This window comes from Amycolatopsis sp. CA-161197 (genome assembly GCF_050942255.1).
Classification (GTDB): Bacteria; Actinomycetota; Actinomycetes; order Mycobacteriales; family Pseudonocardiaceae; genus Amycolatopsis.
The window spans coordinates 2,852,956-2,909,733 of record NZ_CP192059.1 but is presented as its reverse complement, the minus strand read 5'-3'; the positions used below and the strand labels follow the sequence as shown (position 1 = coordinate 2,909,733).

Here is a 56,778-nt window from a genome sequence, read left to right as displayed (position 1 = left end):
TCGATTCCGAAGAGCAGGCCGTGGAGCCGGCCAACGGCGTGCCGTACGGGCTCGCGTCCTCGGTGTGGACGCGCGACGTCGCCCGGGCGGCTTGGGTTTCGCGCGACCGGGAGGCGAACCGTTGGTCATGACGACAACAAAACGGCGGGCCTCCTCACGAAGAGACCCGCCGTGGTGAAAACGAGAAACTCAGCCCCGCGGATTCTCCGCCGGTACATCCTGCGCCACGCCCAACCGGCCCGACGCCCACTCCGTGATCCGGCGCGCCACGTCCTGCGCGGTGAGTCCGACGCGGTCCAGGACCTCGTCGCGCGAGCCGTGTTCGTGGAAGGTCTGCGGGACGGCCAGGTCGCGCAGCGGGACGTCGCAGTCGGCGTCGCGGAGGACTGCGGCCAGGGCGGAGCCGAAGCCGCCGTGGCGGCCGCTGTCTTCGACGGTCACCACGAGCTTGTGCTGGTCCGCGAGGGCAACCAGTTCGGCCGGGACGGGGACGACCCAGCGCGGGTCGACGACCGTGACGCCGATGCCCTGGTCGGCCAGGCGGTCGGCGGCCGCGAGGCCCAGCTTGCCGAACGAGCCGACGGCGACCAGCAGCACGTCCAGGGTGCAGGACTCGCGCGGGCGGCGCAGCACGTCGACCGTGCCGAGGCGTTCGACGGCGGGCAGGTCGGCGCCGACGGTGCCCTTCGAGAAGCGCAGGGCGGTGGGACCGTCGGAGATGGCCACGGCCTCGCGCAGCTCCTCGCGCAGCGTGCCCGGGTCGCGGGGCGCGGCCACGCGCATGCCGGGCACCATGCCGAGCAGCGACAGGTCCCACATGCCGTGGTGGCTGGGGCCGTCGGGGCCGGTGATGCCGGCGCGGTCGAGCACGAACGTCACCGGCTGGCGGTGCAGGGCGACGTCCATCAGGACCTGGTCGAACGCGCGGTTGAGGAACGTGGAGTAGACCGCCACCACCGGGTGGAAGCCGCCCATCGCCAGGCCCGCCGCCGACGTCACGGCGTGCTGCTCGGCGATGCCGACGTCGAACCAGCGGTCCGGGAACTTCTCGGAGAACTTCTCCAGGCCGGTGGACCGCAGCATCGCCGCGGTGATCGCCACCACGTCCTCGCGCTCGGCGCCGATCTTCGCCAGCTCGTCGCCGAACACGCCGGTCCAGCTGGGGCCCTTCACCGGCGGCAGGCCGGTCTCCGGGTCGATCGGGTCGGTCTGGTGCATCTGGTCGGCCTGGTGGTTCACCGCGGGCGCGTAGCCGTGGCCCTTCTCGGTGACGACGTGCACGATCACGGCGCCGCCGAACGCGCGGGCGCTCTGCAACGCCTTCTCCAGCGCCACCAGGTCGTGGCCGTCGACCGGGCCGAGGTACTTCAGGCCCAGGTCGGAGAACATCACCTGCGGGCTCAGCGCGTCCTTGATGCCGGCCTTCGCTGCGTGCAACGCGGCGTAGATCGGCTTGCCCACCACGGGGGTGTTGCGCAGGATCTCGCGCCCGCCGTCGAGCAGGCGCTCGTAGCCGGGCTGCAGCCGCAGCGCCGCGAGGTGGTCGGCGAGCCCGCCGATGGTCGGCGAGTAGGAACGGCCGTTGTCGTTGATCACGATCACGACCGGGCGGTCCCGGTTCGCCGCGATGTTGTTGAGCGCCTCCCAGCACATGCCGCCGGTCAGCGCGCCGTCGCCGACCACCGCCACGGCGTGGCGCGGGGCGCCGCCGGACAGCTCGAACGCCTTCGCCAGGCCGTCCACATAGGACAGCGCGGTGGACGCGTGGCTGTTCTCCACCAGGTCGTGCTCGCTCTCGGCGCGCGACGGGTACCCGGTCGGCCCGCCGAGCTGGCGCAGCTTGTCGAACTCGGTGTGCCGGCCCGTCACGATCTTGTGCACGTACGCCTGGTGACCGACGTCCCACACGATCGCGTCGCGTGGCGAGTCGAACACCCGGTGCAGCGCGAGCGTGAGCTCCACGACACCCAGGTTCGGACCGAGGTGACCCCCGGACCTCCGCACCTTCTCGACGAGGAAATCCCTGATCTCGGCGGCCAGCTCGTCGAGGTCCTCGACGCTCATGCGCTTCAGGTCCGCCGGTCCGTGCACGGAGTCCAGCATCGTCACAGCTCCACCTCGCCTGGTTCCCTTCGCTCCCGCCAGTTCGGGCCAGTCTACGGATCCGCGCCACCACCGCCGCGCCGCCCGCGTCCCGGATCACACGCCGGGGCCCCGCGCAACTCCACGGTCGGGTGTGAACATGGAGTCTTCGGCCAAGTCGCGGCTACCGCGAGTGGCCCCGATAATCCGAACCGGACCAAGATCGAGAGGACCTCATGGCGGACTTGTACATCGGCGGCGAATGGGTGGACGCGAAGGCGGGTGGCCGGCGCGAAATCCGGTGCCCCGCCGACGGCTCGCTCGTCGCCGAGGTGGCCGAGGCCACGCGCGAGGACACCGAGGCCGCCATCGCCGCCGCCCGGCGCGCGTTCGACACCGGCCCGTGGCCCTCGACACCTGCCGCCCAACGCGGTGACCTGCTGCTGCGCACGGCCGACCTGCTCGACCGCGACGCCGAGACCTTCGCCCGCGCCGAGTCGCTCGACACCGGCAAACGCCTGGTCGAGAGCCGCTACGACATGGCCGACATCGCCGCCTGCCTGCGCTACTTCGGCAAGCTCGCGGCCAACGACGCGGGCCGCGTGGTCGACACCGGCAGCGCCGACGCGTTCAGCCGGATCGTGCACGAACCGGTGGGCGTGTGCGGGCTCATCACGCCGTGGAACTACCCGCTGCTCCAGACCATCTGGAAGGTCGCGCCCGCGCTGGCCGCGGGCAACACGTTCGTGCTCAAGCCCAGCGAGCTGACGCCGCACACGTCGATCCTGCTCATGAAGCTGCTCACCGAGGCCGGCCTGCCCGGCGGCGTCGCCAACCTGGTGCTCGGCGCGGGCCCGGAAGCCGGCGCGCCGCTTTCGGAGCACCCGGACGTGGACCTGGTCTCGTTCACCGGTGGTCTGGCCACCGGCCGCGTGATCGCCGCCAACGCCGCCGCGACGGTGAAAAAGGTGGCCCTGGAGCTCGGCGGCAAGAACCCCAACGTGGTGTTCTCCGACGCCGACTTCGAGACCGCCGTGGACTACGCGCTCACGGCCGTCTTCCTGCACTCCGGCCAGGTCTGCTCCGCGGGCGCGCGGCTCATCGTGCAGCGCGAGTGGCACGACGAGTTCGTCGACGAGCTGGTGCGCCGCGCCGAGCGGATCCGCCTCGGCGGGCCGTTCGACGAGCACGCCGAGACCGGCCCGCTGATCTCGGCCGCCCACCGTGAAAAGATCGAGCGCTACGTCGCCACGGCCCTGGCCGAGGGCGCCGTGCTGCGCACCGGCGGCAAGCGGCCCGACGACCCCGAGCTGCGGAACGGTTTCTACTACCTGCCGACGATCCTCGACAACGTCGCACAAGGCAGCCACGCCGTGGTCGAGGAGTCGTTCGGACCGGTGCTCACGGTCGAGACCTTCACCGACGAGGACGACGCCGTGCGCATCGCGAACGACACCCACTACGGGCTGGCCGGCGGCGTGTTCACCAACGACGCCGCGAAGGCGCAGCGCGTGGCCAACCGCCTGCGCCACGGCACGGTCTGGATCAACGACTACCACCCGTACCTGCCGCAGGCCGAGTGGGGCGGCTACAAGCAGTCCGGCTTCGGCCGCGAGCTGGGCCCGACGGGCCTGGCCGAGTACACGGAGGCCAAGCACATCTACCAGAACCTGCGTCCCGGCCCGCAGAAGTGGTTCGCCGGCTGACAGTCGTGCGCTGAAAAAGCGCCTTCAAGCCCTAGTCCGATCGAGAACCACCGAAAGGACCAGCGCCCGTGAGCACCGACACCGGCGGCCGTGGCAACACGGACACCAGCGATCAGGAACTCGGCGAGTTCGGCTACACCAACCAGCTCAAGAGAACGCTGGGCAGCTTCCACACCTTCGCCGCCGGCATCAGCTACATCTCGGTGCTCACGGGCGTGTTCCAGCTCTCCTACCTGGGGATTTCCCAGGGCGGCCCGGCGTACTGGTGGTCGTGGCCGATGGTGTTCGCCGGGCAGCTCATGGTGGCGCTGAGCTTCGCGGAGCTGGCCGCGCAGTACCCGGTGGCCGGGTCGGTCTACAACTGGGCGAAAAAGCTCGGCAACGGGCACGTGGCGTGGCTGGCGGGCTGGATGATGCTGCTGGCCTCGATCGTGTCCATCTCGGCGACGGCGCTGGCCTACCAGCGGACGCTGCCGCAGATCACGTCGTTCTTCCAGTTCATCGGCGACGGCTCGGGCTCCAGCGACGCGGCCAACGGCGTGCTGCTGGCCACCTGCCTGATCGTGTTCACCACGCTGGTCAACGCGTTCGGCGTGAAGCTGATGGCCCGCATCAACAGCGCCGGCGTGTTCATCGAGCTGCTGTTCGCGGTGCTGCTGGTGGTGTTCCTGGCGTTCCACTTCGTGCGCGGCCCCGGCGTGGTCACGGAGACGAACGGCACGGGCGCCGGACACGCGGGCGGCTACCTCGGCGCGTTCCTCATCGCGGCCATCGCGTCGTCCTACGTGATGTACGGGTTCGACACGGCGGCCTCGCTCGGCGAGGAGTCGGTGGACCCGCACCGCAACGCCCCGAAGGCCATCATGCGGGCGCTGGTGGCGTCGTTCCTGCTCGGCGGGCTGATCATCCTGTTCGCGCTCATGGCGGTCGGCGACATCCACGCGCCCGAGCTCGGCACGGTCGGCCTGCAGTTCGTGCTCACCGACGCGCTCGGCCCGGCGATCGGGCGGATCTTCCTGTTCGTGGTGTTCATCGCGATCACGGTGTGTGTACTCGCCGTGCACACGGCGGCGATCCGCATCGCGTTCGCCATGGCGCGCGACAACGCGCTGCCCGGTGGCTCTCGCCTGGCGCGCGTGAGCAAGAAGACCGGCACGCCGGTGCTGCCCGCGATCGTGATCGGCGTGATCGCGATCGCGCTGCTGCTGGTGAACATCAACTCGGCGCAGATCTTCTCGGCGGTCACGAGCCTGGCGATCATCCTGATCTACCTGGCCTACCTGCTCGTGACGGTCCCGATGCTGATCAAGCGCCTGCGCGGCGGCTGGCCGCGCAAGGACTGCCCGCCGGGCCGGTTCTCGCTCGGGCGCTGGGGCCTGCCGGTGAACGTGCTCGCGGTGCTGTGGGGTATCGGGATGACGGTGAACCTCGCCTGGCCGCGCACGGAGATCTACAACGCGTCCCCGCCGTTCCACTGGTACCTGCGCTGGAGCTCGGTGCTCTTCGTCGGCGTCTTCGCGGCCGGCGGGTTCGCCTACTACTGGTTCGTGCAACGCCACCGCATCGGGGTGCTCGCCGGCCACGCTTCCGTGCCGTCGTCTCAGAAGGAGGAGTCCAGGTGAACGAGTTCGACTACGTGGTGGTCGGCGGCGGCACGGCGGGTTCGGTGGTGGCGGCGAGACTTTCGGAGGACCCGGACGTCACCGTCTGCCTGCTGGAGGCCGGACCGTCCGATGTGGACGACGCCGCCGTGCTCGAGCTGACGAACTGGATGGCACTGCTGGAATCCGGCTACGACTGGGACTACCCGGTGGAGCCGCAGGAAGCCGGCAACTCGTTCCTTCGTCAGGCCCGCGCGCGAGTGCTCGGCGGGTGTTCTTCGCACAACTCGTGCATCGCGTTCTGGGCACCGGCCGAAGACCTCGACGAGTGGGCGTCGCTCGGCCTGCCGGGCTGGTCGGCCGCGGACATCTTCCCGCTGTACCAACGGCTCGAGACCAACGACGGCCCCGGCGAGCACCACGGCCGCTCCGGGCCCGTCACGATCCGGTCCGTGCCGCCGCGCGACCCCGCGGGTGTCGCGATGCTGGCCGCGTGCGCGCAGGCGGGCATCCCGACCACGGAGTTCAACTCCGGCAAGACGGTGACCCACGGCGCGAACTGGTTCCAGATCAACGCGCGCGAGGACGGCGTGCGGTCCTCGGCCTCGGTGTCGTACCTGCACCCGATCCTGGACAAGCGCGAGAACCTGGAGGTGCGCACCGGCGCGCGGGCCAAGCGGCTGCTGTTCGACGGCCGCCGCTGCACCGGCGTCGAGCTGCAGCACCCCGACCTGATCCACCACACGACCGTGACCGCGCGGCGCGAGGTGATCGTGAGCTCCGGCGCGATCGACACGCCGAAGCTGCTGATGCTCTCGGGCATCGGGCCCGCCGGGCACCTGCGCGAGGTGGGCGTGGACGTGCTCGTGGACTCCCCCGGCGTCGGCTCGAACCTGGAGGACCACCCCGAGGGCCTGGTGCAGTGGGACGCGCTGCAGCCGATGGTCACCGAGTCCACGCAGTGGTGGGAGATCGGCATCTTCACGACCACCGAGGAAGGTCTGGACCGGCCGGACCTGATGTTCCACTACGGCTCGGTGCCCTTCGACATGAACACGCTGCGCCACGGCTACCCGACCACGGAGAACGGCTTCTGCCTCACGCCGAACGTCACGCGCAGCCGTTCACGCGGCACCGTCCGCCTGCGCACGCGCGACTTCCGCGACAAGCCCCGCGTGGACCCGCGTTACTTCACCGACGAGCACGACCTGCGCGTGATGACCCACGGCGTGAAGCTGGCCCGCGAGATCGCCGCGCAGCCGGCGCTGGACGAGTGGGCCGGCGTCGAGCTCTCACCGGGCCGCGACTGCGTGAGCGACGACGAGATCGCCGACTACCTGCGCAAGACCCACAACACCGTCTACCACCCCGCGTGCACCGCCCGGATGGGCCCGGACGGCGACCCGGACGCCGTGCTCGACGCCCGCCTGCGCGTGCGCGGCGTCGAGGGCCTGCGGGTGGCGGACGCGTCGGTGATGCCGTTCCTGGTGACGGTGAACCCGTGCATCACCACGATGGCCATCGGCGAGAAGTGCGCGGACCTGATCAAGCAAGACCGCGGCTGAGCGGCGAGGATCACCACGCCGGCCGGGTTTCCGGTGAGCGGGCACCGTCCACAAGCGTCCGTCCGGACGCAGTGGAACCGGTCACGGCGCCCGTACACTCGGGTTCCCGGGCCTGGTGGAGGTGTCGTGAGCGGTCGGTCGCTGCGCGGGACGCGGGCGGTGCTGGTGGCCGCCGGGGCGGTGGCGGGCGGCGTGGCCCTCGTGCTGCCGACGGCGCACTTCCTGTCCGACCGGGTGCCCGGCGACGTGCCCAGCCCCGAACTGAGCGTGGCGCTGCGGCTCGTCTGCGCGGTCGCTTTGGCGGCGGCGTTCGCGCTCGCCTGGATCACGCTGCGGCGGCACAGCGACGAGCCGTTGGCGTTCGCGACGCTGCCGGGGCTCGTCATCGTCGGTATCGCCGTGCGCTACCTCGTGCGGACGCTGCCGGCCTACGTCGATCAGCTCCCGGCCGCGCGCATCGGTCCGGCGCTGGGCGCGTGGCTGATCCTGGGCGTCGGCGTGCTGCTGACCGTGACGGGGCTCGTAGCGGGTTTCGCCACGAAGAGACGCTGACGCCGTCGCCAAAGTAGGTAATGCTTACCTAATATCGCCCGCATGACTTCTGGCCTTGTGGGACGGCGTGGTGCGCTCAAAGCCGCGGTGGGGGTGTCCGCGGGGCTGGCCCTGGCGGCTTGTTCGAGCTCCGGGGAGACGCCCGCCGCGAGCGGTCCGGCCGCGCCCGGCTTCCCGGTCGACGTGAAGGGTGTCGAGGGCACCACGACGATCCCCCGGCCGCCGCAGCGCGTGGTGTCGGTGGGCCAGTACCGCGACTCCGACGCGGCCGTCGCGCTCGGTGTCGTCCCGCTCATCACGCCGGATCTGGGCAAGTTCCTGCCCGGCGGGATGTCGCCGTGGCTCAAGGCGAAGGCGGGCACCCACTCGCCGGAGCTGTTCGCCGACACGCAGCTGCCGTTCGAGCGCATCGCCGCACTCAAGCCCGACCTGATCCTCGGCACCGACCGGTCCACGTTGGCCCAGGACTACAAGACGCTCAGCGCGATCGCCCCGACGCTGTCGTCCGCGTCCGGCTACAACAAGGACACCTGGCAGGTCACCACCCGTCGCGTCGCCACGGCACTGGGCCGCTCGCCCGAAGCCGAGAAGCTCGTGACCGACGTCGAGGCCCAGATCAAGGCCGCGAAGGACGCCAACCCGAGCTTCGCGGGCCGCACGTTCACCATCGGCCCGGTCACCGGCGACGGCACGATCACCACGATCAGCAGCGCGCAGGACGCGTCCGCCCTGTTCTTCGCGCAGCTGGGGCTCGTGCTGTCGCCGAAGGTGACGTCGCTGCCCCAGACCTCCATCCCGGCCGCTCGCAGATCAGTCCGGAACGCCTGGACCTCATCGACGCCGACGTCCTCGTGCTCACCTACACGACACCCGGCAGCCGCGCGCAAACCGAGGCGCTGCCACTGTTCCAGCAACTCCCCGCCGTGCGCCGCGGCTCGTACGTCGCCCTCGACATCACGACGGCGATCGCCCTGGCGTTCCCCTCGGCACTCAGCGTGCCCTACGGCCTGCAACAGGTCGTGCCCAAGATCTCCGGCGCGATCAAAGCCTGAGCCCGCCAACTCCACCACAGCGCGAGATCGCGCCGGCTTCTGGATTGGGCGGTGCGATCGGCCGCCAGGCCGATCCGACCGCTCAATCCAGAAGCCGGCTCAAAGGCGATCTCGCACGCCCCGGCGGAGCCGGGGCCAAAATCACTGCAGGAGAGCGACGCACTCCACGTGGTGGGTCATCGGGAAAGCGTCGAACGCCCGCAGGTCCGTGAGGGAGTACCCGTGGTCGGCGAAGGTCGCGAGGTCGCGGGCGAGGGCGGCGGGGTCGCAGGCGACGTACACGATGCGGTCGGGCGAGCCCGCCGCGATGGCGTCCACCACGGCGCGGCCGGCGCCCTTGCGCGGGGGGTCGAGGACGACCACGTCGACGGGCTTCGGGGCGTCTTCGAGGGCGTGTTCGACGCGGCCGGCGCGCCACGAGACTTGGGGCAGGTCGGCGAGGTTGCGCTGGCCGTCGGTCACCGCCTGGCGGCCGGACTCCACGGCGAGCACGTGCCCGTCCGGGCCGACCTGGTCGGCCAGCACCGACGCGAACAGGCCGACGCCGGCGTAGAGGTCCCACGCCACGCCGCCGCGCGGGGCCTCGGCCCACTCGCGTACGAGCTGGGCGAACGTGTCGGCCGCGAAGGGGTGCACCTGCCAGAAGCCGTGGGCGTCGAGGCGCCAGTCGCGGCCGGCCGCGTGTTGCACGGCGAGGCCGCCGGACAGCTGGCGGGACTTGGTGCGGCCGTGGACGGTGGAGAGCTCGCGCAGGTGCGTGTGCCCGTCGCCGTCGGTGGTGGTCTCCAGTTCGGTGCCCGGGCGCCAGCGCTTGGCCAGCGCGACGTCGAGCGTGCCCGGCACCGCGATCGGGCAGTCGTCGAGCGCGACGACGCGGTGGCTGTGGTGCGCGCGCAGCCCGGCGCGGCCGTCGCGGCCGGCCACGAGCCGCACGCGGCTGCGCCAGCCGAGCGGGCCGCCGTCGAGCGGCTCGACCACGACGTCACGCGTGATGCCCGCGAGGCGCTCCAGCTGTTCGGCGACCACGGCCGCCTTCAGCGAACGCTGGTACGCGGGGTCGGCGTGCTGCCAGTCGCAGCCCCCGCAGCCGCCCGGGGCGGCCAGCGGGCACGGCGGCGTGACGCGATGCTCCGACGCCTCGAGCACCTCCACCGCGTCCGCCCGGCAGAACGAACCGCCCTTGTCCTCGGTCACCTCGGCGCGCACGCGCTCGCCCGGCAACCCGTGGCGCACGAACACCACCCGTCCGTCCACACGCGACACGCAGTGGCCGCCGTGGGCGACCGGGCCGATCTCGAGCTCGAGCACACGGCCGAGCCAATTCTCCGTCATTCAGCAGTTTCCTTGGCCGGTTTGGGGGTTTCCACGGGCTTCGCGACACCACCGGCGCTCGCCGCGAACCCACGTCGCACGTCGCCGGCCGCGGGTCGGGCCCGGCGTTCGCGATCGGCCGCTTTCGCCGAAGACTCCAGCTGCCACGGCACACTCGCGACGATGACACCCGGCTGGAACAGCAGCCTTCCCTTGAGCCGCAACGCACTCTGGTTGTGCAGCACCTGCTCCCACCAGTGGCCCACCACGTACTCCGGGATGAACACGGTGACCACGTTGCGCGGGTTGTCGCCGCGCACGCGCTTCACGTAGTCCAGCACCGGTTTCGTGATTTCCCGGTAGGGCGACTCGACGACCTTCAGCGGCACCTTGAACTTGTGCGCCTCCCACTCGGCGGTGAGCCGGCGGGTGTCGGCGTCGTCGACGTTCACGGTCACGGCCTCGAGCACGTCGGGCCGCATTGCCTTGGCGTAGGCCAGGGCGCGCAGCGTCGGCCGGTGCAGTTTGGACACCAGCACGATCGCGTGGTTGCGCGAGGGCAGCACCGTCGGGGTGTCGCCGAGTTCCTTCAGCTCTTCGGCCACGCGGTCGTAGTGCTTCCGGATCGCCGTCATCAACGCGAAAATCGCCACCATGGCGGCGATCGCGATCCACGCACCGAGGAGGAACTTGGTGATCAGCACGATGATCAGCACGGTGCCGGTCATCGTGAGGCCGATCGCGTTCACCGTCTGCGAGCGCCGCATCCGCCGCCGCACCGCGCCGTCGGTTTCCTTGGCCAGCAGGCGGTTCCAGTGCCGGACCATGCCGGTCTGGCTGATCGTGAACGACACGAACACACCGACGATGTAGAGCTGGATGAGCCGCGTGACTTCCGCGTCGAACGCGATGATCAGCACCAGCGCGAAGATCGCGAGGAACAGGATGCCGTTGGAGAACGCCAGCCGGTCGCCGCGCGTGTGCAGCTGCCGCGGCAGGTACCGGTCCTGCGCGAGGATCGAGCCGAGCACCGGGAAACCGTTGAAGGCCGTGTTGGCCGCCAGCAGCAGGATGATGCCGGTGGCGAAGGAAATGTAGTAGAACGCCGGCGGGAAGCTGGCGAACACGGCCTGGGCGATCTGCGTCACGATCGTCTTCTGCTGGTACCCCGCCGGAGCGCCCTGCAACTGCTCGGCCGGGTTGTCGGCGAAGTTCACCTTGGTGATCACGGCGAGCGTGATGATGCCGATGAGCATGACCACCGCGAGCACGCCCATCAGCAGCAGCGTGGTGGCCGCGTTCTTCGACTTCGGCTTCCGGAACGCCGGCACGCCGTTGCTGATCGCCTCGACCCCGGTCAGCGCCGCGGCACCGGAGGAGAACGACCGCAGGATCAGGAAGACGAACGCGAAGCCCGTCCACGTGCCTTCGGAGTGCAGTGTGAAGCCCGCGCTCTCGGCCCGCATCGTCGTGCCGGTCGCGGCTTCGATCAGCCCCCACCCGACCATGACCAGGATGCCGATGATGAAGCCGTAGACGGGGATTGCGAAGGCTTTGCCCGATTCGCGCACTCCGCGCAGGTTCAGCGCGGTCAGCACCGCGACGATCACCACGGCGGTGATCACCTTGTGCTCGGCGACCCACGGGATGGCCGAGCCGATGTTGGCCACACCGGACGAAGTGGACACTGCGACGGTCATCACGTAGTCCACGAGCAGCGCGCTGGCCACGGTGAGCCCGAACTTGCTGCCCAGGTTGGTGCCGGCGACCTCGTAGTCACCGCCACCGCTCGGGTAGGCGTGCACGTTCTGCCGGTACGACGCCACGACCGTCAGCATGACCAGCGCCACGGCCACCCCGATCCACGGCGCGAACGCGTACGCCGACAGCCCGGCGAAGCTCAGGGTCAGGAAGATCTCCTCCGGCGCGTACGCGACGCTGGAGAGCGCGTCCGACGCGAAGATCGGCAGCGCGATGCGCTTGGGCAGGAGCGTGTGGCCGAGGCTGTCGCTACGGAACGGACGTCCGAGCACCAGGCGCTTCAGCACGGTCGGGAACTTCGACACCTTGGAAGACTAACTGCCACCCCGCACGGTAGGTTCGGCGCTGGTGCGCGAGGGTACCTACGGACGGGTTTACCCCCACCTACGAGGAGGCAGGGCGTGCACGTGGTGATCATGGGGTGCGGCCGGGTCGGCGCATCCCTGGCCGCGGCGCTGGAGCGTCTCGGCCACGAGGTGGCCGTCATCGACAAGAACCCCCAGGCGTTCCGCCGGCTGGGCAGCGACTTCCACGGCCAGCAGATCGTCGGCGTCGGGTTCGACCGGCAGGTGCTGATCGAGGCGGGCATCGAACAGGCCGGCGCGTTCGCGGCCGTGTCGAGCGGTGACAACTCCAACATCATCTCCGCGCGGGTCGCGCGCGAGAACTTCGGCATCGAGCACGTGGTCGCGCGGATCTACGACCACAAGCGCGCCGCCGTGTACGAGCGGCTCGGCATCCCCACCGTCGCGACGGTGCCGTGGACCACCGACCGCTTCCTGCGCACGCTCCTGCCGGACGGCGTCGCCTCGGTGTGGCGTGATCCCTCGGGCAACGTCGCGCTGCTGCAGCTGCCGCTGAACGAGGGCTGGATCGGGCGCAGCGTGCGCGAGCTCCAGGACGCCACCGGCGCACGCGTCGCGTTCATCATGCGGTTCGGCAACGGCGTGCTGCCGGACAACAAGACCATGGTGCAGGCCGACGACGTCGTGTACGTCGCGGCCCGCTCCGGCACCGTCAGCGACGTGACGAGCGTGGCCGCTCGCGCTCCGGAGGAGGAGAACTGATGCGGGTCGCGATCGCGGGTGCCGGCGCCGTCGGGCGCTCCATCGCCGTCGAGCTGATCGACGGACGGCACCAGGTGATGCTGATCGAGCGCGAGGCCGACCAGTTCGAACCCGACACCGTGCCGCAGGCCGACTGGGTCCTCGGCGACGCGTGCGAGGTCTCGATCCTCGAGGAGTCGGGGATCGAGCGCTGCGACGTGGTGATCGCCGCCACCGGCGACGACAAGTCCAACCTCGTGGTGTCACTGCTCGCGAAGACGGAGTTCGCCGTGCGCCGCGTGGTGGCCCGGGTGAACAACCCCGCCAACGAATGGCTCTTCACCGACGCCTGGGGCGTCGACGTCGCCGTGTCGACCCCGCGCATGCTCGCCGCGATGGTCGAGGAGGCCGTGAGCGTCGGCGACCTCGTGCGGCTGATGACCTTCCGCCAGAGCCAGGCGAACCTCGTGGAGCTCACGCTGCCCGAGGAGACCCCGTTGGCCGGCAAGCCCGTGAGCGAGATCGCGCTGCCCCGCGACGCGGCGCTCGTGACGATCCTGCGCGGCGACCGCGTGATCGTGCCGCAGCCGGAGGACCCGCTGGAGGCCGGTGACGAGCTGCTGTTCGTGGCGACGTCGGACGTCGAGCCGGAGATCCGCACGGCCCTGGGATACTGACGCAGACGGGAAAGGCCCCTCACGAGCACGTGAGGGGCCTTTCCGGCGTCTTGGGGAAGTCGGTCAAACCTCCGGAGTCGGCGTCTGCGCGTACTTCTCGCGCAGCCGGGCCTCGACCTCCGCGTCGGTCTCCGGCTTCGGTTCCGTCTCGGCCAGTGCCTTGAGCCGCTTGTCCGAGCGGCGGACCGCCCAGACGACCACGAGCAGGCCGAGCGCGTAGAGCGGGTAACCCATGGCGATCTTCGCGAACGCCAGCCAGCCGGTGTAGTCGCTGTTGTAGAGCCAGCGCTGCACCACGAACCGGGCGGCGAAGATCACGGCCAGCGCGAGCGTGGCGACGTCGTAGCCGTAGCGCGAGGGCTTGTCCTTGCGCCAGGCCTGGCCGGTGCCGTTGAGCGCGCTCCACACCACGCCGGCGATCGGCCAGCGCACCAGGATCGACAGCACGAACACACCGCAGTAGGCGAGGCTCGCCCAGATGCCGAAGAGGAAGAAGCCCTTGGCCGAACCCGTGCGGAACGCGATGAACGCCGCGATCGCGACCCCGAAGAACCCCGAGATCGCCGGCTGCAGCGGCTCCTTGCGCACGACCCGCAGCACCGTGATCGCCACGGCGCTGCCGACCGAGCCCCAGATCGCCGCGGTGAGCCCGAAGAAGGCGTTCACCAGCACGAACACGATCACCGGCACCGACGAGTAGAACAGACCGGACACGCCGCCCATCTGCTCCAGCAACGTGGGTTCGGGCTTCTCGGCGTCGGTGTCGGTTCCGTCGTCGGCGCGGTGCTGGTCGCTGTCCTGCTTTTCGTCCCCGCCTTCGGGCACGTGCTTCTCGTCGCGGGGAGCGGGTTCAGTCACGGGAGTCGATCAACCTACCGGGCTCTGGAGTTCGTAGTACGGGTTGTACAGCACCTTCTGGCCGTCACGCTCTGCCATCCGGCCGCGGACCTTGATGGTCCGACCCGGCTCGATACCGGGGATCCGGCGTCGGCCCAGCCAGATTAGCGTCACGCCCTGTGTGCCGTCGAACAGCTCGGCCTGGAGCGTCGGAGTTCCCTCGCTCGGGCACAGCTCGACGCTGCGCAGCCTGCCGAGCACTGTCGCCTCTTCGCCGGACCGGCAGTCACAGGCGCGGCGCGCCCCTTCGGCCCCGGACCTCTCGGACATCTCGTCGGCGTCGAGGTCCTCGACGTCGCTGGTCAGCTTGCGAACCAACCGGCTGAAGTAGCCGCCGTCCTTGGCGGACATGGTGTGCTCCTGTGCTCCGGGGCCCCCGACTTCGCGGCCCGTGCGTAAACCAGCGTAGCTGTGGTTCACATCAGCGAAACGGGTTTGCGCCAAGATCGCAACGTGACGTCCGCAATCCGGAACTTGCCCGTGGTCCTGCTGCCCGGAACAGGGTCCGATGAAACGTTCGTTCAGTCGGTGTTCACCGGCCCGTTGGCTTTGGTGGGCGCCCGGCTGATCGCGCCTCCCCCGCCGCCCGGTGCCGCGCTCGCCGAGGGGTACCTCGAAGAGCTGGACCGGCTCGCGCGGGTGCACGGGTCGCTGGTCGTCGGCGGCGTCTCGTTCGGCGCGCACCTGGCCGCGGAGTGGGCGGTGGCGAACCCGGGCCGTTGCGAGGGGCTGGTGTGCGCGCTCCCGGCCTGGAACGGCGAGCCCGGCTCAGCGCCCGCGGCCGTCGCGGCGCGCGCCTCAGCCGATCTGGTGGCCGCTCAGGGGGTCGACGGCGCGCTGGCCGCGGTGGCGGCCGGGAGCCCGGCGTGGCTCGTCGCCGAGCTGTCTCGGGCCTGGCGGCGCCACGGCGACGACCTGGTGGCGGGGCTGCGGGTCGCGGCGGGCCGGCGCGCGCCGTCGTTGACCGAATTGGCGACGGTCGCGGTGCCGGCCGGGGTTGCCGGGTGCGCCGGTGACCTGGTGCACCCCGTGGCGGCGGCGCGCGAGTGGGCCTTGGTGCTGCCGAGAGGGGAGCTGGGCGTGGTCGAGCTGGCCGATTTCGGGCGGGACCGCGAAGTGCTGGGACGCGCGAGCCTGGTCGGGTTCCTCAAGGGCTGGTTCGAGTCCGCCGCCGGAACTGTGTAGTGAAAAGAAATGAACGAAGGCCCCGGCACGGGTGAGTGCCGGGGCCTTCCTCGTACGACGGTCAGCCTTCTTGCTGCTCGGCGATGTGCTGCGCGACGGCTTCCGGCAGCGTGATGGGGAGCGGGGTGCGCACCGGCATCGGGGAGTCGCCGCGGTCGACGATCGTGTGGCGCACGATCATGCGGAGCACGTCGGGCGCCTGCGCGGACTGCGACTGCGGACCGGCGATCACGCCGCGCAGCATCCAGCGCGGGCCGTCGACACCGACGAAGCGCAGCGCGACGTCGCCGACGATGGCCGAGAGCTCCAGGCCCCACTCGCCGCGGCCGACCGTCACCTTCGCGCCGTCGGCCCGCAGCTGGTCGGCCAGCTCGGTGCCGACCTCGCGCCACAGGCCGCCGGAGCGCGGCGCCGCGTAGGCGCTGACCGTGATCTGGCCCTGCTCGGTCACCACGTGGACCGCGCGGACACCACCGGCCTCTGGGTCCATCTCGACCTGCACCTGCGAGCCGTCCGGGACCGGGACCCGCACCGAACCGAGGTCGATGCGCGGGATGCCGTCCTCTTCGGCGTCGGCGACGTCGAAGGGCCCCTGCTCGGTCTCCGACAACTGGTTCTCGGGTTCGATCGCGTCGTCGGCGTCCGCCCCGGTGTCGCCCGCGGCGCCGTCGGCGGGCTCGGTCGGCCCGCCGTCGGACTTGCGCTTGCGTCCGAAGATCCCCACTACTTCTCCGTTCCTTCCCCAGTGCCCGCATCCGCGCCGGGCACGTCCGGGACCAGTGTGGCGTGCCCGCCCGTCGAGCCGTAACCACCGGCGCCACGTTCGGTGTCGCCGAGCTCGGCGACCTCCACGAACACGGCGTGCTCGACCCGCTGGATCACCAGCTGCGCGATCCGGTCGCCGCGCGCGAGCACCACCGGGTCGTGGAGATCATGGTTGATGAGGCAGATCCGGATCTCACCGCGGTACCCCGCGTCGATCGTGCCGGGGGTGTTCACCACCGAAAGGCCCACGCGGGCCGCCAGCCCCGAGCGCGGGTGGACGAACCCCGCGAACCCCGGCGGCAGCGCGATCGCGACGCCGGTTCCCACCACCCCGCGTTCGCCGGGCCCGAGCACGATATCCGAGGTGGTGACGAGGTCGGCGCCCGCGTCGCCGGGCCGCGCGTACGCGGGCAACGGGACGCCGGGGTCGAGCCGGGAGAGGAGTACCTGAACGCTGGACACGGGCGGCGAGACTACCCTTGTCGCGTGGCTGACACCGTGAACACCGCCGTGAAGCGCGGACTGGCGCACTCCGAACGGCTGTACGTGCCGTGGTGGGGCTGGCCGCTGCCGATGCTCGGCGCGATCCTGCTCGGCGTGGAGATCCACCTCGGGTACCCCTCGATCCCGGTGTGGATCCCGCTGCCCATCGCCATCGTCGTGATGGGCGCGCTGCTGCTGTCGCTCGGCCGCTCGCGCGTGCGGGTGACGGGCGGTGACGAGCCGGAGCTGTGGGTCGGCGACGCGCACTTGCCGCTGCGCTTCGCCGGCGTGGTCGAGATCCTCGAGAAGGACGACAAGCGCCGCGCCCTCGGACGTGACGGCGACCCGGCCGCGTTCGTGATGCACCGCGGCTGGGTGGGCCCGGCGGTCCGCGTGCAGCTCACGGACCCGGCCGACCCCACGCCGTACTGGCTGTTCAGCACGCGCAAGCCGAAGCGCGTCGCCGAACTCCTGCGCGCCCGTTCCTGAACGGGCGCGCCTGAAGTTTTCCGCGGAACCGGTCCCGCGGACGCGGAAGGGGGCCGGCCTGGTGGGCCGACCCCCTTTACCCAGCTCGCGAGCGAGCTTCCCCGGACCGCCGCGACTGTGTTTCCCCTGAAAACCTGTGTTCCCCTGAAGCCCTGTACGAGATCCCCGTACGCCGTCAGGCGCAGGCTGTGCTCAGGCGCAGTCGCGGCAGATCAGCCGGCCGCCGTTGTCTTCGGCGAGCCTGCTGCGGTGGTGCACTAGGAAGCAGACCGAGCAGGTGAACTCGTCAGCCTGCTTCGGCACGACCTTCACGGTCATGTCCTCGCCGGAAAGCCCGGAAAGGTCGGCACCAGGAAGCTCGAAGTTCTCGGCGTTCGCGTCCTCGTCGACGTCGACGACGCCGGACTGGTTCTCGTTCCGCCGGGCCTTCAGCTCCTCCAACGAGTCTTCGGCCAGCTCGTCGGCTTCGCTGCGGCGCGGAGCGTCGTAGTCGGTAGCCATGTGTCCCTCACCCCTGCGAATCAGCTTGTCTTGTTCTTCCGGTCCCGCGGGCGTGCCCGTGAGCCGGTCGTGCCGCTGGTCAACGTTCCAGCGCCCCTGTTTGTGCCCGGCGCCCGCAGTGACCGAGGTCTCAGCCAGGTGCCCCTCTTCCTGCGGCCGGAGCCCGGGAAGGGTAGCTCACCGTTCGCCGAGCTCCGCACCGAGTCGCACATTGCTTGAATTTCGTCACCCGACAGGGGGAACCCGCAGGTGAGACGGGTGCGGTCCGGTCAGGTTGCCCGCGCGTCGCGAAGATCACCCGGCAGCGGTGTCCGCTTGCTCCCGCGGAGGTCTCCGTGGTGCGATCGGCGGACCGGGGATTCGCGGCCCGGCCTCGGCGGGGACGGGGCGGGCACACGGTGACCCGCGCCACCGGGTGCGGCGCCGAACGCCTAGGCTGGGCGGCTACGGCGGCCCGCACGGTGTCGCCTGGTGAAACCGGGGACGAAACCGGGGGACGAAACCGACCGGGGCGCGCGGCGCCACGCGGTCGTGGGGGTCTCGCGGCGAGGGGTCCGCGGACGGGGTTTCCGCGTTCGGGAAGGGACGGGGCAGGTGGCGTCGGGGAACGGCTCGGGGGACCGTGGTGCGCGGCCCTATCGCAAGCACCGGCCGCTGCCCGCGCTCATCGTGATCGGGGTGCTCGCCCTCGGCGCGGTGTTCGTGTGGGTGAACGCCGTGGTCGGCCGAGGGGACGTCGACGAGGCCGTGCTCTGCACGCCCGCCCCCACTCCGCCACCGGGCACCACTTACACGACCGTGGCCCACAACGGCCTCGACGACCGCTCCCCCGTGCCGCCCGACAAGGTGGCGCTGAAGGTCCTCAACGCGAGCACCACGCGCGGCCAGGGCGGCATCACGACCACGGCCCTGCGCGAGCTGGGCTTCACCGCCACCGGCGACCCGGCCAACGACCCGGCGTACCCCAAGGGCGACGCCAAGTGCCGCGGCCAGATCCGCTACGGCGAGAACGGCGCCGCGGCCGCCCGCACGGTGAGTCTCGTGGTGCCGTGCGCCGAGCTCGTGCGCGACAACCGCAAGGACGCCAGCGTCGACCTCGTCACCGGCACGCTCTTCGACGACATCCACCCGCGCCCGGAGGCGCGCCAGATCCTCCAGAAGCTCGCCGACTGGTCCAAGTCCCACCAGGGCGGGGGCGGCAACGAGCAGTCCTCGGGCCCCGGCGCGCCGGTGATCGACCAGACGCTGCTCGCCGCGGCCCGCGACGTCGCCTGCTGACCCTGGACCCCCGCGCGGGGGTCCAGGGCACGCGTCAGACGCTCTTGGCGTCCAGCGAAGCCAGCACCTGCCGCAGCGGCTCCGCGATGCCGGGCGCCGCCGCGAAGGTCACGTCCTCGCCCAGGTCGGGTGCCGAGCCCGGCAGGAGGATCGTCGCGCCGGCCTCGGCCGCGACGAGCGCCCCGGCGGCCCAGTCCCAGCGGTGCAGGCCGTGCTCGAAGTACGCGTCGAGCCAGCCCGCGCCGACCGCGCACAGCTCCAGCGACGCCGCCCCGCCGCGGCGGAGGTCCCGCACGTGCCCGAGCAGCTCGCCCGCGAGCGCGCCCTGGCGCACGCGACGGTCGCGCGCGTAGGCGAACCCCGTGCCGACCAGCGACAGGTCCAGGCGCGTCGGCGAGGACGCCGAGAGGCGCCTGCCGTCGAGCCAGGCACCCTGGCCCCGCGCGGCCGTCCAGCGGCGGCCGCTGACGGGTTCCACGACCGCGCCGGCCACCGACACCCCGTCGACCTGAGCGGCCAGCGACACCGCGAACGCCGGTAGCCCGTAGAGGAAGTTGACGGTCCCGTCGATCGGGTCCACCACCCAGGTCACGCCGGACCCGGCCGCGGCGCCGCCGCCCTCCTCCCCGAGCACGGGCTCGCCCGGGCGCAGCTCGGCCAGCCGCGCGCGCACCAGCTCCTCGGACTCCTTGTCGATCGCGGTGACCACGTCGGTGTCCGCCGACTTGGTGTCGACGCGGACCTCACCGCCCGCCTGCATGGCGGTCCAAGCCGCCCGCACCAGCCCGGCCGCCTCGACCGCCACCTGCTCCGCAACGCTTTTCAGCAACGACTCGTCAGCTCCCACGTCCGACATGTCACCACATCCGGTTAAAGTCTCCGCAGCAGACTTCTGAATCGTGCGAGAAGGGACCACGTCAGTGACGGCGACCCGAGGTTTCGGAATCGACATCGGCGGCAGCGGGATCAAGGGCGCGCTGGTCGATTTGGAAACGGGACAGCTCATCGGCGAGCGACACCGGATCGAGACGCCGCAGCCGTCAACACCCGACGCCGTCGCGGACGTGGTGGCCGAGATCGTGCGCGCCGCGGAGTGGGACGGACCGGTCGGCGTGACGCTGCCGGCGGTCGTCAAGAAGGGCGTCGCGCACACCGCGGCCAACATCGACCACGCCTGGATCGGCACGGACGCCGACGCGCTGTTCGCCAAGCGGCTCGGCAAGAGCGTCGCGGACGTGGCGATGCTCAACGACGCCGACGCGGCCGGCATGGCCGAGATCCGCTTCGGCGACAAGGCCGCGCGCACCGGCGTCACCGCCCTGCTGACCTTCGGCACCGGCATCGGCAGCGCCGTCTTCCACGACGGCAAGCTCGTGCCGAACACCGAGTTCGGCCACCTCGAGGTCGACGGCCACGACGCGGAGAAGCGCGCCGCGGCGTCGGTGAAGGACAATGAGGGCCTGTCCTACCACCAGTGGGCCAAGCGGGTACACCGTTACCTGACCGTGCTGGAGAACCTGATCTGGCCGGATCTGTTCATCGTCGGCGGCGGCGTGAGCAAGAAGGCGGAGAAGTGGGTGCCGCTGCTGGAGGTCCGGACTCCGGTGATCGTGGCTTCGCTGCAGAACAACGCGGGCATCGTCGGCGCCGCCGCGGCCGCGGTCGAGGGCATCGAGCACTGATCGAGCACGGACCCGCAGACGCCCGGGAACGGCCGCGAAACCAACGCGCGGGTCACGGGAAGGTCACGTGCGGGTACCGTGCGGCAGGCCGGAGGGTGATCGCTTCGCGACGCACTGCCCGGCCGTCGTTACAATGGAACGCGGCCCACGGCTGCGGGAGTGAAAACCGCAGGCCGAGGCGTGTTCCCCGAATGTGAGGCAGCCGAGGTGGCGATACCTCGGCTCGTCATGATCGACCGCTGCGAAAGGGCGTAAGTGGCAGCCGCAAGAACCGCAACCCGAAGCGGGACGAAGACAGCGACCGCAGCCGGCGAGCCGGCCGACGAGGCAGCCACCGGCGCGGCGAAACCCAAGACCGCCACCAGGTCTGCCGGCGCGAAGAAGGCTCCGGCCAAGAAAGCGCCGGCCAAGAAGGCCACCACCAAGGCGCCCAAGACCGAAGACGGCGACCCGGACGGCCCGGTCGACCTCGACGAGGCCGAACTCGACACCCCGGACCTGTCCGACCTGGAAGAGGTCGAGGTCGACGTCGTCGACGAGACGGTCAACGACGAGGTCGCCGACGACGACTCCGACGACTCGGAAGACGAAGCCGAGGAGACGGAGACGCCCGCCGCGCGCCGCCGGAGCAACGCAGCCGCCGAGAAGGGGCCGAAGTCCGCCTCGGACAACCCGGACTTCGTCTGGGACGAGGAGGAGTCCGAGGCGCTGCGCCAGGCGCGCAAGGACGCCGAGCTCACCGCGTCGGCGGACTCGGTGCGTGCCTACCTCAAGCAGATCGGCAAGGTCGCGCTGCTCAACGCCGAGGAGGAGGTGGAGCTCGCCAAGCGCATCGAGGCGGGTCTCTACGCCGCCGAGCGCGTGCGCACCGCCGAGGAGGAGGGCGAGAAGCTCGTCACCCAGATGCGCCGCGATCTCAAGTGGATCGTGCGCGACGGCGAGCGCGCCAAGAACCACCTGCTGGAGGCGAACCTCCGGCTCGTGGTCTCGCTGGCCAAGCGCTACACCGGCCGCGGCATGGCGTTCCTGGACCTCATCCAGGAAGGCAACCTCGGCCTGATCCGCGCGGTGGAGAAGTTCGACTACACCAAGGGCTACAAGTTCTCGACGTACGCCACGTGGTGGATCCGCCAGGCGATCACCCGCGCGATGGCCGACCAGGCCCGCACCATCCGCATCCCGGTGCACATGGTCGAGGTCATCAACAAGCTCGGCCGTATACAGCGCGAACTCCTTCAGGACCTCGGCCGCGAGCCGACGCCCGAGGAGCTCGCCAAGGAGATGGACATCTCGCCGGAGAAGGTCCTGGAGATCCAGCAGTACGCGCGTGAGCCGATCTCGCTGGACCAGACCATCGGCGACGAGGGCGACTCGCAGCTCGGTGACTTCATCGAAGACTCCGAAGCGGTCGTCGCGGTCGACGCGGTGTCGTTCACGCTGCTGCAGGACCAGCTCCAGTCGGTGCTGCAGACGCTGTCCGAGCGCGAGGCGGGCGTGGTCCGGCTGCGCTTCGGTCTCACCGACGGCCAGCCGCGCACGCTCGACGAGATCGGCCAGGTCTACGGCGTCACGCGTGAGCGCATCCGCCAGATCGAGTCGAAGACGATGTCGAAGCTGCGGCACCCGTCGCGGTCCCAGGTCCTCCGGGACTACCTGGACTGATCACTCAGTCTCGACGAAGAACCCCGTCACCGGAATCCGGTGGCGGGGTTCTTTGCTGTGCGCGAAGATCCACTGGGCTTTGATCAACGGGGCAGGCTTCTCGACCGTGCACTGATCGGTGGGGTACGGACCGACCGGCCACTGTGGACGAAGAGGGCTCCCGCTCACAGGACTGGACCTCCGCCGCCCGGACAGGTCCATACCATGACCGGTATGTCCGTTTCCAGTGTTCCGCGGGCGTTCGCAACATTTCCCTCCACTCCCGGAAACATTTCCGGAACGTGATCCGCGGTATTCGCCCACACACCCACGGCGACGATCCGCACGAAGTGAATACCTCGCGGGCCCCGTCCACCGCAACATCCGAAAGTCGGTCCTTCACGTGCCCGCGGCGGAAATCGTGATTATTTGGTTGCCTGGGAACGAAGATCGAAGGGCCTTCTCCGGATTATGCTGCGCCGACAACGAGCGTCAGCAGCATTCGGAAGGCAGCACCGGCTAGTGTTTTCGACGAAAACTCAATCGGGCGAGAGTCAGGCGTGGCCGTCGGTACGGAGTGGAACCTCCGTTCCCGGTGAATCGAGGAAACCGTGATCGGCTTCCTCCTCCGCCGCCTCGTCAACTACGTGGCATTGTGCCTGGTCGCCACCTTCGCGGCCTTTTCCTTGGCGTCGCTGGCTTTCAGCCCGCTCGACGCGCTGAAGCTGCGGAACCCACCGGCTCCGCAGTCCACAATCGACGCCAAGGCGGCCGAGCTCTACCTGAACCAGCCCATCCCCGAGCGCTTCTTCACCTGGCTCGGCGGAGTGCTGCACGGGAACTTCGGCCGCACGGTCGCCGACCAGCCGATCACCGACGAGCTCTTCCGCCGCGCAGGCGTGAGCCTTCGGCTGTTCCTGCTGGGCATCACGATCGGCATCATCATCGGCGTGCTCGTCGGGGTGGTGAGCGCGATCCGGCAGTACAAGGTCAGCGACTACGTGGCCACCACGTTCTCGTTCGTCGTGCTGTCCACTCCGGTCTTCGTGATCGCCACGATCCTCAAAGCGGGCGCCCAGTCGGTGAACGACAACCTGCTCGGCGGGTACCAGTTCTTCATCGTGCAGGGCGAGACGAGCGGCCTCGACGGCAGTTTCGGCGACGTGCTGCTCGACCGGTTGCAGCACATCATCGTGCCGACCCTGGCGATCGTGCTGACGCAGGTGGCGTACTACAGCCGCTACCAGCGTTCGGCGATGCTCGACGTCCTCGGCTCCGACTTCCTGCGCACCGCACAGGCGAAGGGCCTCACCCGCCGGCGCGCGCTGTTCAAGCACGGCCTGCGCACGGCGCTGATCCCGATGGCGACGCTGTTCGCGTTCGGCTTCGGCCTGCTCATCACGGGCGGCATCTTCACCGAGCGGATCTTCGGCTGGTACGGCATGGGCGACTGGCTGGTGACCGGGATCCAGAAGCAGGACACCAACATCGTCGCGACCGTGACGCTGTTCATCGCGATCTGCGTGCTGCTGGCCGGGTGGCTGGCCGACGTGCTCTACGCCGCGCTCGACCCGAGGGTGAGGATCTGATGGCCGCTCCCGTGAACGAGGCCGACATCGCCGACTCCGCCGTGCTGGCGGTCGACCCGGGCAACGAGGCCGAGAGCAAGTCCTCCAGCCGCGGCAAGCTCGTGTTCCGCCGGTTCCTGCGTAACAAGCTCGCGGTCGTCTCGCTGGCCGTGATCGTGCTGTTCTACGTGCTGGCCTTCACCTACACGTGGTACTCGCCGTGGTCGTACGACGAGCTCGACCCGCTGTCGAACCTGTTGCCGCCGGACGGGAACCACTGGTTCGGCACGAACCAGATCGGCGGCGACATGTTCGCGCAGACCATGCGCGGGCTGCAGAAGTCGCTCACGATCGGCCTGCTGGCCGCGCTGTTCTCCACGGGCGTCGCCTCGATCGTCGGCGCGGCCGCCGGGTACTTCGGCGGCTGGACCGACCGCATCGCCATGTGGTTCGTGGACCTGCTGCTGATCCTGCCGCCGTTCCTGATCATCTCGATCCTCTCGCCGGCCTTCCGCGGCAAGACGTGGCTGATCCTGGTCGGCCTGATCGCGTTGTTCCAGTGGATGATCACCGCCCGCATCGTGCGCGGCATGACGCTGACCCTGCGCGAGCGCGAGTTCGTGAAGGCCGCGCGGTTCATGGGCCAGCCGTCGTGGCGGATCATCGCCAAGCACATCGTGCCGAACATGGCCTCACTGCTGATCATCGACGCGACGATCAACGTCGGCGTCGCGATCATCACCGAAACCTCGTTGTCGTTCTTCGGGTTCGGCGTGCAGTCGCCCGACGTCTCGCTCGGCACGCTCATCGCCGACGGCACCGACGCCGTGCGCACCTTCCCCTGGCTGTTCTACATCCCGGCGGGCTTCCTCGTGGTCACCGTGCTCGCGGTGAACTACGCGGGTGACGGCCTGCGCGACGCGCTCGACCCGTCGTCAAGCCGGTCGCGGCGCAAGGAACGCAAGCGCATCGCCGAGAAGACGAAGTCCCCCAGCACCACAGGAGCCACAGCATGACCGCCTCACTCGCACTGGGCGCGGAGACCGAGAAGCCCACCGGCACGGTGCTGGAGGTCGCCGACCTCGACGTGTCCTTCCCGTCGGAGTCCGGCCGCGTGCACGCGGTGCGCGGCCTGAACTACCAGGTCGCGGCCGGCGAGGTGCTGGGCATCGTCGGCGAGTCCGGGTCCGGCAAGTCGGTGTCGTCGCTGGCGGTCATGGGCCTGCTCCCGCCGCAGGCGCGCATCTCCGGCTCCATCCGGTTCCAGGGCAGCGAGCTCATCGGCAAGTCTGACGTCGAACTGTCCAAGCTGCGCGGCAAGAAGATCTCCATGGTCTTCCAGGACCCGCTCTCGGCGCTGACGCCCGTGTACACCGTGGGCGCGCAGATCGCCGAGGCGCTGCTGGTGCACGCCAAGGGCTCGATGACCAAGCAGCAGGCCAACAACCGGGCCGTGGAGCTGCTCGACCTCGTCGGCATCCCGAACGCCGCGGCGCGCGCCAAGGCGTTCCCGCACGAGTTCTCCGGTGGTATGCGCCAGCGCGCGGTGATCGCCATCGCGATCGCCAACGACCCGGACCTGATCATCGCCGACGAGCCGACCACCGCGCTCGACGTGACCGTGCAGGCCCAGGTGCTGGAGGTCCTCAAGACCGCGCAGGAGGTGACCGGCGCCGGCATCGTGATCATCACCCACGACCTCGGTGTGGTCGCCGGGTTCGCCGACCGCCTGATGGTCATGTACGCCGGGCGCGCCGTGGAGCAGGGCCCGGTCGAGACCATCTACGCCCAGCCGCGGATGCCGTACACGCTGGGTCTGCTGGGCTCGATCCCCCGCGTCGACGCACACGAGAAGCAGCCGCTGGTGCCGATCGAGGGCCAGCCGCCCTCGCTGGTGAACCTGCCCTCGGGCTGTCCGTTCGCGCCGCGCTGCCCGCTGGCGATCGACGCGTGCCACCAGGCCGAGCCCGAGCTGCTCACGATCACGCCGGGCAACCCGAACGCGCCGGTCGACACCACGCACCGCGCCGCGTGCATCCGCACCGAGGAGCTGGCCGGTCCCAAGGCCGACGCGGCGGAGGTCTACGGCGCCGAGGTGATCGAGGAGGCGGCGGTCGCGAAGCTGCCGCGCACCCAGCGCACCACCGTGCTCGACGTGCAGGACCTGCAGAAGCACTACCAGATCACCAAGGGCGCGGTGCTCAAGCGCAAGGCCGGGGTGGTCAAGGCGGTCGACGGCATCAGCTTCGACATCGTCGAGGGCGAGACGCTGGGCCTGGTCGGCGAGTCCGGCTGCGGCAAGTCGACCACGCTGATGGAGATCCTCGAGCTGGCCGCCCCGCAGAACGGGTCGGTGGCGGTGCTCGGCCGGGACGTCGCGAAGCTGACCGGCAAGGGGCGCAAGGAGATCCGGCGCGACCTGCAGGTCGTGTTCCAGGACCCGATGGCCGCGCTCGACCCGCGGCTGCCGATCGGCGACATCATCGCCGAGCCGATGGTGACCCACGGCTACGACAAAGCGCGCATGGCCAAGCGCGTGCCCGAGCTGCTCGGGCTCGTGGGGCTGCGCGCGGAGCACGCCGACCGGTACCCGGCGGAGTTCTCCGGCGGGCAGCGCCAGCGCATCGGCATCGCCCGGGCGCTCGCGCTCGAGCCGAAGCTGATCGTGCTCGACGAGCCGGTGTCCGCGCTGGACGTGTCGATCCAGGCGGGCGTGATCAACCTGCTCGACGAGCTGAAGGCCAAGCTCGGGCTGTCGTACCTGTTCGTGGCCCACGACCTTTCGGTGATCCGGCACATCGCCGACCGCGTGGCCGTGATGTACCTCGGCAAGATCGTCGAGATCGGCGACGTGGAGACGGTCTTCGACGCGCCGCAGCACCCGTACACGCAGGCGCTGCTGTCCGCGATCCCGATCCCCGACCCGATCAAGGAACGCGAGCGCACGCGGATCATCCTCACCGGTGACCTGCCCAGCCCGGCCAACCCGCCGTCGGGCTGCCGGTTCCGCACGCGCTGTTTCGTGTTCTCGCAGTTGTCCGAACAGGACAAGCAGAAGTGCATCGACGTCGAGCCGCCGCGCGAGTCCCGCGCCGACGACCACGACGTCGCCTGCCACTACGCCAAGACCCGCGAAGTCGTGTAGCCACGCATCCGTTGGCACACAGGGAAAGAAAGGCAAATATGATGCGACGGAGAATGGCCGCACTCGTGGCTCCCGTTGCCGCTCTGGGGCTCCTGCTCGCCGCTTGCGGCGGCGGCTCCTCCAGCAGTGGTAACAGCGGACTGCAGGACGCCGGCACCCAGCAGGTCAAGTCCGCGGACATCAACGCGATGCCGCTCGACCAGCTCAAGGACGGCGGCGACTTCAAGTGGCCGGTCGACCAGCTGCCCGACAACTGGAACTACAACGAGGTCGACGGCACGGTCGCCGACGGCGCCTGGATGTTCGGCGCCATCATCCCTTACCCGTTCCCGCAGAACGCGGACGCGACGGTGGGCGTGGACCCGAGCTACCTCACCTCGGCCGAGGTCATCAGCACCGACCCGCAGGTGGTCGAGCTGAAGATCAACCCGAAGGCCAAGTGGAGCAACGGCCGGCAGTTCTCGTGGGAGGACTACGCCGCGCAGGCCAACGTGCTCAACGGCAAGAACCCCGCCTACCAGGTGTCGGGCACGACCGGGTACGAGGACATCGCCAAGGTCGAGAAGGGCACCGACGACCAGGACGTGAAGATCACCTTCGCGAAGAAGTTCGCGGAGTGGAAGTCGCTGTTCAGCCCGCTGTACCCGAAGGAGCTGAACGCCGACCCGGACACGTTCAACAAGTCCTGGGCGCAGAAGCCGGCGATCACCGCGGGCCCGTTCAAGGTCAAGAGCATCGACCAGACCGGCAAGACCGCGGTCTTCGAGAAGGACCCGAACTGGTGGGGCCCGAAGCCGAAGCTGGACACCGTGACCTACAAGGTCGTGGAGCGCGCCGCGCTGCCGGACGCCTTCGCCAACGGCCAGATCGACTTCTACAACCTGAACAACGACATCAACCTGTTCAAGCGGGCTCAGGCCGACCCGAACGCGGTCGTCCGCCAGTCCAACAACCCGGACTACACGCACGTCACGTTCAATGGCGCGCCGAGTTCGGTCCTGGCCGACAAGGATCTGCGCCTCGCGATCATGAAGGGCGTGGACACGGTCGGGATCAGCAAGGCGATCCTCGGCCAGATGCAGAAGGACACCACCCCGATCGGCAACCACCTGTACCTCAAGGGTGCCAAGACCTACGAGGACAACTCGGGGCCGTACAAGTACAACTTGGACGCCGCGAAGGCCGAGCTCGACAAGCTCGGCTGGAAGCTCTCCGGTGACACCCGCGCCAAGGACGGCAAGCAGCTCAAGCTGCGCCTGGTGATCCCGTCGGGCACTCCGATCAGCCAGCAGATCGCCCAGATCCTGCAGTCGGAGCTGAAGGCGATCGGCGTCGGGCTGGACATCCAGGCCGTGCCGAGCACCGAGTTCTTCAAGAACTACGTCAACGTCGGCAACTTCGACCTGACGATCTTCCGCTGGCTGTCGAACTCGTTCCCCATCGGCGGCAGCAAGGGCATCTACTACCTCGACCCGAAGAACATCAACCAGAACTACGGCCGCATCGGTGACGACCAGCTGAACCAGCTGCTCGACACCGCCGCGCAGGAACTGGACGACACGAAGCGGGCCGCGGACGTCAACGCCGCCGACAAGGAGATCTGGGCCGTCGGTGCGCAGCTCCCGATCTTCCAGTCGCCGGGTGCCTTCGCCGTGCGCAAGACCCTGGGCAACTTCGGTTCGCCCGGCTTCGCGAACAACCCGTACGACTACACCAAGATCGGCTTCGTGAAGTAACGCTGTACCCCCGGGAGAGCGGCGCGGGCCCCGGCCCGCGCCGCTCTTTCCTTTGTAGACACCTAAGGTGGAGCGCATGCGGAGTTTCCTGCGGCTGCGGCCGGTGCGCCACGTCCTCGTGACGAGCGCCGTCGTGCTGCTCGCGTGCGCGGTGGTGTTCGTGGTGCAGCTGCTGGAGTTCTCCCACGCGCAGGCCGGCGTCCGGGGCATCACGGCGCAGGCCACGGGCACGGTGGTGCGCGGCGGCGAAGGCTCGGCGACCGTGCGCTTCCCGGTGGCCGGCGGGTCGCTCGCGACGGCGGACGTCGCGCTGGACAGCTCGGCCCCGAAGACCGGCACGAGCGTGCCCGTGCTGTACGACCCCGCGCAGCCCTCGCGCGCGCTGATCCGCGACGCCACCCCGATCGTGACCGCCGACCGCGCGACGACCTACGCCACGGTGACCGTGGTCGCGGCCGCGGCGGTGCTGGCCGTGGACCTCTCCCTGTTCTTCACGCGCTTCGTCCGGCCCGCGCGGGCCGCGGCGTCGACGTCCCCGATCCCGGTGCGGCGAGTGAAGGTGCAACGCGGGCTGCTCACGCGGTCCTGGCTCGAAACCGAGACGGCGTCGCCGCGCTGGATCCCGGTGTACTTCTCCCCCACGCTGATCGGCCTGCCCGCGCCGACGAAGGTCGTGGTCCGCGGCGACGTGCGCCGCGACCGGCTCGTCTCCGTCGAGGTGGGCGACGAGCTGCTGTACCCGGCGGGCTCCGTGCGGGCCACCGAACCGCGCGGCCGCCGCATCGACAACCCGGCCGAGCCGGACGAGGAACGCGCGCTCGCCGCGGCGCGCCCCGTGCCGCTCGCCCGCCAGTTCCGCGCCGACCTGCCGGTGCTGGCCGCCGCGCCCGTCGTCGGGGCGTTCTGGGCCTTCGTCGACGGCAGCGGCTTCAGCGGCTGGCTCGTGGTCACCGTGCTCGTCGCCGCGTTCGGCTTCTGGTGGGCCGCGCTGCGCGGCTCCGACCCGTCGGTCTGAACCACCCCAATGTGGCGTTGGGTGCGCTCAACGCACCCAACGCGGCGTTCGGTGCGTTCCAGCGCACCGAACGCCGCATTGGGGCGCTCAGGGGAGCAGCAGGGCCGTGAGGACGGCGGCGAGCTCGTCGTAGGATTCGGCGAGCTTCTCGGCCTGGTCGAGGCGGTGTCGTTCCAGCCGTAGCGCGCCCAGGTGGCGGGCGCGGTAGTAGAGCATGCGCCGCCGGGCCTCGGGCGAGGTGCCGAGCGGGCCGTAGGCGTCCCAGAACGCGTCCCGCTCCGCGCCGGGCTTGGCCAGCGCCATGCGGATCGGCCAGTCGGCCTCCGGGTCGCCCCACCAGCTGCGGTCGTGGTCGTAGACGCCGGTGACGCGGAGATCGTCGGTGAGCATCACGTTGATCGTCCAGAGATCACCGTGGAGCAGGCGCGGTTCGGTGACCTCGTCGAGCAGCGCCGAGTCGCGGGCGGCGAGCTTGCCGACCTCGCGCACGTCGCCGGCGTCGAGGCCGCGGTCCTCCAGGTCGAGCGCGTTGTCGGCGAAGAAGGCGACCAGCGCTTCGCTCCACGAGGCGAAGTGCGGTCCCGCGACCGGGCCGAAGCCGGGCCCGCGCACGTCGTGCACCAGGCGCGTCAGGCGGCCCAGCTCGCGGTAGAACGGCGCGCGCTCGGCCGGCGGATACGTCGGCAGCACGTCGGGCCCGGCGCGGCCGGTGAGCACGGCCTGCACCACGTAGTCGCGCGGAAGCACCTCGTGGGTGAAGTCGGCGGCGATCGTGCGCGGCAGCAGGTGCGCGATGGGCGCGAAGTACGGCGCCGCGACGTACTCGTTGCGCATGAACTGCCACTCGGTCCGCGTCTGGCGCGCGGGCTCGGGGGCCACGCGCAGGATCACCGGCCCGTCGGCGAGCTCCACGCGGTAGGTCGTGTTGTAGCCGCCCCAGCCCAGCTCGGTCGCGGCGCGCACCACGGTGGCGGGCCCGAACACGCGCTCGCACACGGCTTCGATCTGCTCGGGGCCGAGCTGCTGCTGGAACGCCCCGATCGGGCGGTCGAGGGGGCGGAAGTCCATGGGCTCATCCTGGCAGCCCCGTGAATACTCAGGGCACCGCCAGGCCCTCGCGCCTCAACGACTCCTCGATGCGCAGCCGTTCGAGGTCGCGGTCGATGCCCTCGGGCAGGGACTCGAGCCGGTGCTCGACGCCGACCGCGCGGCAGGCCGTCTGGAGCAGCTCGTCGTAGGCCTGGCGGGTGCCGATGCGGCGGGCCGCCGGAGTGCCGGGCGGGTAGGACGCGAGCACGCGGTGCACCCGGCGCAGGTCCGCGGAGAGGCGTTCGACGGGCGGGCCCGCCGGCTGTGGCTGCTCGCGGCGGCGGTCCCGCAGCCAGCGGTAGACGGCGGGCACGCGCAGCGCGCACCAGAAGAGCGCCGAGGGGGCGATGCTGACCACGGCGAAGAGGACGAGAGGCCCGGCCACGCTGCCGGTCGCGTCGGCCACGCGTCCAGTGTAAGCCGCGTCACAGGTGATCGCGCCGGCGTTTGCGGGCCTGTCCCGCGAACAGCACGGCCGCGCCCACCGCGAGCAGCACGGCGCTGGCCGCGATGTGCAGCTGCGGGGGCAGCAGGTGCAGCTGCACGAACCAGCTGGGGTTCGTGGAGCCGGCGAGCCGGTTGATGAGCCCGCCGGCCCCCTGGATCACGAGCAGGAGACCGAGCAGCTCGATCACGAGGTCACCTTTTCCTTGCTCGGCTCGTCCTTCTTGCCGAACAGCTCGGTCCACAGCGGGCCGGCGAACAGCCAGATGCCCACGAGACCGCCGAGGCGCGGCAGCCAATCCCACAGCGGTCCGACCTGACCCGGGCGGCCGATGAGGAAGATCGCGGCGAGCAGCAGCACGGCGGCGATCACGCAGGCCAGCACGCACTTGTACCACTCCCGCCACTCGTGGCGGACCTTTGCCTTGCCCCGCAGTTTCGGTGCGGGCGGCGGGCCGCCGGCGAAGCGGTGGGCGAAGCGCACGTCGGCCCAGCGGACCATGCTCGGGCCGAACACGACGCTGAAGCCCAGGTACACGGCGGCGAGGCCGTGCGACAGGTTCGGGGTCGTGCCGCTCGCGAGGTCGATGACGGTGGCGACCAGCACCACCAGGTCGATCGCGGGTACGGCGGCCAGCAGCACGGTGCTGAACTTCTTCAGCTTCAGCGGGTAGCGCGCCACCAGGCCGCCCACGAGCACGACCCAGAAGGCCACTTCACCCCCGACGATGAACAGGGTCGCCGGGTTGTCGACGAGGTAGTTCCCGATAGCGTTCATGATCCCCACTGTCCCGCGAAGAACACTGGGGCGAATCGGTGAAGGGCACGATCGGGGGGTCATCACTTAGTAGGACGACCACCAGTGGCCCCTGTGCTTCCATGGGGTCGTGCCGCTGCGAGGAACCCGCGCGCCGGCCCTGTTCAAGCCCCGGGAACTGCCCCCGTGGCAGCAGGACGGCCTCATCGCCCTGTTCGTCTTGGTCGTGGGTCTCGCGCTGTACCTCACCGACGTCTACCGCCTGATCCCCGGCCCCGACCACTTCGGGCTGTGGGTGCGGCTCGTGGAGCTCGCGGTGCTGTGCGGCCTGTCGTTCCTGCGCCGCTGGGTACCGGGCGGGCTGCTGCTGGCCACGGGCGTGCTCGCGGCCGACCTGGTGCTGAGCCCGTCGCTGCCGGTCGTGGCCGTGTACACCGACTTCCTCTACGCGGCGACGCTCTACGGGTCGCGCCGCATGAGCCGCGTGATGATCGGCGTGGCGGCCACGGCCGCGCTGGGCGTGCTGGTCGCCGCGCTGGCCGTGTCCGCGCAGTGGCGCGTGGCGGTGATCGGCGCGCTCGGGATCCTGCCGTTCCTGCTGGTGCCGGTGTGGTGGGCGGCGAACGTGCGCCAGCAGCGCGACATCGCCACCACCGAACGCGCCAACGCCGACCAGCTGGCGAAGATCGCCGAGCTCGACCGGCGCGCCGCCGTGGCCGCCGAGCGGGCACGGATGGCGCGCGACCTGCACGACGTGATCGCGGGCCACCTCTCGGCGATCGCGATCCAGTCGGAGGCGGCGCTGTCGATGGCCGAGGATCCGAAGATGTCGCGCGCGGTGCTCGAAGCCGTGCGGGAGAACAGCGTGAGCGCGCTCGACGAGATGCGCACGATGATCGGCCTGCTGCGCGCCGCGTCGGAGACCGGTGACGACGAGTACGAGACCACCGCGCCCGCGCGGCTCGCCGAGCTGTCGCGGCTCGTGGAATCCGCACGGGCCACGGGGATGGAGGTCGTCGTCGAATCCACAGTGGACTCCTTGGCCGGCCTGCCCGCCGCCGTCGACCTCACCGCGTACCGGATCGCGCAGGAAGCGCTCACCAACGCGGTGAAGCACGCGCCGGGCGGGCGGGTCGTGGTGGACCTGCGCCGCGACGGCGGCATACTCACCGTCGAGATCGGCAACGAGCTGCGTTCGGCGGCTGCGCGCACCGGTGGCACGGGCCACGGGCTGCTGAGCATGCGCGAACGCGCGAGCGCCGTGGGCGGGACGCTGAGCGCGGGCCCGTCGGGCTCGGACTGGGTGGTCCGCGCCGAGCTGCCACTGGTGGAGGGAAACGCGTGACGGTCAAGGTGCTGGTGGCCGACGACCACGGGGCGATCCGGGCGGGCCTCGTGCTGATCCTGGGCAACGCCGAGGGCATCGAGGTGGTCGGCGAGGCCGCCGACGGCGCCGCCGCGGTCCGGCAGGCGCGGGCGCTGCGGCCCGACGTCGTGCTGATGGACGTGCGCATGCCCGGCACCGACGGCATCACCGCCACGCGCGAGCTCGTCGCCGAGGGACTGGCGCAGGTCCTCGTGCTCACCACGTTCGACCTCGACGAGTACGTGCACGCCGCCCTGCGCGCGGGTGCCGCGGGTTTCCTGCTCAAGTCCGTCGAGGCGCCGCGGCTGATCGAGGCCGTGAAGCTCGTCGCCGCGGGCGAGGGCGTGCTGGCGCCGCAGGTGACGCGCAAGCTCATCACGGCGTTCGCGCAGGCGGCCGGGAAACCCGTCACCGCGCCGTCGGGCCTCGACGACCTGACCGACCGCGAACGCGAGGTGCTGGGCTGCCTCGGCGCCGGCCTGTCCAACGCGGAGATCGGCACCCGCCTGCACATCGGCGAGACGACGGTGAAGACGCACGTGTCGCGCGTGCTCACGAAACTCGACCTGCGCTCGCGCGTTCAGGCCGCGATCCTCGCGCAGGAAGCCGGGCTGGCGCTCGACTGAAGGCGGCGCCGAGCAACCGATCTGCAGGCGGGCCCGTGAGCTTCTAACGTTCTTCCATGGGTGTGCGGAGAACGTTGGACGTGGACGAGGTCCTGAAGCGCCAGGACTCGGGCGAGCTGAAGCGGCGGCTCAGGGGACGCGACCTGGTGGGGTTCGGCGTCGGGATCATCATCGGAACCGGGATCTTCACGCTCGCCGGCGTCGAGGCCAAGACCCACGCCGGCCCCGCGGTCACGCTGTCGTTCGTGATCGGCGCGATCGTGGCCGGGCTCGCGGCGCTCTGCTACGCCGAGCTGGCCTCCAGCGTGCCGACGGCCGGCAGCGCCTACACCTACGCGTTCGCCACGCTCGGCGAGGTGTTCGCGTGGATCATCGGCTGGGACCTGCTGCTGGAGTTCGCGCTCGGCGCCGCCGTGGTGTCGCGCGGCTGGTCCGGGTACCTGGCGAACCTGCTCGGGCTTTCGCCCACGTGGTTCGGCGAGGACGCGAAGGTCAACATCGGCGCGGTGATCATCATCGCGGTGCTGACGGTGGTGGCCGTGCTCGGGATCAAGGAATCCGCGTGGCTGACCAACCTGCTGGTGTGCGTGAAGGTCGCGGTGTGCGTCCTGATCGTCGTGGTGGGCGTGTTCTTCATCAAGGGGGCCAACCTCACGCCGTTCATCCCGCCGGCGCAACCGCCCTCGGGTGGCTCGGGCGTGCTGGAACAGCCGGTGGTGCAGGCCGCGCTCGGGCTCGAGCAGTCGGTGTACGGCATCGCGGGTGTCGTGACCGCCGCGGCCGTGGTGTTCTTCGCCTACACCGGATTCGAGGCGCTGGCCAACCTCGGCGAGGAGACCGTCAACCCGCGCAAGGACCTGCGCGTGGGCATTCTCGGCGCGCTGGCCGTGTGCGCCGTGCTCTACATCGCCGTGTCGATCGTGCTCACCGGCATGATCCCGTTCACCGACATCGACACCGGCGCCCCGCTCGCGGCCGCGTTCGACAGCGTCGGCCAGCACTGGGTCGGCGCGCTCATCTCACTCGGTGCCGTGACCGGCCTGACGTCGGTGATGATGGTGGAACTGGTGACCATCGGCCGCATCGGCTTCGCGATGGGCCGCGACGGCCTGCTGCCCAAGGCCATCGGCACCACCCACCCGCGCTGGGGCACGCCCCACCGCATGACCATCCTCGGCGCCGTCCTCATCGCGGTGCTCGCCGCGTTCGTGCCGATCTCCGCGCTGTCCGACATGGTCAGCATCGGCGCCCTCTCGGCGATGATCATCGTGGCGGTGGCCGTGCCGGTGCTGCGCAAGCGGCGCCCGGACCTGAAGCGGCCGTTCAGCGTGCCGTTCTCCCCCGTGGTGCCGATCATCGCCGCCGTGGCGTGCTTCTACCTCATGCTGAACCTCGACGTGCTCACCTGGATCCGCTTCGCCGCGTGGCTGGTGCTGGGCCTGCTGATCTACTTCTTCTACGGCCGCAAGCACTCCCGCCTCGCGCCGGGCAACCGGACCGAGACGACGACCTAGGCGAAGCCGGGCCGCAGGCCCGCGCCGGCGACCGCTTCGGCGAGCTCGCCGGCGTGGGCCGCGTCCGCGACGAGCAGCAGCACTCCCGATCCGGCCAGCGCGGCCGTGACCCATTCCACCGGCTGCTCGTGGATCCCGTTGTCCCCCAGCACGGCGTAGGTGTCCACAACGGACAGCACCGTGCCCTCTGCGCCGATCCGGACGCCGGCCACCAGCACGTGGTGGTGCCCGGGCGGACGCCACCGGTTCGTCCACAAGGGAGGGACACCGGTGTGGAGGTAGTCGAGCAGGGCGCGTTCCGGGGTGTCGGGCGAGCCCAGCTCGGCCGGGTCCAGCCGCGCGAGCACCGCCACCCGCGGCAGGTCCCACAGCGCCACCAGCAGGTCGACCAGCGCCTGAGGGGACCACTCCCCCGTCGCCGGGACGACCCGCAACCGCCGGTCCGACAACGCTTCCACGGCATCGGCCAGTGCTTCCGGCTCGGTACCGGCCGTCGCGGGGTCGCACGGGACGGGCAACCGGAAGTCGGCCCGGCTCTTCGCCCCGGCCGGTGGTTCGCCCGGCGCGCGGACGGTGCCGGCGGCCACGGCGACCTCGTCCTGGTCCGCCACGGCGCAGCCGGCCGCCCGCAGCACGGCCAGCGCCGCGAAGGCGGCCGAGAGCCCGTCCTTCTGCGGCAGCTCGGCGCGCGCTTCGGCGATGAGCCGCGCGGCGCCGGGCAGCCAGTGCACGGCGGAGAGCTCGGCCACGCGGTCAGTACCGCCAAGCGTGGGCCGCGACGATGTCCTCCGGCGTGCGGTCCGCGGCCCACGCCGCGTCGGACGCGCGCACCGCGCGGAAGGCGCCCAGGAGCTCGTCGCCGAGGGCGCCCGAGACGCGGGGCGACGCGAGCAGCGCCGCGGCCTGCTCTGCGGGGTTCGCCGGCAGCGGCAGGACACCGCGGGTCTCGCGCTCGCCCGCCGTCCAGCCGCCCGGGTCCTCGGCAATCGGCTCGGGCAACGGAGCGCCGTCCTCGATGCCGGCCATCCCCGCGGCCAGCACGACCGCCAGCGCGAGGTACGGGTTGGCCGACGCGTCGGAGGTCTTGAGCTCGACGTTCGCGTGGTCCGGGCCGAGCAGCGGCGAATCCGGCACGTAGCGCAGGGGCGCTTCGCGGTTCTCCACGCCCCAGAACGCATAGGCGCCGGCGAAGTAGCCCGGGCGCAGCCGCATCGTCGAGGGCACGCTCGGGGCCGTGACGGCGGTCAGCGCGGGCAGATCGCGCAGCAGGCCGCCGAGGTAGGCGGCGCCCTCGTCGACCGGCTGTCCTTCGCCCGCGAGCAGGTTGCGGCCGCGGCGGCGCACGGAGGTGTGCAGGTGCCAGCCGTTGCCGGCGGCCGCGAGGCTGACCAGCGGCGCGAAGCTCACGGCGAGGCCGTGGGCGTGCGCGGCGGCGTGGATGGTCTGGCGGGCCAGGAGCTGGTCGTCCGCGGCCGACACGGGGTCGGTGGCCGCCAGCGACAGCTCCAGCTGGGCCGGGCCGTACTCGGCGTGCAGCTGGCCGATCTCCAGGCCGTTGGCGGCGAAGTCGTGCAGCAGCGCGGCGACGAAGCCGTCGAGGCCGACGAGCGCGTGCGGGCTGTAGGCGGGGCCGGGGTGCCCGGGAGCCGCGACGACGTCGGTGGCGCCGGCGGGTGCCACGGCGAACTCGAGCTCGTAACCGGCCTGGAACTCCAGCCCGCGCCGGCCCGCCTCCGCGACCTGGCGCTCCAGCACCGAGCGCTGGCAGTACGGCCAGGGCGAGCCGTCGGCGGCGACCTGCCGCGCGGGCGCCCAGGCGAGCGCGGGCTGGCCGGCGAGGCGGCGCAGGCGGTCCAGCACCGGCACGAGCCGGATGTCGCCCGACGGCGTCGCCAGGCCCGCGTGGCCGTAGGTGATGGCGTCGTGGCTGTCGAACACGGCGAACAGCGAGGTCGCGCCCACGCCGCGGGCGGCGGCGCCCGCGAGGCCGTGGATGGGCACGATGCGCGAGCGCGGAATGCCGTTGTTGTCGGCCCAGGAGAGGTGGACCCCGCGCACCCCGGACAGGGCCAGGTCCTTCGCGACCGCCGACGCCGCCTTGGTCATCGCCACCTCCGGGGTTCGGGTCAGTATCGCGGCTCGGCCGGCGCGTCGCCGGGCTCGTCCCTGCGGCGCAGCGCGACCCCGGCGACCACCGCGAGCGTGCCCAGCGCCTCCGGCAGGCTCGGCACCTGCGCGAGCAGCGCGTACCCGGTGACGCCGGCCGTGACCGGGAGCAGCGCCAGCAGCACCGCGAAGCCGGCGCGGCCCACGCGCCGCAGCACGAACTGGTCGAGCACGTAGGGCACCACCGTCGACAGCACGCCCACACCGATGCCGAGCAGCAGCATACGTGGCGAAGACCACACCTCACCGGTGCCGAGCGCCAGTGGCGAGAGCACGACCGTGGCCACGGCGAAGCCCACCGCCAGGCTGTCCACGCCGTCGCCGGCCACCGCGACGCGCTTGCCGAGCACGATGTACCCGGCCCACGCGGCCGCGGCGGCCAGGGCGAACCCGACGCCCAGCGCGCCGCCCTCCAGCCGCACGTCCGCGATCGCGACGACGCCGACGGCCACCAGCGCCAGCGCGCCGAGATCGCGGCGCGTGCGCGACCCGACGGCCGCCACGACCACGGGCCCGGCGAACTCCAGCGCCACGACCGTGCCGAGCGGGAGGCGGGCGATGGCCTCGTAGAAGGCCACGTTCATCACCGCGGTGACCACGCCGAACGCGGCCGCGAGCAGGAACCGCCGGCCCCGCCACACGGCGCGGGCGGGCCGGCGCCACGCGAGCAGCACCACGGCGGCGCCCAGGCAGCGCAGCCAAGCGACCCCCGACGGGGAGGCGTGCCCGAAAAGCCCGACCGCGATGGCCGCCCCGGCATACATCGAAATTCCGCTGAGAACGAACAAGACCGGGGCCGGAATGGCCGTCGCACGTTTTCCGGATAGTGCAGAACCCACTCCCGCATGGTGCCTGACCTCGGAAAACGGCTACGCACGGGCACCCTTGTCCTAAGGAGCGGGACGGGACTACGACAACTGGGGTAATTCGGCGTGACACAGGTCCCACCGGTGCGGGAACACTTGCGGGCCGCGAAACGTCTGGAACAGTGGAAGCACGAACACCGCGGAGCCGGAGGCGATCCCGCCGAGGGCATCACTTCCGAAGTGGGCGTAGCTGGATCGAGGTACTGGGCGACCAGTACCGGGACGGAGGGAGACCCCCATGACATCACCCACGCTCACCCGCCCCGAATTGACCGCCGCCGACCGATGCGACCGGTGCGGGGCTGCGGCTCAGGTACGCGCCGTCCTCAGCTCCGGAGGCGAGCTGCTCTTCTGCGGGCACCACGCCCGTGAGCACGAGGCCAAGCTCAAGGAACTGGCCGCGGAGATCCAGAAGTAGGGGTCTCGAAGACCACGCCGGGACGAACGTCTCGGCCCGAAGGCGGCAGGTGCCCGATGCACCTGCCGCCTTCGGCGTTTCGAGACCCATTCGCGGTGAAACCGAGACCCCGGCCACTTCGCCACTTGCAACTTCGCGTTTTGCACCGGGTGCTGAATTGACAATTCCTGTCCGGTCCGAAACCGCGCCGAAACCGAATACCGGGCACTTCCGTGGCAAACGCCACACCCGGCAATTCCCGGTGGGCAATCGCGTCGCCTAGACCGTGTCGAGGACGACCTCGAACGCCACCTCGGCGGCGCCCAGCAGCTTCACGTCGGCGCCCAGCGCCGAGCTCACGATCCGCGTCCCGCCGACGGCCCGGCTGACCAGGCTGCGGCGGCGGACCTCGGCGGCCACGGCGCGGATCACCGAGTCCGGCAGCACCGTGAGCAGGTCGCCCAGCACGACGAGCTGCGGGCCCAGCAGGTTGATCACGTTGACGAGCCCGATCGTGAGCCACTCGGCGAACTCCGCGAGCCGGGAGAGCGCCGCCTCGGGGTCGCGGGCCAGCTCCCGCAGCTCGAACAGGATCGCACCCCGCGCGGTGTCCTCCGGCAGTCCCAGGGCCCGGCACAGGGCCGCCTCGCCGATCTCGGTCTCCCAGCAGCCGCTGCTGCCGCAGTAACAGGCGCGTCCGCCCGGGCGGACGACCATGTGACCGATCTCCCCGACGTACCCCGCGCCGCCCCGCAGCGACGAGCCCTGGGCGATGACCCCGCCACCGACACCGACGTCGGCGGACACGTACACGGCGTCGGACGACCCGCGGGCCGCGCCACGCAGGTGCTCGGCGACGGCGCCCAGCTCGGCGTCGTTGCCGACCAGCACGGGGATGCGCAGCACGCTGGACAGGCGCTCGCCGAGGGCGACGTCGGTCCAGCGCAGGTTCGGCGCCTCGTGCACGTGGCCGTCGGCACGGCGCACGACCCCGGGCACCGACACCCCGACGGCCACGGGCGTGACCCCGAGGTCGCCGGCCAGCACGGCGGTCGACTCGATGACGTGCGTGATCACCTCGTCGGCCTCGCGCATCCGGCCGCGCAGGTTCCAGCTGTTGCGGCCGAGGATCTGGCCGCCCAGCCCCACGAGCGCGATCGCCACGTGCTCGACCTGCAGGTCGACCGCGAGCACGACCGCCGCGTGCGGCTGGGGCAGGACCAGGAGCGAGGGGCGGCCCGCCCCTCGTCCCGGCCTCGGCACCTTCTCCTCGACGACGCCCGCTTCCGCGAGCCCGTCGACGAGGGTCTTGATCGTGCTCCGGTTGAGCCCCAGCTCCGCCGCCAGGGTCGCCCGGGTGCTCGGCCCGCCGACGTGCAGCAGACGGAGCAGGGTCGTGCGGTTGTGCCGGCGCACCTCGTCGGGTCGTGCGACGGACGAGCTCGTCACCGGCTTGAGCGTGGCATCGGGCGTCAGCGTGCCGACGCAGCCGCTCGGCGCCGCGACAGCGCGTCGACGGTGGCCGCGAGCAGCAGGACGAGACCGGTGACGATGTTCACGACGGCCGCGGACTGCTGGAGCAGGCCCAGGCCGTTGTTCACGATCGCCAGCACGGCACCACCGATGACCGCGTCGATGATCCGGCCCTTGCCGCCGAACAGCGACGTACCGCCGATGACCGCCGCACCCACCGCGAACAGCAGCGTGTTGAGGCCACCGGACTGCGGGTTGACTGAGCCGATCTTCGACGAGTACACGATCGCGCCGATCGCCGCGAAGGTCGAGCTGATCACGAACACGCTGGTGCGCAGCTTCGCCACGTTGATACCGGCGCGGCGGGCGGCTTCCTGGTTGCCACCGACGGCGTAGAGGTGCCGGCCGTAGCGCGTGCGGTTGAGCACGTAGGTGCCCGCGAACAGCAGCACCAGCACGATCGGGACCACGTACGGAACGCCGTCGATCACCACGAGGTTGCTGGACGAGCGGTTGATCGTCAGCAGGTACGTGGCGACGGCGGAGATGACCACCACCACGCCGACCTTGAACAGCACGATCGGCGTCGGCTGCACCACGAGGCCGCGTTTGAGCCGGGTGAAGTGCTGCCCCAGCGCGATGACCGCGTAACCACCGGCGGCGACGAGGAACATGATCCAGCTGCCCAGCACCGACAGGTTGCCGTTGGCCACCGCGTTGAGGGTGTCGCTCGTGCTGATCGGCAGCGTGCCGCCCTCACCGATGAACTGCAGGATCACGCCCTGCCACACGATGAACAGGGCCAGGGTCACGACGAACGACGGCATGCCGATCTTCGAGACGAGGAAACCGGTGATGCAGCCGATCGCGGTACCCGTGGTGATCGCGATGATCATCTCGAGCCACGCGTTCTGCGGAGCTCCGATCAGGATCACGACGATGCCGATGAGCGAGACCGCGGCCCCGGCCCAGATCCGCTGCAGCAGGGCGAGGATCACGGCGATCGCGAGCACCGCGATGAACGTGACGAAAACGCCGCCGCCCATCGAGCCGAGCAGGTTGCCGTTGCGCACGTAGTGCAGCGCCATCAGCGAGGCGGCCACACCGGAAGCGGTACCGGCCGACAGGTCGATCTCGCCGAGCAGCAGCACGAAGACGATGCCCATCGCGATGATCGTCTGGCCCGCGCCCTGCGCGAGCAGGTTCGCGATGTTGCGCAGGGTGAAGAAGTCGCTCGAGAGCGAGCTGAACAGGATCGCCAGCACGATCACGCCGAGCACGGCGGGAACGGAGCCGAGCTGGCCGTCCTTGAGCCGCGCGAAGTAGTCCTTGATCGCCTCGCCCGTCGACATCGACGTGGTGTCGATGCCGAAGTCGGCGATCGCGTTCGCCGAGTCCGGCTTGGCGGACTTGGCAGGGGTCTCAGTCATGGTCGGTTCTTTCTCGTTGCTCACAGCACGACGTGTTCGGGGCGGGCCAGGCCGAGGTCACCCGACCGGCCGGAGGTGATCAGCTCGACCACCTGGTTGGTCGTCACGTCCTTGGTCTGCACCTCCGCCACCAGACGGCCCAGGTACAGCACGTCGATGCGGTCGGCGACCTCGAACACGTCGGCCATGTTGTGGCTGATCAGAACCACGCCGAGGCCCTGCTCGGCGAGCCGGCGCACGAGGTCGAGGACCTGACGGGTCTGCGCGACACCGAGTGCGGCGGTCGGCTCGTCGAGGATCACGACCTTGCTGTTCCACAGCACCGACTTGGCGATGGCCACGGTCTGGCGCTGTCCACCGGAGAGCGCGGAGACGGGCGTGCGCACCGACTTCACGGTGCGCACCGACAGGGAGGCCAGCGTTTCGCGCGCGGCCTTCTCCATGCTGGCCTCGTCGAGCAGCCACTGGCTGCCGCGCTCGCGGCCGAGGAACATGTTCTGCACGATGTCGAGGTTGTCGGCCAGCGCGAGGTCCTGGTACACGACCTCGATGCCGAGCTCGGCCGCGTCCTTCGGGCTGCTGATGTGAGCCTGCTTGCCGTTGAAGGTCACGGTGCCCGTGTCGGAGGGGTAGATGCCGGCGATGCACTTGACCATCGTCGACTTGCCGGCGCCGTTGTCGCCGACGAGCGCGGTGACTTCGCCCGCACGCACGGCGAAGTCCACGTCGTAGAGGACGTGGACGGGGCCGAAGCTCTTGTTCAGACCTTTGATGTCGAGAATGGGCTCGCTCATGGGGTTCGCTGTTCTTTCGCGTGGGTACCGGGCCGGGACGCGTAGTCGGGGTACGCGTCCCGGCCCGGCTGCTGGGTTGGTGCTACGCGGTGCGGATCAGCTGATGCCGGCCGCGGTGCACTTGGCGGCGAGGTCGCCGGTGCAGACGTCCGAGGCCTTGACGTAGCCCTGCTGGATGACCGTCTTGATGTCGTTGACCTCGATCAGGGTCGGGTTGAGCAGAACCGACTTCAGGTCGCGGTTGTTCTTCGGGTCGTGCAGCGTGCCCGTGGCGATGGCGTCGGCAGCGGCCTTGTCACCCTTGGCCAGCGCGGCGGCCAGCTTGGCGGTGTTGTCGGCCTCTTCCTTGATCGGCTTGAAGATCGTCAGCAGCTGGTCGCCGCGCAGGATGGCCTGCAGGCCGGCCGCGGTGGCGTCCTGGCCGGTCACGGGGACCTTGCCGTTGAGGCCGTTCTTCTTCAGCACGGTGATGACCGCGCCCGCGAGCTCGTCGTTCGCCGCGACGACGCCGTCGACCTTGCCGCCGACGCGGGTGAAGATCTGCTCGAAGGTCGTGCCACCGACCTGCGGGTCCCAGTCGTTGATCGGCTGCTTCTGGACCAGCGTCAGCGCGCCCGACTGGTACAGCGGCTTGAGGACCTTGTCGTGCCCGTCGCCGAACAGCGTCGCGTTGTTGTCCGTCGGGGCGCCCTCGATCTGGACGACCGCGGCACCCTTCTTGTCCTTCAGCGCGTCCGCCATGCCCTGCGCCTGCAGCTCGCCGACCTTCTCGTTGTCGAACGAGACGTAGTAGTCGGCCGAACCGCCGAGGCTCGGGCGGTCGTAGTCGATGACCGGGATGCCCGCGGTCTTCGCCTTGGCCTCGATCGCGGCACCGACGGCCGGGTCGGACGGGGCGATGATCAGGACCTTGACGCCCTGGCTGATGAAGCCGTCGGCGAGGGTCGAGAACTTCTGGTTGTCGCCCTGGGCGTTCTGGATGTCGGCGCTGAAGCCCTGGGCCGAGAGAGCGGCCTGGAGCATCGGCTTGTCGAACGCCTCCCACCGGGCGGAGGTGGCGGTCTCGGGCAGGATCACGCCGACCTTGCCGTTGGCGCCGCCACCGGCGGGAGCGGAAGCCGAGCCGGAGGCGGAGCTGTCCCCCGTGCCCCCGGAGTTCGAGTTGGCACCGCACGCGGTCAGCACCAGGCCGGCGCTCACCGTGGCGGCAAGGAGGGTAAGGGTTCTGCTGCGCATCCTCGTTCCTTCCGGATCATGCTCGCGGGGCGGTGATCCGGAAGACCCGGCGCACCGACGCGCATATGTTGTGGCCGACAACATATGCCGCTGAGCAGCTTCGCGGAAGATAGCTGGATCGATTAAATGACACCAATTGGACACGGTTCTGCAACACGGCCCGAACACAGCCCGGAAAGGGTAAATCCACTGACGGAGTGATCGCCAGTGCGCACCGAGCGTGACGAGATCGACTTCGCTGACTCTTCGTGAGCTGAACGCCCCTTGGCGCCCCAGCGGAGTCCCCCGGACACGTTCGGTGCGCAAATCCCGTTACGCGCAGCCGATCCACGCGCCACGCTCAGGCGGGCAGGATTCGGGCACCGGCCGGGCCATCGCGCGGGTCGGCCCCGCTCCGGGTCCCCCGGACGGTCGCCCGGGACCCTCGAACGGAGCAAGCGTCACCAGGAACGCAGCGTGACGATCCGCTCTTCGAGCTGCTCCACCGTCGCCATGGCGGTCGGCGGGCCGCCGCACACCCTGCGTAGCTCGTTGTGGATGGCGCCGTGGGCCTTCTTCGTGCGGTGGTGGTAGACGCCGACCAGCGCGTTGAGCTCCTTGCGCAGCGAACCGAGGCGCTCGCTCACCGACTGGGGCCGCGCGGGCGCCGGAGCGGCCTTCTCGGCCTCCGGCTTGCGGCGGTTGGCGTCCGAGAGCTGCTCCTCCTGCCGCTTGCGCAGCAGGGCGCGGACCTGGTCCGGTTCGAGCAGCCCGGGCAGGCCGAGGTACTCCTGCTCCTCGTCGGAGCCGGAGAAGACGGCGGTCCCGAACGAGTTACCGTCGTAAATCACCTGATCGAGCTCAGCCGAGGCGCCGAGCGAGGTGAACGCCTTCTCCTCTTCGCCCGGTTCGTCCTCCGTGCGGTTGGCCTGGGCGAGCAGCTCGTCCTCCCAGCCGTCCTTCTCGCGGTGGGGCTTGCCGAGCACGTGGTCGCGCTGCGCCTCAAGCTCGCTCGCGAGCTCCAGCAGCACGGGCACGCTGGGCAGGAAGACGCTCGCCGTCTCGCCCTTCTTCCGGGCCCGCACGTAGCGGCCGATGGCCTGCGCGAAGAACAGCGGGGTCGACGCGCTGGTGGCGTACACGCCGACCGCCAGGCGCGGCACGTCGACGCCTTCGGAGACCATGCGGACGGCCACTATCCAGCGCTCGTTGGTCTCCGAGAACTCCTTGATGCGGCCCGACGCCTTCGGGTCGTCCGACAGCACCAGCGTCGGCATCTCCCCCGAGATGCGCTGCAGGATCTTCGCGTACGCGCGCGCCGACTCCTGGTCCGTCGCGATCACCAGGCCGCCCGCGTCCGGCACGCCCTGGCGCACCTGCGACAGCCGCGTGTCGGCCGCCTGCAGCACCGCGGGGATCCACTCGCCCGACGGGTCCAGCGCGGTGCGCCACGCGCGCGCGTTCTGCTCGGCCGTGAGCGGCTCGCCCAGCCGCGCGGTGAACTCCTCGCCCGCGCTGGTCCGCCACGAGGCCTCGCCGGAGTAGGCCAGGAACACGACCGGCCGGACCACGCCGTCGGCCAGCGCGTCGGCGTAGCCGTACGAATGATCGGCCTTGCTGCGCTGGAAGCCACCCGCGTCGGGCTCGTAGGTGACGAACGGGATGGCCGAGTCGTCGCTGCGGAACGGGGTCCCGGTCAGCGCCAGCCGCCGGCGGGCGGGGGTGAACGCCTCGCGCACCGCGTCGCCCCACGACTTCGCGTCGCCGCCGTGGTGGACCTCGTCGAGGATGACCAGCGTCTTGCGGTTCTCGGTGCGCACGCGGTGCAGCGTCGGGTGCGCGGCGACCTGCGCGTAGGTCACGGCGACGCCGAGGTAGTCCGACGACGTGACACCCGTGGTGTTGCGGAAGTTCGAGTCGATCGGGATCCCGGCCGCCGCGGCCGAGGCCGCCCACTGGTGCTTGAGGTGCTCGGTCGGCGTGACGATCGTGACCGCCTCGATGGTGCGGTCCGACAACAGCTCGGCGGCGATGCGCAGACCGAACACGGTCTTGCCGGCGCCGGGCGTCGCGACCGCGAGGAAGTCCTTCGGCTTGCTCGAGAGGTACTTCGTGAGCGCCCGGCGCTGCCACGCGCGCAGCGGTCGCGCGGTCGAGTCCTTCTCGGCGGGTGGTGCCCCGAGGACCCCCTGCGTCGTCGTCTCGGACAACCTCGCTCACCCCCTCCCCGGGCCGCGAACCGCGGCCGTGACGTGCGAAAACCCCCACTGTGGTACCGGCTTCGACGCCGGCGACTGCGGTGAGGGCACTTCGGGCAGCTTACCTTCCGGGCACCGCGGCGCCCGCCACCGCCACGGGTGGTGTCACCCGACACGCCCGGAGAGGGGACCCGCGACGAGCCAAATTCCCGCGAATGGACCATGCTGGGACCCACCATGGGTGAGGTGAGACCGGACGCCGGGGCGGCGACGGCGACGAAGACGGCACGCAAAGGGCCGTGGCGCCTCATCACGCGCACCTTCGCCAAGGCCTGGGACGGCAACATCTTCTCCGAGGCCGCCGAAGCCGCCTTCTGGCAGACGCTCTCGCTCCCGCCCCTGCTGCTCGGGCTGCTGGGCAGCCTCGGTTTCGTCGGCGAGTGGTTCGGCCAGGGTGTCGTCACGGCCGTGCACGACCGCATCATCACGTTCTCCCGCACCATCTTCAGCACGAACGCGGTGCAGGAGATCATCGAGCCGACGGTGAACAGCATCCTCACGGTCGGCAAGGGCGAGATCGTGTCGGTGGGCTTCGTCATCTCGCTGTGGGCGGGTTCGTCGGCGATGTCGTCGTTCGTCGACGCCATCACCGTCGCCCACGACCAGTACGGCGTGCGCAACGAGGTGTGGCAACGGATCTTCGCGCTGCTGCTGTACCTGTGCGGGCTCGTGATCCTCGTCGTCGGGCTGCCGCTGCTGGCGATCGGACCGGACCTGCTGCCGGAGTTCTTCCCCGTCGCCTGGCGCGACACGGTGTCGGCGTGGGTCGGCACGCTCTACTACCCCGTGCTGGGCGTGATGATCGTGCTGGCGCTGACCACGCTGTACAAGCTGGCGCTGCCGCGGCGGCTGCCGTGGCACCGCGGGCTGCCGGGCGCGGTGCTCGCGATGCTCGTGTTCCTGGTCTCCAGCATCGGGTTGCGCATCTACCTCAACTGGATCACCAAGACCGGCTACACCTACGGCGCGCTCGCCGCGCCGATCGCGTTCCTGCTGCTGATGTTCTTCATCGGCCTGGCCGTGGTCGGCGGCGCGTACTTCAACAGCGCGATCCAGGAACTGTGGCCCGCCAAGGCGACCCGGCGCCAGCGCCGCAAGTGGCGCCGGCTGGAGATGGAGCGGGCCAACGAGCGCATGCGGGCCGAGGAGGGGCGCACGCTCTGGGACCGCACCACGATCCCGTTGCGGCGCCCCAAACGCGCCGCGGACGCCGACCCCGAAGAGCCGCCCGGGGAAGCGGTTCCGGACGAGGACGCGGCAGGCGAACGGCCCGAGCGATCCGGTCACGTCGAGGACGCCGATGCCGACGCCGTGCGCAAGCTGCCGTGAAGGGCACCCCGGTTCCGTAGCGGTGCCCTTCCCGGCCTTGGCTCAGCCCTGCCGGAACCGCCAGGTCTTGCTGTCCACCGCGATGCAGACGCTCGGCGACATCACGATCACGCGCAGGGTGCTGTCGCGCTCGTCGAAGTCGATGCCCTCGACCTCGAAGGTGCCGCTGCAGCCGCTCTGCAGCGGCAGCTGGCCCAGCGACGTCACGTGGCCGGTCACGTCGGAACCCGAGAGCGGCGCGTCGAGGTCGACCTGCAGGAGCGGCTTGGTGGCGCCGAAGAGGCTGCCGTCGGGGTCGTCGGAGGCGCACATCAGGCGCGTGGCCGTGACGAAGTCGCAGCCCTGCACGTCACGGACCTGGTGGTCGAGGCGGATCGCGGAGGCGTAGGGCAGGTTCTGCGACGGGTCGGTGAACGCCACGCCGGGCATCGGGTGCACGAGGAGGCGGTCCATCGTGCCCCACTCGCCGGCCACCAGCCACCGCGCGTCGGGCGAGACGGCGGCGAACGAGTTGTTGCTCGCCTCCCACGGCTCCAGCGCGTGCTTGTAGTCGGTCTGCGTGCCGTCGGGCGCCTGCACGCGGAAGAGCTTCGCGCCGCGGTCGTCGCGCTGGTAGGGCTCCACGTACCAGCCCTGCGCCGAGCCCGGGTCGCCGACGTGGTTCCAGCCCTGCACGGCCAGCCCGACGTCGACCGTGGCGACGCCGGTGTAGCGGATGGTGGTGCCCGACGGGCGGACGATCGTGGCGAGGCCCTGGCTCTCGTCGAGCGGGCGGGCGCGGTCGGACCCGACGGCGGTCCACCCGGTGACGGCCTGGGCGAGCCCAGGCACGGCGGCCGCGAGCACCACGACGAGGGCGAGGACGATCCCGGTTCTGCGCATGTGGAGGTCTCCTGCTGCGGGAAGGAACTGGCGGGATCGCAGATCTACCAGTTCTTCCCCGGCTCCACAGCCACCGGGTGAATGATTTTCACGTTTGTTCGCCCGGGCGTGCCTGCGCGGCCACGCCCGGGGCGGGTCGTCGGGGCCTGCCTACTCGTCCCCGCCGGGGCGGAGGCCGTCGTAGATCTCCTTGCAGGCCGGGCAGACCGGGGAACCCGGCTTGGGCGACTTCGTGACCGGGAAGACCTCGCCGCAGAGCGCCACCACGTGCGTGCCCATGACCGCGCTCTCGGCGATCTTGTTCTTGCGCACGTAGTGGAACATCTTCGGGGAGTCGTCGTCGGTCGACTCGGTGCTGTCGGTCTCCGGCTTCGTCAGCGTCTCGGTGCTCACGCGTCCATCATGCCTCAGTCGCGCGGGTGCCGGAATCTCCGGCCGCGGGACTAGGGTCAGGGCACCCAGGGGCACTCACGGGCACCGACGGCGGGAGCCGCGTCATGGACGGACCGACCGCGACCAGGCCGCACATGCCGGGCTACGGCATCGCCCCCGCTTCGGCCGGGCTGCTGCCGTGGCGCTGGGCCGACGAGCGGTTGCGCGCCTCCCACGACTACTGGCTCGCCACGGTGACCGCCGCGGGCCTGCCCCACCTCATGCCCGTGTGGGCCGTGTGGACCGGCGAGGTGCTGTGGTTCTCCTCGTCGCTGCGCTCGGTGAAGGCGCGCAACGTCGCGGCCGGCTCGGCCGTGTCCGTCGCGACGGAGGACCCCGAAGAGCCCGTGGTGCTCGCGGGCCCGGCCGAGGTCGTCACCGAGGCCGACGAGATCCGGGAGTTCCTCGACGCGATGAACGCCAAGTACGGGACGGCGTACGGCATCGACTTCCTCGACCCGGCCGTGAACGCGTCCGTGCGGGTGCGGCCCGAGACGGTGTTCGCCTTGCGGGAGAAGAACTTCACGACCTCGCCGACACGATGGGAGTTCACGCCGTGACCACCTGGGGCACCGCGGTCGCGCACGCCGGCGGCGACGAGGACGTGGCCCGGGAAGCCTGGCGCGACCTCGAAGCGCGCTACGGCGAACCACACCGGCACTACCACGACCTCGCCCACGCCACGGCCGTCGCGCGGGACAGCGCCGCCCTGACCGAAGGCCTCCCCGAAGCCGAACGCGCCGCCGTCACACTCGCCGCGTGGGCGCACGACGTGGTCTACGACGCCGTGCCGGGCGAGGACGAACGCGCGAGCGCCGGCTGGCTGCGCCACTGGCTCACCCGGGCGGGCGCCGGCGCGCAGCACGTCCGGCGTGCCGAGGTTCTCGTGCTCGCCACCGCGGCCCACGAAGCCCCGGAAGACGACGAAGCGGCCACCGCCCTGCTCGACGCCGACCTCGCGATCCTGGGCGCGACCCCCGCGGCCTACGCCGAGTACGCCGCCGCCGTCCGCCGCGAGTACGCGAAGTACGACGACCCGGCGTGGGCCGCCGGGCGGACGGCGGTGCTGGCGAACCTGCTGGCCCGGCCCCTGCTGTACCGCAGCGAAACCGCGCGGGCACGCTGGGAGACGGCCGCGCGGCGCAACCTGACGGCCGAGCTGACCCGCTGGCGGGAGCACGCCGGCGATCACCGATGATGTCCGTCCGTGACCACACAACTCTTCCTCCACGAGGAGGTCGCCTCGGCGTTGCGTGACGGCCACCCCGTCGTCGCCCTCGAGAGCACCATCCTGTCGCACGGGCTGCCCCACCCCCGCAACCTCGACGTCGCCCACCGCCTGGAGCAGGTCGTGCGCGAAGGCGGTGCCGTACCGGCCACGATCGCCGTGCTCGACGGGCGTCCGGTGATCGGCCTGTCGCCCGCGGAACTGGAGCGCGTCTGCGCGCCCGGCGCCGGACTGGACAAGCTCTCGCTGCGCGACCTCGGCCCGGCCGTCGGCCTCGGCCGCTCGGGCGCGACCACCGTGGCGGGCACGTCGGCGCTGGCCGCCGCGGCCGGGATCGGCGTCTTCGCCACCGGGGGCCTCGGCGGGGTGCACCTCGGCGCGGCGCAGAGCTGGGACGTGTCGGCGGACCTCGGTGTGCTCGCGAAGGTGCCGACGGTCGTGGTGTGCTCCGGCGTGAAGTCGGTGCTCGACATCGCGGCGACGCTGGAAGTGCTGGAGACCAACTCCGTGCCGGTGCTGGGCTACCGCACCGACGAGTTCCCCGCGTTCTACCTCCGCTCGTCGGGCCACCCGGTCGGCTGGCGCGTGGACGACGCGAAGGAAGCCGCCGCCGTGATCGCCGCGCACCGCGCGTACGCGGATTCCGGTGTGCTGCTCACGAATCCCATCCCGGAAGAGTCCGAAATGGACCGTGAACTCCACGACCGGCTGCTGGTCGACGGGCTCGCGAAGCTGCGCGACGGCGGCGTGCACGGCTCCGACGTGACACCCGTGCTGCTGGAGCACTTCCACACCGCGAGCGGCGGTGTGAGCATCGACGCGAACGAAGCCCTCGTGCTCAACAACGCGAAGCTGGCCACCGAGGTCGCCGTCGCGCTGGCGGTGCGGGCGTGACCGGCATCGTGGTGGTCGGCGACGCCGGCCTCGACGTGGTCGCCCGGCACGACGAACCGCTCCCCCACGGCGGCGACGCCCGCGCGCAGATCCGCTTCACCGGCGGCGGCGCCGGCGCGAACACCGCGCTGTGGCTGCGTTCCCTGGGCGCCGACACCACGCTGGTGGCCCGCATCGGCGACGACTCCGGCGGCCGGCTGATCAAGGCCGAGCTGGAGGCGACGGGCGTTCGCTGCGCGTTCGCGGTCGACCCCGAGGCGGCCACGTGCTGCGTCGTCGTGATGGTGGACGCCGAAGGACAGCGCAGCATGCTCGCCGACCGCGGTGCGAACAAACGCTTCCGGCCCGAGGACGTGACCCCGGAGGCGCTGGCCGGCGCAAGCCACCTGCACCTGTCGGGCTACGTGCTGCTCGACCCGTCTTCCCGGCCCGCCGGCCTCGCCGCCCTGGCGGCGGCGAAGGAGGCCGGGCTCACCACGTCGGTCGATCCCCAGGCGGCCGCGCACATCCACGACCCGGCGGCGTTCCTCGACGACGTGCGCGGCACCGACCTGCTCATGCCCAACACCGAGGAACTGGTGGCGCTCACGGGTTCGGCCGATCCGCTGTCGGCGAAGGAGCTGCTCGGCACCGTCGGCGCGGTCGTGGTGACGGCGGGCCTCGACGGTGCCGCCTGGGTCGACGCCCACGGCGTGACCACCGTGCCCGCGGTCGAAGCCGACTGCGTGGACTCCACGGGCGCCGGCGACGCGTTCGACGCCGGTGTCCTCACCACCTGGCTCGCCGGACAGTCCACTGTAGACGTACTGCGCGCGGGGACGCGGCTGGGCGCGCTGGCCGTGAGCCGCCTCGGCCCCCAGCCCGGGTGAAGCCGCCTGCTCGTGAGTGCTGTCCGGAAGTCCCGCGGCAGCACTCACGAGAACGGGTCAGCCGTCGATCACCCGGTGTTCGCGGTTCTCGATCTGCTTCGCCTCCCGCTCGTAGCGGTTGACGTTCTGCGTTTTGCGCGGCGGCCGGTCGTTGGCGATCAGCACCGCGATCCACGGCAGCGGCACGGAGATCACGAGGAACGTGACCGCGAGCCACCACGTGTGGTAGGTCAGCCCGGCCAGGATCAGGCACGGAATGCGGCACACCATCATGATGATGTACTTCTTCTTGCGCGCGGCCAGCTGATCTTCGTAGGACGGTTCTGCCTCGGTGATCAGCACCGGGGCCGGGCGGGGATCGGAACCTCGGGCGGGCTCGTTCACAGCACCACCTCCACCGTTCATGCTCCCACTCCGGGCCGTCATCCGACACCCGGGTGGGACATCCGTGACAACGCGGCGACGACGAGCGTTTCGACGCCCGCGCGCAGCGTCGGGTGCAGGATCGGCGCGAAGCGCGGCGAGTGGTTCGACGGGATGTCGGTCTCGAAGCGGCCCTCGGTCATCGCCGTGATCACCTCCTGCGGCTCGAAGCCCCCGACCAGCCAGAACACCGACGGCACCCCGGCCGCCGCGCCGAACTCGCCGAAGTCCTCGCTGCCGGTCACGAGCGGTGCGGGCAGCACGGTGCCTTCGGCGAAGTGCCCGCGGAAGACCTCGGTGAGCTCGTCGGAAGCGGTTTCGTCGTTCGAGGTCGCCGGGTAGGAGTTGAGCAGCTCGACCGTCGGCGGCTTCGGTGCGTTCGCGCCCACGGCCTCGGCGTTCACGATGCGTTCGATCGCGGCGCGCAGCCGCAGCAGCACCGCGTCGTCGAAGGCGCGGGTGTTGACTTCGAGCACGGCGTCGTCGGCGATGACGTTGCCGACCGAGCCGACGTGCAGCGAGCCCACGGTGACCACGGCCGGTTCGGTGGCCGCGACCTCGCGGGAGACCACCGTCTGCAGCTTCAGCACCACCGAGGCCGCCATCACGGCCGGGTCCACGGTGGTCTCGGGCCGCGAGCCGTGGCCGCCGCGCCCGTGCAGCGTGATGCGCAGGGTGTCGGACGCCGCCATGAGCACACCCGGCCTGGTGAGGACCCAGCCGGCCGGGCCGGGCACGAGGTGCTGGCCGAAGACGACGTCGGGGCTCCCGGCCAGGTCGAACAGCCCGTCGGCGATCATCTCGGACGCCCCGCCGTTGCCCTCTTCCGCCGGCTGGAACACGACCAGCAGCGTGCCGGACCACTCCTCGCGCCCGGCGGCGAGCAGGCTCGCGGCGCCCGAGAGCCAGGTGGCGTGCATGTCGTGCCCGCAGGCGTGCATCACGGGCACGTCGTTGCCCGCCTCGTCGACGCCGCGCGCGGTGCTCGCGTACTCGAGGCCGGTCTTCTCCTCGACCGGCAGCGCGTCGATGTCGGCGCGCAGCATCACCGTGGGGCCTTCGCCGTTGCGCAGCACGCCGACCACGCCGGTGCGGCCGACACCGGGGTGGACCTCGAACCCGTCGGCGCCGAGCCGGCGCGCCAGCTCGGCCGCGGTGCGGGTCTCGGCGAACGCCAGCTCGGGGTGGCGGTGGAAGTCGACGTAGAGCGCCTCGAGGCCGGGCAGGGCCGCGGCGAGCGGGGCGAGGACACGTTCGACGGGATGGGAGGTCACGGAACCCATCGTGGCAGGCTTACCCACCGTGAGCACGAACACGCCTCTGCCCGACCTGTCCGACGACGTCTGCGCGCGGTTGCGCGAGGCCTTCCGGCGCGCCGAGTACGACGCCGACGGGGTGGTCGACGCCCTCGGTGGCGCGGCCCACGCGGCGCTCGGCCGCGGCGAGCCCGAGCCCGCCCGGCGCGCGAGCCTCGACGCGGGCGACCTCGGCACGCTCGTGCGGCTGTTCCTCCTCGGCCTCACCGAGCCCGAAAAGTCCGTGGAGTCCGCTTTTTCGCCGCTGACCCCGGAAGCCGCCGTCGCCGCGGGCATCCTCGCCGCCGACACGGACGGGTACAAAGCCGCCCTGGACATCCGCCCGCACGGCGACGAGGAGGGCTCGTGGTGGGTCGTGGCCGACCTCGACGCCGACATGCTCGGCCACGTCGTGCCCGAGGACCACGTGCTCGGCGTCGGCCACGCCTCGCTCAGCCTCATCCGCGCCACCAGCCGGCGCCCGGTCGGCACCCTGCTCGACGTCGGCACCGGCAACGGCGTGCAGGCCCTGCACGCCACGCGCCACGCCCAGCGCGTGACGGCCACGGACGTCTCCGCGCGGGCGCTGGCGCTGGCCGCCGGCACGTTCCGGCTCAACGAGCTCGACGTGGAGCTGGTGCGCGGCGAGTGGTTCGCGCCGGTCGCGCGGCGCCGGTTCGACCAGATCGTGTGCAACCCGCCGTTCGTGGTCGGACCACCGCGCGTGGACTACACCTATCGCGACTCGGGCCTGGCCGGCGACGACGCCAGCGCGCTCGTCGTGCGCCAGCTGCCGGGGTTCCTCAACGACGGCGGCACGGGGCAGCTGCTGGCTTCCTGGCTCCACACGGGCGGTGAGGACTGGGCCGATCGGGTGGCGCGCTGGCTGCCGGCGGAGACGGACGCCTGGTTCGTGCAGCGCGACGTCGCCGACCCCGCGCTGTACGTGGGCACCTGGCTGCGCGACGAGGGCATCGACCCGCGCTCGCCCGAAGGCCGCGTGAAGGCCGCCGCCTGGCTCGACTGGTTCACCGAGAACCGCGTGCAGGGCATCGGCTTCGGCTTCGTCACGCTCCGCCGCGCGGCCGGGAAGACGCCGACCGTGGTGTGCGAAGACCTGCGCCAGGCCTACGACGACCCGCTCGGCCCGGAGGCCGCGAACTGGCTCGACCGCGTCGACTGGCTGCGCACGCACGGCGACGAGCTCATGGAGACCGCCTTCCGCGTGCCCGACAGCGTGCTGCTGGAACGCGTCGACTCCCCCGGCGACGAGGGCTGGGAGACCACCGTGCGGCGCCTGCACCGCACCGACGGACCCGGGTGGCAGCACGAGGTCGACGAGCTCGCCACGCGGCTGCTGGCCGGCTGCCGGGGCGTGCTGGCGCTGGAGGACCTCGTGGAGCTGCTGGCGGCCGCGCAGGGCCTCGACCCGGCCGAACTGGCCGCCGCCGCGCTGCCCGTGGTGCGGGAGCTCGTGCGGCACGGGATGCTCGTGCCGGCCGGCTCTTCGACGTCGCGGTGAGGGCCGTCGCGGCGCGGGTCACCCGGGCGAGTGTCACGGTCGAGGAAGAGGTGATCGGCGCGCTCGAAGAACCGGGACTGTTGGTGCTGCTGGGAATTCACGCCGACGACGATCGGGTGAAAGCGGCGACGATGGCGCGCAAGCTCCACGAACTGCGGATCCTGCGCGACGAGCAGTCCTGCGCGACCGCGGGCGCGCCGTTGCTGGTGGTGTCCCAGTTCACGCTCTACGGCGACACGCGCAAGGGCCGCCGGCCGTCCTTTGTCGCCGCCGCGCGCCCGGAAGTGGCCGAGCCCCTGGTGGACGCGGTGGTGCAGGAGTTGCGTGACCGTGGGGCATCCGTGGCCACCGGGCGCTTCGGCGCGATGATGGCGGTGGCGAGCGTGAACGACGGTCCGTTCACCGTTCTCGTCGAGGTCTAGACCACTTCCGCTGCGCCGCTCTCGGTGCCCGGGAACGTATCCGGGCACCGAGTGGTTCACCTCATGCGCGGATTCTCATGGAATTCTCATGATTATTCCCGCTGTGGCGCGCTTCTCAGCAAAAGCTCAGTTTTGGTGGAGCAACCGGTCGACGGGTGTGCCCGTCCTTTCTTCAGCGAGCCGGGAACGTTTTGGAAACCCGACGCGTTACCACAAGTGTCCAGCTAAGCCGGCTGGGCCGGCGGTCAGGGTTTCCACAGGGCCCGACACCGAAGGCGCAGTACAGGCGAGACACGTTCAGCCCGTGACCGGGGAGGCAGAGAATGTCAGTCCAGACTCTCGAACGCGAAGCGCGCGGGATTCGCGAGCGTGGGATTCCAGCACAGCAGAACGAGGAACCCGTGAGTGTGGGGACGCTCACGGACGCCGACCTCGACGCCCAAAGCCCGGCCGCCGACCTGGTGCGCGTGTACCTGAACGGCATCGGCAAGACCGCGCTGCTCACCGCGGCCGATGAGGTCGAGCTGGCCAAGCGCATCGAGGCGGGCGTGTTCGCGCAGCACATGCTCGACACCGCCGAAGACCTCACGGCCAAGCGCCGCACCGAGCTCACCGCGCTGGTGCGCGACGGGCACGTGGCGAAGAACCACCTGCTGGAGGCCAACCTCCGCCTCGTGGTCTCGCTCGCGAAGCGCTACACCGGCCGGGGGATGCCGCTGCTCGACCTGATCCAGGAGGGGAACCTGGGTCTGATCCGCGCGGTGGAGAAGTTCGACTACTCCAAGGGGTTCAAGTTCTCGACCTACGCCACCTGGTGGATCCGCCAGGCCATCACCAGGGGGATGGCCGACCAGGGTCGCACCATCCGGCTGCCGGTCCACCTCGTGGAGCAGGTCAACAAGCTCGCCCGCATCCGCCGCGACCTGCACCAGCAGCTCGGCCGTGACGCGACGCACGAAGAGCTGGCCGCCGAGTCGGGCATCCCGGTGCACAAGATCTCGGACCTGCTCGACCAGTCGCGCGACCCGGTGAGCCTCGACATGCCCGTGGGCGCCGAGGAAGACGCCCCGCTGGGCGACTTCATCGAGGACTCCGAAGCGACCGACGCCGAGAGCGCCGTCATCTCCGGTCTCCTGCAGGACGACCTGCGCCGCGTCCTCGCGACGCTCGACGACCGCGAACAGCACGTCATCCGCCTGCGCTACGGCCTCGACGACGGCCAGCCCCGCACGCTGGACCAGATCGGCAAGCACTTCGGTCTCTCGCGCGAGCGCGTGCGTCAGATCGAGCGTGAGGTCATGGCGAAGCTCCGCCAGGGCGAGCGAGCCGACCGCCTGCGCGCGTACGCG

General features: G+C 70.9%; 55 protein-coding genes and 1 pseudogene (2 of these 56 cut by a window edge). 31 read left to right on the top strand and 25 right to left on the bottom strand.

All coding sequences use genetic code 11. The features are described from left to right. Positions 1-131, top strand: partial view of an aldehyde dehydrogenase family protein gene (locus ACQPXB_RS13960; protein ID WP_432852001.1) — the 3' portion only. 43 nt of this gene lie to the left of the window's left edge; 131 of the gene's 174 nt are visible here — the last part of the coding sequence; its start codon lies beyond the left edge, outside the window; the stop codon is at positions 129-131. 58 nt (positions 132-189) lie between these two features. Here ACQPXB_RS13960 and dxs read toward each other — a convergent pair whose 3' ends face one another. Then, a complete protein-coding gene (dxs, locus tag ACQPXB_RS13955; protein WP_432851999.1) occupies positions 190-2,109 on the bottom strand; it encodes a 1-deoxy-D-xylulose-5-phosphate synthase in 1,920 nt (639 codons plus the stop codon). A gap of 209 nt (positions 2,110-2,318) precedes the next feature. Between dxs and ACQPXB_RS13950 the strand changes: the two genes are divergently transcribed. From ACQPXB_RS13950 to ACQPXB_RS13925, 6 genes and pseudogenes are all read left to right on the top strand, one after another. Further along, the gene (locus ACQPXB_RS13950; RefSeq protein ID WP_432851998.1) at positions 2,319-3,788 is read left to right on the top strand and encodes an aldehyde dehydrogenase family protein; all 1,470 of its coding nucleotides are present in this window, start codon (positions 2,319-2,321) and stop codon (positions 3,786-3,788) included. Positions 3,789-3,856: 68 nt separating this feature from the next. Continuing rightward, the gene (locus ACQPXB_RS13945) at positions 3,857-5,410 is read left to right on the top strand and encodes an APC family permease (protein WP_432851997.1); all 1,554 of its coding nucleotides are present in this window, start codon (positions 3,857-3,859) and stop codon (positions 5,408-5,410) included. Beyond that, positions 5,407-6,954, top strand: coding sequence for a GMC family oxidoreductase (locus ACQPXB_RS13940; RefSeq protein ID WP_366588038.1), 1,548 nt, complete (start codon positions 5,407-5,409; stop codon positions 6,952-6,954). The genes ACQPXB_RS13945 and ACQPXB_RS13940 overlap by 4 nt, the downstream gene beginning before the upstream one ends. Positions 6,955-7,080: 126 nt before the next feature. Beyond that, complete coding sequence (locus tag ACQPXB_RS13935) at positions 7,081-7,506, top strand: hypothetical protein (RefSeq protein ID WP_432851996.1); 426 nt, start codon at positions 7,081-7,083, stop codon at positions 7,504-7,506. 42 nt (positions 7,507-7,548) lie between these two features. Then, positions 7,549-8,172 (top strand): annotated as a pseudogene (locus tag ACQPXB_RS13930) (ABC transporter substrate-binding protein); the annotation flags it as partial. 185 nt (positions 8,173-8,357) lie between these two features. After that, on the top strand, positions 8,358-8,558 hold the full coding sequence (locus ACQPXB_RS13925; protein WP_432851995.1) for a hypothetical protein: 201 nt from the start codon (positions 8,358-8,360) through the stop codon (positions 8,556-8,558). Between the two features lie 141 nt (positions 8,559-8,699). Here ACQPXB_RS13925 and ACQPXB_RS13920 read toward each other — a convergent pair whose 3' ends face one another. Beyond that, positions 8,700-9,890: a class I SAM-dependent RNA methyltransferase gene (locus tag ACQPXB_RS13920; RefSeq protein ID WP_432851993.1), complete on the bottom strand. Its 1,191-nt coding sequence runs from the start codon at positions 9,888-9,890 to the stop codon at positions 8,700-8,702. Further along, positions 9,887-11,935 carry an APC family permease gene (locus ACQPXB_RS13915; RefSeq protein WP_432851991.1) on the bottom strand — a complete coding sequence of 683 codons (2,049 nt, stop codon included), beginning with the start codon at positions 11,933-11,935 and terminating at the stop codon, positions 9,887-9,889. Before ACQPXB_RS13915 ends, ACQPXB_RS13920 begins: the two co-directional genes overlap by 4 nt. A 96-nt stretch (positions 11,936-12,031) precedes the next feature. Here ACQPXB_RS13915 and ACQPXB_RS13910 point away from each other — a divergent pair, with 96 nt between their 5' ends. Together ACQPXB_RS13910 and ACQPXB_RS13905 are read left to right on the top strand one after the other, a co-directional pair. Next, a complete protein-coding gene (locus tag ACQPXB_RS13910; RefSeq protein WP_366588026.1) occupies positions 12,032-12,697 on the top strand; it encodes a potassium channel family protein in 666 nt (221 codons plus the stop codon). Then, entirely contained in the window at positions 12,697-13,353 is a 657-nt protein-coding gene (locus ACQPXB_RS13905) for a potassium channel family protein (protein WP_360596843.1), read from the top strand. Before ACQPXB_RS13910 ends, ACQPXB_RS13905 begins: the two co-directional genes overlap by 1 nt. A gap of 63 nt (positions 13,354-13,416) precedes the next feature. On the opposite strand, the gene ACQPXB_RS13900 is transcribed toward ACQPXB_RS13905, so the two are convergent. Then, on the bottom strand, positions 13,417-14,211 hold the full coding sequence (locus tag ACQPXB_RS13900) for a DUF3159 domain-containing protein (protein WP_386956250.1): 795 nt from the start codon (positions 14,209-14,211) through the stop codon (positions 13,417-13,419). A gap of 9 nt (positions 14,212-14,220) precedes the next feature. Further along, positions 14,221-14,601 (bottom strand): OB-fold nucleic acid binding domain-containing protein, encoded by a 381-nt coding sequence (locus tag ACQPXB_RS13895; protein ID WP_220238342.1) that lies wholly within the window; start codon positions 14,599-14,601, stop codon positions 14,221-14,223. Positions 14,602-14,703: 102 nt separating this feature from the next. Here ACQPXB_RS13895 and ACQPXB_RS13890 point away from each other — a divergent pair, with 102 nt between their 5' ends. Continuing rightward, complete coding sequence (locus ACQPXB_RS13890; protein ID WP_432851985.1) at positions 14,704-15,435, top strand: alpha/beta fold hydrolase; 732 nt, start codon at positions 14,704-14,706, stop codon at positions 15,433-15,435. Between the two features lie 61 nt (positions 15,436-15,496). On the opposite strand, the gene ACQPXB_RS13885 is transcribed toward ACQPXB_RS13890, so the two are convergent. After that, positions 15,497-16,159, bottom strand: a complete 663-nt coding sequence (locus ACQPXB_RS13885; protein ID WP_366588022.1) for a DUF3710 domain-containing protein — start codon at positions 16,157-16,159, stop codon at positions 15,497-15,499. Then, entirely contained in the window at positions 16,159-16,662 is a 504-nt protein-coding gene (dut, locus tag ACQPXB_RS13880) for a dUTP diphosphatase (protein WP_432851982.1), read from the bottom strand. Before dut ends, ACQPXB_RS13885 begins: the two co-directional genes overlap by 1 nt. 24 nt (positions 16,663-16,686) lie before the next feature. Between dut and ACQPXB_RS13875 the strand changes: the two genes are divergently transcribed. Further along, on the top strand, positions 16,687-17,172 hold the full coding sequence (locus ACQPXB_RS13875) for a DUF3093 domain-containing protein (protein WP_366588018.1): 486 nt from the start codon (positions 16,687-16,689) through the stop codon (positions 17,170-17,172). A 192-nt stretch (positions 17,173-17,364) separates the two neighbouring features. On the opposite strand, the gene ACQPXB_RS13870 is transcribed toward ACQPXB_RS13875, so the two are convergent. After that, positions 17,365-17,673, bottom strand: coding sequence for a DUF4193 domain-containing protein (locus tag ACQPXB_RS13870; RefSeq protein ID WP_204090248.1), 309 nt, complete (start codon positions 17,671-17,673; stop codon positions 17,365-17,367). 594 nt (positions 17,674-18,267) lie between these two features. On the opposite strand from ACQPXB_RS13870, the gene cei reads away from it, so the two are divergent. Continuing rightward, entirely contained in the window at positions 18,268-18,951 is a 684-nt protein-coding gene (gene cei / locus ACQPXB_RS13865; protein WP_432851977.1) for an envelope integrity protein Cei, read from the top strand. Between the two features lie 34 nt (positions 18,952-18,985). Here cei and ACQPXB_RS13860 read toward each other — a convergent pair whose 3' ends face one another. After that, on the bottom strand, positions 18,986-19,807 hold the full coding sequence (locus tag ACQPXB_RS13860; protein ID WP_366588014.1) for an inositol monophosphatase family protein: 822 nt from the start codon (positions 19,805-19,807) through the stop codon (positions 18,986-18,988). Positions 19,808-19,871: 64 nt separating this feature from the next. On the opposite strand from ACQPXB_RS13860, the gene ppgK reads away from it, so the two are divergent. The 7 genes from ppgK (at position 19,872) to ACQPXB_RS13825 (ending at position 29,738) form a co-directional block, all read left to right on the top strand. Further along, positions 19,872-20,633 carry a polyphosphate--glucose phosphotransferase gene (gene ppgK, locus ACQPXB_RS13855; RefSeq protein ID WP_366588012.1) on the top strand — a complete coding sequence of 254 codons (762 nt, stop codon included), beginning with the start codon at positions 19,872-19,874 and terminating at the stop codon, positions 20,631-20,633. Positions 20,634-20,888: 255 nt separating this feature from the next. Further along, positions 20,889-22,295 (top strand): RNA polymerase sigma factor, encoded by a 1,407-nt coding sequence (locus ACQPXB_RS13850; protein ID WP_366588009.1) that lies wholly within the window; start codon positions 20,889-20,891, stop codon positions 22,293-22,295. 590 nt (positions 22,296-22,885) lie between these two features. After that, the gene (locus ACQPXB_RS13845) at positions 22,886-23,863 is read left to right on the top strand and encodes an ABC transporter permease (protein ID WP_360596855.1); all 978 of its coding nucleotides are present in this window, start codon (positions 22,886-22,888) and stop codon (positions 23,861-23,863) included. After that, positions 23,863-24,858 (top strand): ABC transporter permease, encoded by a 996-nt coding sequence (locus ACQPXB_RS13840; protein ID WP_366588007.1) that lies wholly within the window; start codon positions 23,863-23,865, stop codon positions 24,856-24,858. The genes ACQPXB_RS13845 and ACQPXB_RS13840 overlap by 1 nt, the downstream gene beginning before the upstream one ends. Continuing rightward, positions 24,855-26,987, top strand: coding sequence for an ABC transporter ATP-binding protein (locus tag ACQPXB_RS13835; RefSeq protein WP_432851970.1), 2,133 nt, complete (start codon positions 24,855-24,857; stop codon positions 26,985-26,987). The genes ACQPXB_RS13840 and ACQPXB_RS13835 overlap by 4 nt, the downstream gene beginning before the upstream one ends. A 53-nt stretch (positions 26,988-27,040) precedes the next feature. Further along, positions 27,041-28,723, top strand: a complete 1,683-nt coding sequence (locus ACQPXB_RS13830) for an ABC transporter family substrate-binding protein (protein ID WP_432851967.1) — start codon at positions 27,041-27,043, stop codon at positions 28,721-28,723. Positions 28,724-28,799: 76 nt separating this feature from the next. Beyond that, complete coding sequence (locus ACQPXB_RS13825; RefSeq protein WP_432851964.1) at positions 28,800-29,738, top strand: hypothetical protein; 939 nt, start codon at positions 28,800-28,802, stop codon at positions 29,736-29,738. An 87-nt stretch (positions 29,739-29,825) separates the two neighbouring features. Here the strand turns inward: ACQPXB_RS13825 and ACQPXB_RS13820 are convergent, their stop codons facing one another. From ACQPXB_RS13820 to ACQPXB_RS13805, 4 genes are read right to left on the bottom strand one after another with little or no spacing between them, the layout of a single operon-like run. Beyond that, on the bottom strand, positions 29,826-30,806 hold the full coding sequence (locus tag ACQPXB_RS13820; protein ID WP_432851961.1) for a phosphotransferase family protein: 981 nt from the start codon (positions 30,804-30,806) through the stop codon (positions 29,826-29,828). A 28-nt stretch (positions 30,807-30,834) separates the two neighbouring features. Beyond that, positions 30,835-31,233: a hypothetical protein gene (locus tag ACQPXB_RS13815; protein WP_386956242.1), complete on the bottom strand. Its 399-nt coding sequence runs from the start codon at positions 31,231-31,233 to the stop codon at positions 30,835-30,837. A 19-nt stretch (positions 31,234-31,252) separates the two neighbouring features. Continuing rightward, positions 31,253-31,462 (bottom strand): hypothetical protein, encoded by a 210-nt coding sequence (locus tag ACQPXB_RS13810; RefSeq protein ID WP_364174377.1) that lies wholly within the window; start codon positions 31,460-31,462, stop codon positions 31,253-31,255. Beyond that, positions 31,459-32,049, bottom strand: coding sequence for a hypothetical protein (locus ACQPXB_RS13805; RefSeq protein ID WP_432851957.1), 591 nt, complete (start codon positions 32,047-32,049; stop codon positions 31,459-31,461). The genes ACQPXB_RS13810 and ACQPXB_RS13805 overlap by 4 nt, the downstream gene beginning before the upstream one ends. A gap of 115 nt (positions 32,050-32,164) precedes the next feature. Between ACQPXB_RS13805 and ACQPXB_RS13800 the strand changes: the two genes are divergently transcribed. The 3 genes from ACQPXB_RS13800 to ACQPXB_RS13790 are packed head-to-tail and all read left to right on the top strand — an operon-like array spanning position 32,165 to position 35,534. Then, on the top strand, positions 32,165-33,373 hold the full coding sequence (locus tag ACQPXB_RS13800) for a sensor histidine kinase (protein ID WP_432856607.1): 1,209 nt from the start codon (positions 32,165-32,167) through the stop codon (positions 33,371-33,373). After that, the gene (locus ACQPXB_RS13795; RefSeq protein WP_366583353.1) at positions 33,370-34,020 is read left to right on the top strand and encodes a response regulator transcription factor; all 651 of its coding nucleotides are present in this window, start codon (positions 33,370-33,372) and stop codon (positions 34,018-34,020) included. The genes ACQPXB_RS13800 and ACQPXB_RS13795 overlap by 4 nt, the downstream gene beginning before the upstream one ends. A gap of 56 nt (positions 34,021-34,076) precedes the next feature. Beyond that, the gene (locus ACQPXB_RS13790; protein WP_366583354.1) at positions 34,077-35,534 is read left to right on the top strand and encodes an APC family permease; all 1,458 of its coding nucleotides are present in this window, start codon (positions 34,077-34,079) and stop codon (positions 35,532-35,534) included. On the opposite strand, the gene ACQPXB_RS13785 is transcribed toward ACQPXB_RS13790, so the two are convergent. Genes ACQPXB_RS13785 through ACQPXB_RS13775 form a run of 3 tightly spaced genes read right to left on the bottom strand, consistent with a single transcriptional unit; the run spans position 35,531 to position 38,464 of the window. Next, positions 35,531-36,283: a DUF6885 family protein gene (locus ACQPXB_RS13785; RefSeq protein ID WP_366583355.1), complete on the bottom strand. Its 753-nt coding sequence runs from the start codon at positions 36,281-36,283 to the stop codon at positions 35,531-35,533. The genes ACQPXB_RS13790 and ACQPXB_RS13785 overlap by 4 nt on opposite strands. Positions 36,284-36,287: 4 nt before the next feature. Beyond that, positions 36,288-37,640 (bottom strand): glutamine synthetase, encoded by a 1,353-nt coding sequence (locus tag ACQPXB_RS13780; protein WP_432851952.1) that lies wholly within the window; start codon positions 37,638-37,640, stop codon positions 36,288-36,290. Positions 37,641-37,660: 20 nt separating this feature from the next. Beyond that, a complete protein-coding gene (locus ACQPXB_RS13775; protein ID WP_366583357.1) occupies positions 37,661-38,464 on the bottom strand; it encodes an EamA family transporter in 804 nt (267 codons plus the stop codon). A gap of 340 nt (positions 38,465-38,804) precedes the next feature. Here ACQPXB_RS13775 and ACQPXB_RS13770 point away from each other — a divergent pair, with 340 nt between their 5' ends. After that, positions 38,805-38,984, top strand: a complete 180-nt coding sequence (locus tag ACQPXB_RS13770) for a DUF7455 domain-containing protein (protein ID WP_204090267.1) — start codon at positions 38,805-38,807, stop codon at positions 38,982-38,984. 258 nt (positions 38,985-39,242) lie between these two features. On the opposite strand, the gene ACQPXB_RS13765 is transcribed toward ACQPXB_RS13770, so the two are convergent. The 5 genes from ACQPXB_RS13765 to ACQPXB_RS13745 form a co-directional block, all read right to left on the bottom strand. Then, positions 39,243-40,412: an ROK family transcriptional regulator gene (locus ACQPXB_RS13765; protein WP_366583358.1), complete on the bottom strand. Its 1,170-nt coding sequence runs from the start codon at positions 40,410-40,412 to the stop codon at positions 39,243-39,245. A gap of 23 nt (positions 40,413-40,435) precedes the next feature. Further along, positions 40,436-41,866 carry a sugar ABC transporter permease gene (locus ACQPXB_RS13760; protein ID WP_366583359.1) on the bottom strand — a complete coding sequence of 477 codons (1,431 nt, stop codon included), beginning with the start codon at positions 41,864-41,866 and terminating at the stop codon, positions 40,436-40,438. A 20-nt stretch (positions 41,867-41,886) separates the two neighbouring features. After that, positions 41,887-42,660 carry an ATP-binding cassette domain-containing protein gene (locus tag ACQPXB_RS13755; RefSeq protein WP_285969003.1) on the bottom strand — a complete coding sequence of 258 codons (774 nt, stop codon included), beginning with the start codon at positions 42,658-42,660 and terminating at the stop codon, positions 41,887-41,889. A gap of 96 nt (positions 42,661-42,756) precedes the next feature. Further along, positions 42,757-43,896, bottom strand: a complete 1,140-nt coding sequence (locus tag ACQPXB_RS13750) for a sugar ABC transporter substrate-binding protein (RefSeq protein ID WP_366583360.1) — start codon at positions 43,894-43,896, stop codon at positions 42,757-42,759. 440 nt (positions 43,897-44,336) lie between these two features. Continuing rightward, positions 44,337-46,085, bottom strand: coding sequence for a DEAD/DEAH box helicase (locus tag ACQPXB_RS13745; RefSeq protein WP_366583361.1), 1,749 nt, complete (start codon positions 46,083-46,085; stop codon positions 44,337-44,339). A gap of 225 nt (positions 46,086-46,310) precedes the next feature. Here ACQPXB_RS13745 and ACQPXB_RS13740 point away from each other — a divergent pair, with 225 nt between their 5' ends. Further along, entirely contained in the window at positions 46,311-47,462 is a 1,152-nt protein-coding gene (locus tag ACQPXB_RS13740) for a YihY/virulence factor BrkB family protein (RefSeq protein ID WP_386956240.1), read from the top strand. A gap of 42 nt (positions 47,463-47,504) precedes the next feature. Here the strand turns inward: ACQPXB_RS13740 and ACQPXB_RS13735 are convergent, their stop codons facing one another. Together ACQPXB_RS13735 and ACQPXB_RS13730 are read right to left on the bottom strand one after the other, a co-directional pair. Beyond that, positions 47,505-48,344: a hypothetical protein gene (locus ACQPXB_RS13735; protein ID WP_386956239.1), complete on the bottom strand. Its 840-nt coding sequence runs from the start codon at positions 48,342-48,344 to the stop codon at positions 47,505-47,507. A gap of 150 nt (positions 48,345-48,494) precedes the next feature. Next, positions 48,495-48,737, bottom strand: coding sequence for a DUF3039 domain-containing protein (locus ACQPXB_RS13730; RefSeq protein WP_366583364.1), 243 nt, complete (start codon positions 48,735-48,737; stop codon positions 48,495-48,497). 104 nt (positions 48,738-48,841) lie between these two features. Between ACQPXB_RS13730 and ACQPXB_RS13725 the strand changes: the two genes are divergently transcribed. From ACQPXB_RS13725 to ACQPXB_RS13710, 4 genes are read left to right on the top strand one after another with little or no spacing between them, the layout of a single operon-like run. Then, positions 48,842-49,336 carry a pyridoxamine 5'-phosphate oxidase family protein gene (locus ACQPXB_RS13725; RefSeq protein WP_366583365.1) on the top strand — a complete coding sequence of 165 codons (495 nt, stop codon included), beginning with the start codon at positions 48,842-48,844 and terminating at the stop codon, positions 49,334-49,336. Next, positions 49,333-49,974 carry an HD domain-containing protein gene (locus tag ACQPXB_RS13720; RefSeq protein WP_432851942.1) on the top strand — a complete coding sequence of 214 codons (642 nt, stop codon included), beginning with the start codon at positions 49,333-49,335 and terminating at the stop codon, positions 49,972-49,974. Before ACQPXB_RS13725 ends, ACQPXB_RS13720 begins: the two co-directional genes overlap by 4 nt. A 9-nt stretch (positions 49,975-49,983) precedes the next feature. Continuing rightward, entirely contained in the window at positions 49,984-50,898 is a 915-nt protein-coding gene (locus ACQPXB_RS13715; protein ID WP_432851940.1) for a pseudouridine-5'-phosphate glycosidase, read from the top strand. Continuing rightward, a complete protein-coding gene (locus ACQPXB_RS13710) occupies positions 50,895-51,767 on the top strand; it encodes a carbohydrate kinase family protein (protein ID WP_432851938.1) in 873 nt (290 codons plus the stop codon). The genes ACQPXB_RS13715 and ACQPXB_RS13710 overlap by 4 nt, the downstream gene beginning before the upstream one ends. 57 nt (positions 51,768-51,824) lie before the next feature. On the opposite strand, the gene ACQPXB_RS13705 is transcribed toward ACQPXB_RS13710, so the two are convergent. Next, positions 51,825-52,151: a DUF3099 domain-containing protein gene (locus ACQPXB_RS13705; RefSeq protein WP_386956234.1), complete on the bottom strand. Its 327-nt coding sequence runs from the start codon at positions 52,149-52,151 to the stop codon at positions 51,825-51,827. Between the two features lie 38 nt (positions 52,152-52,189). Then, on the bottom strand, positions 52,190-53,473 hold the full coding sequence (locus ACQPXB_RS13700) for an amidohydrolase (RefSeq protein ID WP_366583370.1): 1,284 nt from the start codon (positions 53,471-53,473) through the stop codon (positions 52,190-52,192). A 19-nt stretch (positions 53,474-53,492) separates the two neighbouring features. On the opposite strand from ACQPXB_RS13700, the gene ACQPXB_RS13695 reads away from it, so the two are divergent. The 3 genes from ACQPXB_RS13695 to ACQPXB_RS13685 form a co-directional block, all read left to right on the top strand. Then, positions 53,493-55,007: a DUF7059 domain-containing protein gene (locus ACQPXB_RS13695; RefSeq protein ID WP_432851935.1), complete on the top strand. Its 1,515-nt coding sequence runs from the start codon at positions 53,493-53,495 to the stop codon at positions 55,005-55,007. Further along, positions 55,004-55,429: a D-aminoacyl-tRNA deacylase gene (gene dtd / locus ACQPXB_RS13690; RefSeq protein ID WP_386956231.1), complete on the top strand. Its 426-nt coding sequence runs from the start codon at positions 55,004-55,006 to the stop codon at positions 55,427-55,429. The genes ACQPXB_RS13695 and dtd overlap by 4 nt, the downstream gene beginning before the upstream one ends. Positions 55,430-55,752: 323 nt before the next feature. Continuing rightward, positions 55,753-56,778, top strand: partial view of a sigma-70 family RNA polymerase sigma factor gene (locus tag ACQPXB_RS13685; RefSeq protein WP_386956230.1) — the 5' portion only. 6 nt of this gene lie beyond the right edge of the window; 1,026 of the gene's 1,032 nt are visible here — the first part of the coding sequence; its start codon is at positions 55,753-55,755; the stop codon falls past the right edge of the window.

Bases quoted from the DNA above. Each gene is read 5' to 3' on its own strand.
- ACQPXB_RS13860 (WP_366588014.1), bottom strand. From the start codon at position 19,807: ATGTCGGACGTGGGAGCTGACGAGTCGTTGCTGAAAAGCGTTGCGGAG.
- ACQPXB_RS13740 (WP_386956240.1), top strand. From the start codon at position 46,311: ATGGGTGAGGTGAGACCGGACGCCGGGGCGGCGACGGCGACGAAGACG.
- ACQPXB_RS13805 (WP_432851957.1), bottom strand. From the start codon at position 32,049: ATGAACGCTATCGGGAACTACCTCGTCGACAACCCGGCGACCCTGTTC.
- ACQPXB_RS13780 (WP_432851952.1), bottom strand. From the start codon at position 37,640: ATGACCAAGGCGGCGTCGGCGGTCGCGAAGGACCTGGCCCTGTCCGGG.
- ACQPXB_RS13870 (WP_204090248.1), bottom strand. From the start codon at position 17,673: ATGGCTACCGACTACGACGCTCCGCGCCGCAGCGAAGCCGACGAGCTG.
- ACQPXB_RS13835 (WP_432851970.1), top strand. From the start codon at position 24,855: ATGACCGCCTCACTCGCACTGGGCGCGGAGACCGAGAAGCCCACCGGC.
- ACQPXB_RS13920 (WP_432851993.1), bottom strand. From the start codon at position 9,890: ATGACGGAGAATTGGCTCGGCCGTGTGCTCGAGCTCGAGATCGGCCCG.
- ACQPXB_RS13825 (WP_432851964.1), top strand. From the start codon at position 28,800: ATGCGGAGTTTCCTGCGGCTGCGGCCGGTGCGCCACGTCCTCGTGACG.
- ACQPXB_RS13725 (WP_366583365.1), top strand. From the start codon at position 48,842: ATGGACGGACCGACCGCGACCAGGCCGCACATGCCGGGCTACGGCATC.
- ACQPXB_RS13830 (WP_432851967.1), top strand. From the start codon at position 27,041: ATGGCCGCACTCGTGGCTCCCGTTGCCGCTCTGGGGCTCCTGCTCGCC.
- ACQPXB_RS13895 (WP_220238342.1), bottom strand. From the start codon at position 14,601: ATGTCCGCCAAGGACGGCGGCTACTTCAGCCGGTTGGTTCGCAAGCTG.
- ACQPXB_RS13905 (WP_360596843.1), top strand. From the start codon at position 12,697: ATGCGGGTCGCGATCGCGGGTGCCGGCGCCGTCGGGCGCTCCATCGCC.
- ACQPXB_RS13775 (WP_366583357.1), bottom strand. From the start codon at position 38,464: ATGTATGCCGGGGCGGCCATCGCGGTCGGGCTTTTCGGGCACGCCTCC.
- ACQPXB_RS13760 (WP_366583359.1), bottom strand. From the start codon at position 41,866: ATGACTGAGACCCCTGCCAAGTCCGCCAAGCCGGACTCGGCGAACGCG.
- ACQPXB_RS13840 (WP_366588007.1), top strand. From the start codon at position 23,863: ATGGCCGCTCCCGTGAACGAGGCCGACATCGCCGACTCCGCCGTGCTG.
- ACQPXB_RS13790 (WP_366583354.1), top strand. From the start codon at position 34,077: ATGGGTGTGCGGAGAACGTTGGACGTGGACGAGGTCCTGAAGCGCCAG.
- ACQPXB_RS13950 (WP_432851998.1), top strand. From the start codon at position 2,319: ATGGCGGACTTGTACATCGGCGGCGAATGGGTGGACGCGAAGGCGGGT.
- ACQPXB_RS13750 (WP_366583360.1), bottom strand. From the start codon at position 43,896: ATGCGCAGCAGAACCCTTACCCTCCTTGCCGCCACGGTGAGCGCCGGC.
- ACQPXB_RS13755 (WP_285969003.1), bottom strand. From the start codon at position 42,660: ATGAGCGAGCCCATTCTCGACATCAAAGGTCTGAACAAGAGCTTCGGC.
- ACQPXB_RS13820 (WP_432851961.1), bottom strand. From the start codon at position 30,806: ATGGACTTCCGCCCCCTCGACCGCCCGATCGGGGCGTTCCAGCAGCAG.
- ACQPXB_RS13735 (WP_386956239.1), bottom strand. From the start codon at position 48,344: ATGCGCAGAACCGGGATCGTCCTCGCCCTCGTCGTGGTGCTCGCGGCC.
- ACQPXB_RS13700 (WP_366583370.1), bottom strand. From the start codon at position 53,473: ATGGGTTCCGTGACCTCCCATCCCGTCGAACGTGTCCTCGCCCCGCTC.
- ACQPXB_RS13770 (WP_204090267.1), top strand. From the start codon at position 38,805: ATGACATCACCCACGCTCACCCGCCCCGAATTGACCGCCGCCGACCGA.